The 57,671-nt window shown below is 59.0% G+C and carries 48 protein-coding genes, 2 tRNA genes and 2 pseudogenes (2 of these 52 only partly in view); 34 read left to right on the top strand and 18 right to left on the bottom strand.

Features of this window, described 5'->3' with window-relative positions; translation table 11 throughout:
- From HUS57_RS05275 to gltX, 15 genes and pseudogenes are all read left to right on the top strand, one after another.
- A pseudogene (locus tag HUS57_RS05275) lies at positions 1-475 on the top strand (uracil-DNA glycosylase family protein); it begins 165 nt to the left of the window's first position.
- A gap of 107 nt (positions 476-582) precedes the next feature.
- Complete coding sequence (locus tag HUS57_RS05270; protein WP_173931832.1) at positions 583-1,071, top strand: Lrp/AsnC family transcriptional regulator; 489 nt, start codon at positions 583-585, stop codon at positions 1,069-1,071.
- Positions 1,072-1,226: 155 nt separating this feature from the next.
- Positions 1,227-2,402 (top strand): elongation factor Tu, encoded by a 1,176-nt coding sequence (tuf, locus tag HUS57_RS05265; RefSeq protein WP_173931460.1) that lies wholly within the window; start codon positions 1,227-1,229, stop codon positions 2,400-2,402.
- A gap of 215 nt (positions 2,403-2,617) precedes the next feature.
- Positions 2,618-2,693: transfer RNA gene (locus HUS57_RS05260), tRNA-Trp, on the top strand.
- Positions 2,694-2,925: 232 nt separating this feature from the next.
- Positions 2,926-3,129: a preprotein translocase subunit SecE gene (gene secE, locus HUS57_RS05255; protein ID WP_173931831.1), complete on the top strand. Its 204-nt coding sequence runs from the start codon at positions 2,926-2,928 to the stop codon at positions 3,127-3,129.
- 28 nt (positions 3,130-3,157) lie between these two features.
- Positions 3,158-3,685 carry a transcription termination/antitermination protein NusG gene (gene nusG, locus HUS57_RS05250; RefSeq protein ID WP_173931830.1) on the top strand — a complete coding sequence of 176 codons (528 nt, stop codon included), beginning with the start codon at positions 3,158-3,160 and terminating at the stop codon, positions 3,683-3,685.
- A 128-nt stretch (positions 3,686-3,813) separates the two neighbouring features.
- Positions 3,814-4,242, top strand: a complete 429-nt coding sequence (rplK, locus tag HUS57_RS05245) for a 50S ribosomal protein L11 (RefSeq protein ID WP_173931829.1) — start codon at positions 3,814-3,816, stop codon at positions 4,240-4,242.
- Between the two features lie 4 nt (positions 4,243-4,246).
- Positions 4,247-4,948 carry a 50S ribosomal protein L1 gene (rplA, locus tag HUS57_RS05240; protein WP_173931828.1) on the top strand — a complete coding sequence of 234 codons (702 nt, stop codon included), beginning with the start codon at positions 4,247-4,249 and terminating at the stop codon, positions 4,946-4,948.
- A gap of 348 nt (positions 4,949-5,296) precedes the next feature.
- A complete protein-coding gene (rplJ, locus tag HUS57_RS05235; protein ID WP_173931827.1) occupies positions 5,297-5,815 on the top strand; it encodes a 50S ribosomal protein L10 in 519 nt (172 codons plus the stop codon).
- Between the two features lie 53 nt (positions 5,816-5,868).
- Positions 5,869-6,246 (top strand): 50S ribosomal protein L7/L12, encoded by a 378-nt coding sequence (rplL, locus tag HUS57_RS05230; RefSeq protein ID WP_173931826.1) that lies wholly within the window; start codon positions 5,869-5,871, stop codon positions 6,244-6,246.
- Between the two features lie 171 nt (positions 6,247-6,417).
- Positions 6,418-10,554 carry a DNA-directed RNA polymerase subunit beta gene (rpoB, locus tag HUS57_RS05225; protein ID WP_173931825.1) on the top strand — a complete coding sequence of 1,379 codons (4,137 nt, stop codon included), beginning with the start codon at positions 6,418-6,420 and terminating at the stop codon, positions 10,552-10,554.
- Positions 10,555-10,701: 147 nt separating this feature from the next.
- On the top strand, positions 10,702-14,901 hold the full coding sequence (rpoC, locus tag HUS57_RS05220; protein ID WP_173931824.1) for a DNA-directed RNA polymerase subunit beta': 4,200 nt from the start codon (positions 10,702-10,704) through the stop codon (positions 14,899-14,901).
- 270 nt (positions 14,902-15,171) lie between these two features.
- Entirely contained in the window at positions 15,172-16,851 is a 1,680-nt protein-coding gene (locus tag HUS57_RS05215) for an NAD+ synthase (protein ID WP_173931823.1), read from the top strand.
- Between the two features lie 125 nt (positions 16,852-16,976).
- On the top strand, positions 16,977-18,212 hold the full coding sequence (locus HUS57_RS05210; RefSeq protein ID WP_173931822.1) for an MFS transporter: 1,236 nt from the start codon (positions 16,977-16,979) through the stop codon (positions 18,210-18,212).
- A 6-nt stretch (positions 18,213-18,218) separates the two neighbouring features.
- A complete protein-coding gene (gltX, locus tag HUS57_RS05205; protein ID WP_173931821.1) occupies positions 18,219-19,589 on the top strand; it encodes a glutamate--tRNA ligase in 1,371 nt (456 codons plus the stop codon).
- Positions 19,590-19,614: 25 nt separating this feature from the next.
- Here the strand turns inward: gltX and HUS57_RS05200 are convergent, their stop codons facing one another.
- From HUS57_RS05200 to dgcA, 3 genes are all read right to left on the bottom strand, one after another.
- A complete protein-coding gene (locus tag HUS57_RS05200; RefSeq protein ID WP_246727744.1) occupies positions 19,615-21,939 on the bottom strand; it encodes an NADP-dependent malic enzyme in 2,325 nt (774 codons plus the stop codon).
- 29 nt (positions 21,940-21,968) lie between these two features.
- Positions 21,969-22,811: a fumarylacetoacetate hydrolase family protein gene (locus HUS57_RS05195; RefSeq protein ID WP_173931820.1), complete on the bottom strand. Its 843-nt coding sequence runs from the start codon at positions 22,809-22,811 to the stop codon at positions 21,969-21,971.
- 225 nt (positions 22,812-23,036) lie between these two features.
- Positions 23,037-24,020, bottom strand: a complete 984-nt coding sequence (dgcA, locus tag HUS57_RS05190; protein ID WP_173931819.1) for an N-acetyl-D-Glu racemase DgcA — start codon at positions 24,018-24,020, stop codon at positions 23,037-23,039.
- 105 nt (positions 24,021-24,125) lie between these two features.
- On the opposite strand from dgcA, the gene HUS57_RS05185 reads away from it, so the two are divergent.
- The 4 genes from HUS57_RS05185 (at position 24,126) to HUS57_RS05170 (ending at position 28,206) form a co-directional block, all read left to right on the top strand.
- Positions 24,126-25,313: an ABC transporter permease gene (locus HUS57_RS05185; protein WP_173931818.1), complete on the top strand. Its 1,188-nt coding sequence runs from the start codon at positions 24,126-24,128 to the stop codon at positions 25,311-25,313.
- A 44-nt stretch (positions 25,314-25,357) separates the two neighbouring features.
- On the top strand, positions 25,358-26,140 hold the full coding sequence (locus HUS57_RS05180; RefSeq protein ID WP_173932297.1) for an ATP-binding cassette domain-containing protein: 783 nt from the start codon (positions 25,358-25,360) through the stop codon (positions 26,138-26,140).
- A 26-nt stretch (positions 26,141-26,166) separates the two neighbouring features.
- Positions 26,167-27,540 (top strand): MlaD family protein, encoded by a 1,374-nt coding sequence (locus tag HUS57_RS05175; protein ID WP_173931817.1) that lies wholly within the window; start codon positions 26,167-26,169, stop codon positions 27,538-27,540.
- A gap of 66 nt (positions 27,541-27,606) precedes the next feature.
- Positions 27,607-28,206 carry an ABC-type transport auxiliary lipoprotein family protein gene (locus HUS57_RS05170; protein WP_246727743.1) on the top strand — a complete coding sequence of 200 codons (600 nt, stop codon included), beginning with the start codon at positions 27,607-27,609 and terminating at the stop codon, positions 28,204-28,206.
- 86 nt (positions 28,207-28,292) lie between these two features.
- Here HUS57_RS05170 and glnA read toward each other — a convergent pair whose 3' ends face one another.
- Both glnA and HUS57_RS05160 read right to left on the bottom strand, forming a co-directional pair.
- Entirely contained in the window at positions 28,293-29,702 is a 1,410-nt protein-coding gene (glnA, locus tag HUS57_RS05165) for a type I glutamate--ammonia ligase (protein ID WP_173931816.1), read from the bottom strand.
- Between the two features lie 63 nt (positions 29,703-29,765).
- Positions 29,766-30,104 (bottom strand): P-II family nitrogen regulator, encoded by a 339-nt coding sequence (locus HUS57_RS05160; RefSeq protein WP_173931815.1) that lies wholly within the window; start codon positions 30,102-30,104, stop codon positions 29,766-29,768.
- 234 nt (positions 30,105-30,338) lie between these two features.
- Here HUS57_RS05160 and HUS57_RS18130 point away from each other — a divergent pair.
- Positions 30,339-30,944 (top strand): annotated as a pseudogene (locus tag HUS57_RS18130) (NAD(P)H-hydrate epimerase); the annotation flags it as partial.
- A gap of 250 nt (positions 30,945-31,194) precedes the next feature.
- A complete protein-coding gene (locus tag HUS57_RS18125; protein WP_348640555.1) occupies positions 31,195-31,890 on the top strand; it encodes an NAD(P)H-hydrate dehydratase in 696 nt (231 codons plus the stop codon).
- A 9-nt stretch (positions 31,891-31,899) separates the two neighbouring features.
- On the opposite strand, the gene HUS57_RS05150 is transcribed toward HUS57_RS18125, so the two are convergent.
- The gene (locus HUS57_RS05150; RefSeq protein WP_173931814.1) at positions 31,900-32,127 is read right to left on the bottom strand and encodes a hypothetical protein; all 228 of its coding nucleotides are present in this window, start codon (positions 32,125-32,127) and stop codon (positions 31,900-31,902) included.
- Between the two features lie 560 nt (positions 32,128-32,687).
- Positions 32,688-32,763 (bottom strand) — tRNA-Lys (locus HUS57_RS05145).
- A 215-nt stretch (positions 32,764-32,978) separates the two neighbouring features.
- On the opposite strand from HUS57_RS05145, the gene HUS57_RS05140 reads away from it, so the two are divergent.
- Both HUS57_RS05140 and glmU read left to right on the top strand, forming a co-directional pair.
- The gene (locus tag HUS57_RS05140; RefSeq protein ID WP_173931813.1) at positions 32,979-33,716 is read left to right on the top strand and encodes a cytochrome c biogenesis CcdA family protein; all 738 of its coding nucleotides are present in this window, start codon (positions 32,979-32,981) and stop codon (positions 33,714-33,716) included.
- A 74-nt stretch (positions 33,717-33,790) separates the two neighbouring features.
- Positions 33,791-35,152, top strand: a complete 1,362-nt coding sequence (gene glmU / locus HUS57_RS05135) for a bifunctional UDP-N-acetylglucosamine diphosphorylase/glucosamine-1-phosphate N-acetyltransferase GlmU (RefSeq protein WP_173931812.1) — start codon at positions 33,791-33,793, stop codon at positions 35,150-35,152.
- Positions 35,153-35,163: 11 nt separating this feature from the next.
- Here the strand turns inward: glmU and HUS57_RS05130 are convergent, their stop codons facing one another.
- Positions 35,164-35,961 carry a flagellar biosynthetic protein FliO gene (locus HUS57_RS05130; protein WP_173931811.1) on the bottom strand — a complete coding sequence of 266 codons (798 nt, stop codon included), beginning with the start codon at positions 35,959-35,961 and terminating at the stop codon, positions 35,164-35,166.
- A gap of 342 nt (positions 35,962-36,303) precedes the next feature.
- On the opposite strand from HUS57_RS05130, the gene HUS57_RS05125 reads away from it, so the two are divergent.
- Entirely contained in the window at positions 36,304-38,889 is a 2,586-nt protein-coding gene (locus HUS57_RS05125; protein ID WP_173931810.1) for a response regulator, read from the top strand.
- 197 nt (positions 38,890-39,086) lie between these two features.
- Positions 39,087-40,035 (top strand): IS630 family transposase gene (locus HUS57_RS05120; RefSeq protein ID WP_173931600.1). Its coding sequence is split into 2 segments (ribosomal slippage): positions 39,087-39,422 and positions 39,424-40,035, totalling 948 coding nucleotides; the frame shifts between segments, so codons are not numbered across the junction.
- Between the two features lie 21 nt (positions 40,036-40,056).
- Here the strand turns inward: HUS57_RS05120 and pncB are convergent.
- Positions 40,057-41,364, bottom strand: coding sequence for a nicotinate phosphoribosyltransferase (gene pncB / locus HUS57_RS05115; RefSeq protein WP_173931809.1), 1,308 nt, complete (start codon positions 41,362-41,364; stop codon positions 40,057-40,059).
- A 258-nt stretch (positions 41,365-41,622) separates the two neighbouring features.
- Between pncB and HUS57_RS17910 the strand changes: the two genes are divergently transcribed.
- Entirely contained in the window at positions 41,623-41,964 is a 342-nt protein-coding gene (locus tag HUS57_RS17910) for a hypothetical protein (RefSeq protein WP_246727742.1), read from the top strand.
- A 191-nt stretch (positions 41,965-42,155) separates the two neighbouring features.
- Here HUS57_RS17910 and HUS57_RS05110 read toward each other — a convergent pair whose 3' ends face one another.
- Positions 42,156-42,596 (bottom strand): VOC family protein, encoded by a 441-nt coding sequence (locus HUS57_RS05110; protein ID WP_173931808.1) that lies wholly within the window; start codon positions 42,594-42,596, stop codon positions 42,156-42,158.
- 210 nt (positions 42,597-42,806) lie between these two features.
- Here HUS57_RS05110 and HUS57_RS05105 point away from each other — a divergent pair, with 210 nt between their 5' ends.
- The 6 genes from HUS57_RS05105 to HUS57_RS05080 all read left to right on the top strand — a co-directional run bounded on the left by HUS57_RS05105 (position 42,807) and on the right by HUS57_RS05080 (position 46,638).
- The gene (locus tag HUS57_RS05105; protein WP_173931807.1) at positions 42,807-43,400 is read left to right on the top strand and encodes a cold-shock protein; all 594 of its coding nucleotides are present in this window, start codon (positions 42,807-42,809) and stop codon (positions 43,398-43,400) included.
- A gap of 44 nt (positions 43,401-43,444) precedes the next feature.
- Positions 43,445-43,927, top strand: coding sequence for a DUF192 domain-containing protein (locus HUS57_RS05100; RefSeq protein ID WP_173931806.1), 483 nt, complete (start codon positions 43,445-43,447; stop codon positions 43,925-43,927).
- Between the two features lie 21 nt (positions 43,928-43,948).
- Positions 43,949-44,707 carry an alpha/beta hydrolase gene (locus HUS57_RS05095; RefSeq protein ID WP_173931805.1) on the top strand — a complete coding sequence of 253 codons (759 nt, stop codon included), beginning with the start codon at positions 43,949-43,951 and terminating at the stop codon, positions 44,705-44,707.
- 93 nt (positions 44,708-44,800) lie between these two features.
- The gene (gene cysE, locus HUS57_RS05090) at positions 44,801-45,619 is read left to right on the top strand and encodes a serine O-acetyltransferase (RefSeq protein WP_173931804.1); all 819 of its coding nucleotides are present in this window, start codon (positions 44,801-44,803) and stop codon (positions 45,617-45,619) included.
- Between the two features lie 99 nt (positions 45,620-45,718).
- Entirely contained in the window at positions 45,719-45,928 is a 210-nt protein-coding gene (locus HUS57_RS05085) for a DUF3126 family protein (RefSeq protein ID WP_173931803.1), read from the top strand.
- A gap of 179 nt (positions 45,929-46,107) precedes the next feature.
- Positions 46,108-46,638 carry a gamma carbonic anhydrase family protein gene (locus HUS57_RS05080; protein WP_173931802.1) on the top strand — a complete coding sequence of 177 codons (531 nt, stop codon included), beginning with the start codon at positions 46,108-46,110 and terminating at the stop codon, positions 46,636-46,638.
- A 109-nt stretch (positions 46,639-46,747) separates the two neighbouring features.
- Here HUS57_RS05080 and HUS57_RS05075 read toward each other — a convergent pair whose 3' ends face one another.
- The gene (locus HUS57_RS05075; protein ID WP_246727741.1) at positions 46,748-47,344 is read right to left on the bottom strand and encodes a transglutaminase-like cysteine peptidase; all 597 of its coding nucleotides are present in this window, start codon (positions 47,342-47,344) and stop codon (positions 46,748-46,750) included.
- 262 nt (positions 47,345-47,606) lie between these two features.
- On the bottom strand, positions 47,607-48,056 hold the full coding sequence (locus tag HUS57_RS05070; protein WP_173932294.1) for an Lrp/AsnC ligand binding domain-containing protein: 450 nt from the start codon (positions 48,054-48,056) through the stop codon (positions 47,607-47,609).
- A gap of 139 nt (positions 48,057-48,195) precedes the next feature.
- On the opposite strand from HUS57_RS05070, the gene putA reads away from it, so the two are divergent.
- Positions 48,196-51,804: a bifunctional proline dehydrogenase/L-glutamate gamma-semialdehyde dehydrogenase PutA gene (gene putA / locus HUS57_RS05065; RefSeq protein WP_173931800.1), complete on the top strand. Its 3,609-nt coding sequence runs from the start codon at positions 48,196-48,198 to the stop codon at positions 51,802-51,804.
- 15 nt (positions 51,805-51,819) lie between these two features.
- Here the strand turns inward: putA and rirA are convergent, their stop codons facing one another.
- The 5 genes from rirA to ehuB all read right to left on the bottom strand — a co-directional run bounded on the left by rirA (position 51,820) and on the right by ehuB (position 55,570).
- Entirely contained in the window at positions 51,820-52,281 is a 462-nt protein-coding gene (gene rirA / locus HUS57_RS05060; RefSeq protein WP_173931799.1) for an iron-responsive transcriptional regulator RirA, read from the bottom strand.
- A 151-nt stretch (positions 52,282-52,432) separates the two neighbouring features.
- Positions 52,433-53,209: an ectoine/hydroxyectoine ABC transporter ATP-binding protein EhuA gene (ehuA, locus tag HUS57_RS05055; RefSeq protein WP_281409283.1), complete on the bottom strand. Its 777-nt coding sequence runs from the start codon at positions 53,207-53,209 to the stop codon at positions 52,433-52,435.
- The gene (ehuD, locus tag HUS57_RS05050; protein WP_210256054.1) at positions 53,206-53,880 is read right to left on the bottom strand and encodes an ectoine/hydroxyectoine ABC transporter permease subunit EhuD; all 675 of its coding nucleotides are present in this window, start codon (positions 53,878-53,880) and stop codon (positions 53,206-53,208) included. The genes ehuA and ehuD overlap by 4 nt, the downstream gene beginning before the upstream one ends.
- Before the next feature lies 1 nt (position 53,881).
- Positions 53,882-54,604, bottom strand: a complete 723-nt coding sequence (gene ehuC, locus HUS57_RS05045) for an ectoine/hydroxyectoine ABC transporter permease subunit EhuC (RefSeq protein WP_173931798.1) — start codon at positions 54,602-54,604, stop codon at positions 53,882-53,884.
- Between the two features lie 120 nt (positions 54,605-54,724).
- Entirely contained in the window at positions 54,725-55,570 is an 846-nt protein-coding gene (gene ehuB, locus HUS57_RS05040; protein WP_246727740.1) for an ectoine/hydroxyectoine ABC transporter substrate-binding protein EhuB, read from the bottom strand.
- Between the two features lie 325 nt (positions 55,571-55,895).
- Between ehuB and HUS57_RS05035 the strand changes: the two genes are divergently transcribed.
- Positions 55,896-56,609 carry a GntR family transcriptional regulator gene (locus HUS57_RS05035; protein ID WP_210256053.1) on the top strand — a complete coding sequence of 238 codons (714 nt, stop codon included), beginning with the start codon at positions 55,896-55,898 and terminating at the stop codon, positions 56,607-56,609.
- Between the two features lie 132 nt (positions 56,610-56,741).
- On the opposite strand, the gene HUS57_RS05030 is transcribed toward HUS57_RS05035, so the two are convergent.
- Positions 56,742-57,671, bottom strand: partial view of a DEAD/DEAH box helicase gene (locus HUS57_RS05030; protein WP_173932289.1) — the 3' portion only. Its footprint extends 489 nt past the window's final position; the window shows 930 of its 1,419 coding nt (coding positions 490-1,419); its start codon lies beyond the right edge, outside the window; the stop codon is at positions 56,742-56,744.

Below are 57,671 nucleotides of genomic sequence, written 5' to 3'. Positions count from 1 at the left end.
CCAGGCACCGGGGGCGCGAGTCCACGCAACCGGGCTGCCCTTCGATGACCGGTCGGGGGACCGCTTGCGCGACTGGCTGGGCGTCGACCGGCAGACGTTTTACAATGCCGCCAAATTCGCCATCGTTCCAATGGGCTTCTGCTTCCCAGGATATGACAAGTCCGGTGGCGATCTGCCCCCGCGGCGCGAATGCACACCGCAATGGCGCCCAAGGCTTCTGGCCGAGATGCCGCAGGTTGAACTGGTGCTGGCTGTCGGCCGCTACGCACAGGCTTGGCACCTGTCAAACCTGGCGCAAAAGAATATGACGGAAACAGTTCGCTCCTGGAAACAGCTTCTGGCAAGGCGCGCCCGACCCCGGATATTCCCGCTGCCGCACCCTTCCTGGCGCAATACGGCATGGATCAGAAAAAACCCGTGGTTCGAGGAGGAACTGCTGCCGGCTTTGAAGAGCGAAGTGAAGGCGCACTTGTGAGGAAGAGGGGCCTCTCTACAGCAATTGCATATATTTAAGAGAAAAATTTTCTTGCAAATGGCATCTTTCTTGGGCATCCGGAGAATATATTTGCACGGAGAGTTCTGATGGACCGTCTTGACCGCAAAATCCTCCGCCTTTTGCAGGAGAATGCAACGCTTGCAGTAGCTGATATCGCCAAGAAGGTGGGGCTTTCCACCACCCCATGCTGGCGCCGCATCCAGAAGCTGGAAGAAGAGGGAGTGATCCGCCGCCGCGTGGCAATCCTCGATCCGATCAAGGTAAATGCGCAGGTTACGGTCTTCGTGTCGATCCGCACCAACGCCCACAGCCAGGAATGGCTGCTTCGCTTCTCCGAGGTTATCAAGGAGTTTCCTGAGGTAGTGGAATTCTACCGCATGAGCGGTGACGTGGACTATCTTCTGCGCGTTGTCGTTCCCGATATCGCCGCCTATGACACATTCTACAAGAAACTGATCTCAAAGATCGAGATCCATGACGTCTCCTCAACGTTTGCCATGGAGCAAATCAAGTACACGACCGAACTTCCGCTGGATTATCTCGTTTTAGACAAGGAGGCTGCAAGCGCGGCGTGAAAGTTTCATTCGCTTTGCGTGGCACGGGGGATTGGGCTGTTGGCTGTATCGGGGTGCACCACACCCGCAGCCGGCCACAAGGGACTTGTAATTTGCGGGCTTTATCGCTAATCGCCCCGCAATCAACCTGAAACACGTCGCCTGGGGATTGTGAGATGGCCAAGGGTAAATTTGAGCGGACGAAGCCGCATGTGAACATCGGAACGATTGGTCACGTTGACCACGGCAAGACGTCGACGACGGCTGCGATCACGAAGTTTTTTGGAGAGTTCAAGGCTTACGAGCAGATTGACGCTGCTCCTGAAGAGAAGGCTCGCGGCATCACGATCTCGACGTCTCATGTGGAGTATGAGACGGAGAACCGTCACTATGCGCATGTGGACTGCCCGGGTCACGCCGACTATGTGAAGAACATGATCACGGGTGCGGCGCAGATGGACGGTGCGATTCTTGTTGTTTCGGCTGCCGATGGTCCGATGCCGCAGACGCGGGAGCACATTCTTCTTGCGCGCCAGGTTGGTGTTCCGGCGATTGTTGTGTTCCTGAACAAGGTTGACCAGGTTGACGATCCGGAGCTTCTTGAGCTTGTCGAGCTTGAGGTTCGCGAGCTTCTGTCGAGCTATGAGTTTCCGGGCGACGACATTCCGATCATCAAGGGCTCGGCGCTGGCGGCGCTTGAGGGCACGAACAAGGAGATCGGCGAGGATGCGGTCCGCGCGCTGATGAAGGCGGTGGACGAGTATATCCCGACGCCCGAGCGGCCGATCGACCAGCCGTTCCTGATGCCGATCGAGGATGTGTTCTCGATTTCCGGCCGCGGCACGGTTGTGACGGGGCGCGTTGAGCGCGGCATCGTGAAGGTGGGCGACGAGGTTGAGATTGTTGGCATCCGCCCGACGACGAAGACGACGGTGACGGGCGTTGAGATGTTCCGCAAGCTGCTCGACCAGGGTCAGGCGGGCGACAATATTGGTGCGCTTCTGCGCGGCGTTGACCGTGAGGGTGTGGAGCGCGGCCAGGTTCTTTGCAAGCCGGGCTCGGTGACGCCGCACACGAAGTTCAAGGCCGAAGCTTATATCCTGACGAAGGAAGAGGGCGGCCGCCACACGCCGTTCTTCACCAACTATCGTCCGCAGTTCTATTTCCGCACCACGGATGTGACGGGCATCGTGAAGCTGCCGGAGGGCACGGAGATGGTGATGCCGGGCGACAATGTGACGGTGGATGTGGAACTGATCGTGCCGATCGCCATGGAAGAGCGCCTGCGCTTTGCCATCCGCGAGGGCGGCCGCACCGTCGGCGCCGGCATCGTCGCATCCATCACCGAGTAAGAAGCAGGCTTACTCATCATGCGGGCGGCTTTTGCTGCCCGTGTGCTTCCCCGGGAATGGCTCCAGGTTCGCTTTTCGGGAATCCATCGGCGGGGCTGCGCGGTGGTGGCAGCATCGACGGATTTGCGGAAATGGGAACCGGAACCGGCACTTATCCGAATGTGGGCTTGCACCGCGGGGAAAGAAGAAATAGGTAAGCATTAATCTGGCATTCTAGGGGTATAGCTCAGTTGGTAGAGCGGCGGTCTCCAAAACCGCAGGTCGGGGGTTCGAGCCCCTCTGCCCCTGCCATTCCCTTGATTAGACACAATTGCCCGCATAGCCACTTGCGAAGTACGTGAAGACGAATTATGTAGAGCAGCAAGCAGATGGTGCGTGGAGCTGGGAGTCGGCTTTACGCGCCTTTGTCGCGTGTGCGGAATTGGCCAGCTGTCTGGTTGGCGTGCCGTGGGGCGGCTTGGTTGCATGCCGGCGCGGCTGAAGTTCGGGTTTTGCCCGGGCGTATAAGGAATATGAGCGTTAGATGGCCTCCAAGACCACGAATCCTTTCACATTTCTCCAGCAGGTGCGGTCTGAAACCGCGAAGGTGACCTGGCCATCCCGGCGGGAGACACTCATTTCAACGGTGATGGTTCTTGTGTTTGCTGCTTTGGCTGCACTCTTCTTCTTTGCCGCTGACCAGCTAATGTCGTGGGTGATCGAGATGATCCTCGGACTGGGTGTCTGACGTCGCGACAAAAGGAGAGAATTACAAGATGACTGCGCGGTGGTACATCGTCCACGCCTATTCCAATTTCGAGAAGAAGGTAGCCGAGTCTATCCAGGAGCAGGCGCGCCAGAAAGGGCTTGTCGACCAGATCGAGCAGGTTGTCGTGCCGACGGAGAAGGTCGTTGAGGTCCGTCGCGGGCGCAAAGTCGATGCGGAGCGGAAGTTTTTCCCGGGCTATGTGCTGGTGAAGGCCAATCTTACGGACCCCGTGTTCAGCCTGATCAAGAATACACCCAAGGTGACGGGCTTCCTTGGCGATTCGCGTCCGGTTCCGATCACCGATGCGGAGGCCGAGCGCATCCTGACTCAGGTGCAGGAGGGCGTCGAGCGGCCGAAGCCTTCCGTTACATTTGAGATCGGCGAACAGGTGCGTGTATCGGATGGTCCCTTCGCCTCCTTCAACGGTCATGTGCAGGAAGTGGACGAGGAGCGTTCTCGGCTCAAGGTGGAGGTTTCGATCTTCGGGCGCGCCGTACCCGTCGATCTGGAGTTTGGTCAGGTCGAGAAAACTTGACCGGCTTTCCGGGCATCCGGAACGGAGCGGTGGAAGGGGTGGGCCGTTTAGCCGGCGGCCAGGTATCCCGCACCACCAAGCTGCAACCGCCAGCCGCGAGGTTGGCATTACAACAAGGCAGATGAGACATGGCTAAAAAGATCGCAGGCCAGCTCAAGTTGCAGGTACCGGCGGGGGCGGCGACGCCATCGCCGCCGATCGGTCCTGCGCTTGGTCAGCGCGGCATTAATATCATGGAGTTCTGCAAAGCGTTTAACGCGCAGACCCAGGAAATGGAGAAGGGATCGCCCATCCCGGTAGTGATTACCTACTACCAGGACAAGTCCTTCACCTTTACCATGAAGACGCCGCCGGTAACTTTCTTCCTGAAGAAGGAAGCGAAGCTGAAGTCGGGCGCAAAGGAGCCTGGCAAGCAGACGGTTGGTCAGATCTCACGCGAGAAGCTGCGCCAGATTGCCGAGGCGAAGATGGCGGACCTCAACGCCAATGACGTGGAGGCTGCGATGCGCATGGTTGAAGGATCTGCCCGTTCGATGGGCTTGGAAGTGGTGGAGTAGGGCAATGGCGAGGAAGATTTCCAAGCGCGTGGCCAAGAACCGCGATGGCATTGACCGGGACCGCTACTATCCTCTGGAGGAGGCGGTGAAGCTGATCAAGGAGCGCGCCTCGGCCAAATTCGACGAGACGGTCGAAGTGGCGATGAATCTAGGCGTCGATCCCCGGCATGCTGACCAAATGGTGCGCGGCGTCGTAAATCTACCAAATGGCACGGGGCGTGAAGTTCGGGTGGCGGTCTTTGCCAGGGGCGAGAAGGCCGATGAAGCCCGGGCGGCAGGTGCCGATATCGTCGGCGCAGAGGATCTGGTCGAAGCGGTGCAGAGGGGTGAGATTAATTTTGACCGCTGCATTGCCGCACCTGACATGATGCCGCTGGTGGGGCGCCTGGGCAAGGTGCTTGGCCCGCGCGGGCTTATGCCCAACCCCAAGGTCGGCACGGTGACGCCCGACGTGGCGGCGGCAGTCAAGGCGTCAAAGGGTGGAGCTGTAGAGTTCCGCGTGGAGAAGGCAGGTATCGTTCATGCAGGCGTAGGCAAGGTGTCCTTCGACGATCAGGCGATCACCGAGAATGTGCGTGCTTTTGCCGATGCGGTGATCAAGGCAAAGCCCTCCGGCGCCAAGGGGAACTATCTGAAGCGCGTGGCGATCACATCCACCATGGGCCCGGGCGTGAAGATCGACCTGGGAAGCCTGGCGGCTTCATAGAGTTAAGCCGGGGAGGGCATCTTCCCGGCATTCTTCAGGCCGGTAACGGTCTGAAAACCCGGAGGGAGACCTCCGGATATCCTGTCCGAGATTGCAGGCGGCCCGCCTTAATTCCGTTAAGGAGCCTGCATGAGACGGGTAAGACCGATCTGAGGCGCGGGGTTTCCCCGGTCGATGAAAGGTTCGAACCGTGTTGGCCTTTTGCCCGAAACCGGCTTGAAGTCTGGTGCGGCGAAAGGGGGCAGGATCCTCGAGCGTCGTTCGGGTGATCCCAACCGGATGCCCGTCCGGCAAAAGGCAACCCGGCGGCAGGTCTTGTGATGACCGGCCGTCAACTGGAGAAAGGCTGTGGACAGAGCGGAGAAACGCGAGTTCGTCGCGAACCTGAACCAGGTGTTCGAGAGCACTGGTTCAGTGGTCGTGGCGCATTATGCCGGTCTGACCGTCGCGCAGATGAACGACCTGAGGTCGAAGATGCGGCAGGCGGGAGGAACGGTCAAGGTCGCGAAGAACCGTCTCGCCAAGATCGCTCTTCAGGGTACCAAGTCCGAAGGCATGCAGGCGCTGTTCCAGGGACAGACGCTGATCGCCTATTCGGATGATCCGGTGGCCGCAGCGAAGGTCGCCCATGATTTCGCCAAGGGCAATGACAATCTCGTCATTCTTGGCGGAGCGATGGGCGCGACCGTACTCGATGCGGAGGGTGTGAAGGCTCTTGCCTCGCTGCCCTCGCTCGACGAGCTGAGGGCCAGGATCGTCGGCATGATTTCGACGCCGGCGACACGGATCGCTCAGGTTGTCAACGCACCCGCGGGTCAGCTCGCACGCGTCGTTGGCGCCTATGCCCGGAAGGATGAGGCGGCGTGAGGCCGTTCGTTAGACCGAAATCAACACAGTTCGAACTTTGAAGGAAATGAACAATGGCTGATCTTGCGAAGATCGTTGAGGACCTTTCGAGCTTGACCGTTCTTGAGGCGGCAGAGCTCTCCAAGATGCTGGAAGAGAAGTGGGGCGTCTCCGCGGCAGCGCCTGTGGCGGTGGCTGCGGCTGCCGGTGGTGCTGCTCCTGCGGCGGCCGCTGAGGAGAAGACGGAGTTCGACGTCATTCTGGCGGAAGCCGGCGCTCAGAAGATCAACGTGATCAAGGAAGTGCGCGCCATCACCGGCCTCGGGCTCAAGGAAGCCAAGGATCTGGTCGAGGCGGCGCCGAAGCCGGTCAAGGAAGGCGTGGCAAAGGACGAGGCAGAGAAGATCAAGGCTCAGCTAGAGGGAGCTGGCGCCAAGGTCGAGCTGAAATAACTTGCGCCTCGGCCCGCGGGCAGATGTTCGCGGGCCGATGCGACAGGGACAGGAAGAACCTTTTTCCTGAGGGCCAGAAAAGGGCTTTCAGGAAACGGGTTTTTATCCGTTTCGATTGGCCGCCCGCAGGGCGGCGCGTGATGGCAGGCAAGCGGCAGGCAAGGAGCGACGATGGCCCAGACCCAGACTTTCAACGGTCGCAGGCGCGTACGCAAGTTTTTCGGGAAGATTCCGGAAGTTGCGGAGATGCCGAACCTTATCGAGGTTCAAAAAGCATCCTATGACCAGTTCCTCATGGTCGAGGAGCCCGAGGGCGGGCGCCCCGACGAGGGATTGCAGGCGGTCTTCAAGTCGGTGTTCCCGATCTCGGACTTTGCCGGAACGGCGATGCTCGAATTCGTGCGATACGAATTCGAGGCTCCCAAGTTCGACGTCGAGGAATGTCGTCAGCGCGATCTGACCTATGCGGCGCCACTAAAGGTGACGCTGCGCCTCATTGTCTTCGATGTCGACGAAGACACGCAGGCAAAATCTATCAAGGATATCAAGGAGCAGGACGTCTATATGGGCGACATGCCGCTCATGACGGACAATGGCACCTTTATCATCAATGGCACCGAGCGGGTGATCGTCTCTCAGATGCACCGCTCGCCGGGCGTGTTCTTCGATCATGACAAGGGCAAGTCCCACTCGTCCGGCAAGCTGCTGTTCGCCGCGCGCGTTATTCCCTATCGCGGCTCCTGGCTCGACATCGAGTTCGACGCCAAGGACATCGTGCATGCGCGTATCGACCGCAGGCGCAAGATCCCCGTAACGTCTCTGCTTATGGCGCTGGGTATGGACGGCGAGGAGATCCTGTCGACCTTTTACAACCGCCTTACTTTCATTCGCGATGGGGAGAACTGGCGCATTCCGTTCTCTGCTGAGCGCTTCCGGGGGATGAAAGCAACAGCCGACATCATCGATGCCGACACCGGCGAGGTGGTCCTTGAGGTGGGCAAGAAGATGACTGCTCGGCAAGCGCGTCAGCTTGCGGAAAAAGGGCTGAAGGCTATCCGGGCGACGGAGGACGACCTGCTCGGGAATTATCTTGCCGAGGATATCGTCAATCCTGAGACGGGCGAGATCTATCTTGAGGCGGGCGACGAGATCGACGAGAAGACGCTGAAGGTGCTGCTGGAGACGGGCGTTGAGGAGGTCAACTTCCTCGATATCGACCACGTCAATATCGGCGGTTACATCCGCAATACGCTCGTCGCGGACAAGAATGAGAGCCGTCAGGATGCGCTGTTCGACATCTACCGGGTGATGCGGCCGGGCGAGCCGCCCACGTTGGAGACGGCGGAGGCCATGTTCCACTCGCTGTTCTTCGATCCAGAGCGCTACGACCTTTCCGCGGTCGGGCGCGTGAAGATGAACATGCGTCTTGAACTCGATTGCCCGGATACCGTGCGCGTCCTGCGTAAGGAAGATATTGTCGCCGTCGTGAAGATTCTCGTGGAGCTGCGTGACGGCAAGGGCGAGATCGATGACATCGACAATCTCGGCAACCGGCGCGTGCGCTCGGTGGGCGAGCTCATGGAGAACCAGTACCGCGTGGGTCTGCTTCGGATGGAGCGGGCGATCAAGGAGCGCATGTCCTCCATAGAGATCGACACTGTGATGCCGCAGGACCTGATCAACGCCAAGCCGGCGGCGGCGGCCGTGCGCGAGTTCTTTGGTTCTTCGCAGCTCTCGCAGTTCATGGACCAGACGAACCCGCTTTCGGAGATCACTCACAAGCGACGCCTTTCGGCTCTTGGACCCGGTGGGCTTACGCGCGAGCGTGCTGGTTTCGAGGTGCGCGACGTGCACCCGACCCATTACGGCCGCATCTGTCCGATCGAGACTCCGGAAGGGCCGAATATCGGGTTGATCAACTCTCTCGCCACCTTTGCCCGCGTCAATAAGTACGGCTTTATCGAGACGCCGTACCGGAAGGTCGTCGATGGCAAGGTGACCGAGGAGGTCGTCTATCTGTCGGCCATGGAGGAGGCAAAGCATTACGTCGCCCAGGCGAACGCCCAGATCGACGAGAGCGGCGGCTTTGCTGAAGAATTCGTCGTCTGCCGCCATGGCGGCGAGGTGATGATGGCCCCGCGTGAGAACGTGGACCTGATGGACGTGTCGCCAAAACAGCTTGTTTCGGTGGCTGCGGCCCTGATTCCGTTTCTTGAGAATGACGACGCAAACCGGGCGCTTATGGGCTCTAACATGCAGCGTCAGGCCGTGCCGCTGGTGCGTGCCGAGGCCCCGTTCGTGGGTACGGGCATGGAGCCGGTCGTGGCACGTGATTCCGGTGCAGCCATTGTCGCGCGCCGTACGGGTGTTGTCGATCAGGTGGATGCAACGCGTATCGTCATCCGGGCTACGGAAGATGTGGACGCTTCGCAATCCGGCGTGGACATCTACCGGCTGCAGAAGTTCCAGCGCTCGAACCAGAACACTTGCATCAACCAGCGTCCGCTAGTGCGTGTGGGTGACCAGGTCAATAAGGGCGACATCATTGCGGATGGCCCGTCCACGGATCTTGGAGATCTGGCTCTTGGACGGAACGTGCTCGTCGCCTTCATGCCCTGGAACGGCTACAATTATGAGGATTCCATCCTGCTCTCCGAGCGCATCGTGCGGGACGACGTCTTTACCTCGATCCACATCGAGGAGTTCGAGATTATGGCGCGTGACACGAAGCTTGGGCCTGAGGAGATCACGCGCGATATTCCAAACGTCTCGGAAGAAGCGCTGAAGAATCTCGACGAGGCAGGCATCGTCTATATCGGTGCGGAGGTCCAGCCGGGCGACATCCTGGTGGGGAAGATCACGCCGAAGGGCGAAAGCCCGATGACGCCGGAGGAAAAGCTTCTGCGCGCCATCTTCGGCGAGAAGGCATCCGACGTCCGCGATACCTCCATGCGCATGCCCCCCGGCGCCTACGGCACGGTGGTCGAGGTGCGCGTCTTCAACCGCCACGGGGTGGAGAAGGACGAGCGCGCCATGGCCATTGAGCGCGAGGAGATCGAGCAGCTTGCCAAGGACCGTGACGACGAGCAGTCCATTCTGGACCGCAACGTCTATGCGCGTCTTTCAGAGATGCTGATCGGCAAGGAAGCGATCGCCGGTCCCAAGGGCTTCAAGAAAGGTACGACGCTCACCGCGGAACTTCTCGACGACTATCCTCGTTCGCAGTGGTGGCAGTTCGCCGTCGAGGACGAGAAACTGCAGAATGCGCTCGAAGCTTTGCGTGCGCAGTATGATGAGTCCAAGAACGCGCTTGAGCAGCGTTTCATGGACAAGGTCGAGAAGGTGCAGCGCGGCGATGAAATGCCGCCCGGCGTGATGAAGATGGTAAAGGTCTTCGTCGCCGTGAAGCGCAAGATGCAGCCGGGAGATAAAATGGCCGGCCGCCACGGAAACAAGGGCGTGGTTTCCAGGATCGTTCCGATCGAGGACATGCCGTTCCTCGATGATGGAACCCATGTGGACATCGTGCTTAACCCGCTGGGTGTGCCTTCACGCATGAATGTCGGCCAGATCCTGGAAACGCATCTTGGCTGGGCCTGCGCAGGCATTGGACGGCAGATCGGGGAACTGATCGACGCCTACAAGGAAGCGGGCGATATCAAGCCGATCCGGGAGAAGATCGAAAGGTTAATTCCGGCCAATGATCGCAACGAGCCAGTGCGCGATTATGACGACGACAGCATCATCAGGCTGGGTAACCAGCTTCGCCATGGCGTCTCTGTCGCGACGCCCGTTTTCGACGGGGCGCATGAGACTGACATCAACTCGATGCTGGAGGAAGCGGGTCTTGAGACCAGCGGGCAGGTAACGCTCTATGATGGGCGTACGGGCGAACCGTTCGACCGCCAGGTGACCGTGGGCTACATCTACATGTTGAAGCTCCACCACCTCGTGGACGACAAGATCCACGCACGTTCCATCGGTCCCTACTCGCTGGTTACGCAGCAGCCGCTGGGCGGCAAGGCTCAGTTCGGTGGTCAGCGCTTCGGTGAGATGGAGGTCTGGGCGCTGGAGGCCTATGGCGCCGCGTACACGCTGCAGGAAATGCTTACCGTCAAGTCGGACGACGTGGCCGGCCGCACGAAAGTCTATGAAGCCATTGTGCGCGGCGACGACACGTTCGAGGCGGGCATTCCGGAAAGCTTCAACGTGTTGGTCAAGGAGATGCGCTCGCTCGGCCTCAATGTAGAACTGGAGAACTCGCGGCTCGATGCGTCGCCTCCAGCACTGCCCGAAGCTGCCGAATGATTGCAACCATCATCAGCGCACCGCGGCCATCCGCGGTGCGCCTCGAAGGCGGAAGGTGATGAAACGAAACGAGGTGATTTCGTCGCTTGATACCCGCCACCGCCAAGTCATTTCAAGGGGCCCGCAGGCCCCGCAAAGGAGATCGGCATGAACCAAGAGGTCATGAACCTGTTCAACCCTCAGGCGCCGGCACAGACCTTCGATTCGATCCGGATTTCGCTTGCGAGCCCGGAAAAGATCCTGTCCTGGTCTTATGGCGAGATCAAGAAGCCGGAGACGATCAACTACCGTACGTTCAAGCCAGAGCGTGACGGCCTTTTCTGTGCGCGCATCTTCGGCCCCATAAAGGACTACGAGTGCTTGTGCGGCAAGTACAAGCGCATGAAGTACAAGGGTGTCATCTGCGAAAAGTGCGGCGTTGAGGTTACGCTTTCCCGCGTTCGCCGCGAGCGCATGGGCCATATCGAACTGGCCGCGCCCGTCGCTCACATCTGGTTCTTGAAGTCGCTGCCATCGCGCATCGGCATGCTGCTTGACATGACGCTCAAGGATATTGAGCGGGTTCTCTATTTCGAGAACTACATCGTGACCGAGCCCGGGCTGACGGCGCTGAAGGAGAATCAGCTCCTCTCCGAAGAAGAATACATGATGGCCGTTGACGAGTATGGCGAGGATTCCTTCACCGCCATGATCGGAGCGGAGGCCATCCATCACCTGCTTGAGGTGATGGACCTGGAAAAGATTGCAGGCGAGTTGCGGTCGGAGCTAGCGTCCACGACATCGGAGCTTAAGCAGAAGAAGCTGCTGAAGCGCCTCAAGGTGGTCGAGAATTTCATCGATTCCGGCAATCGTCCGGAGTGGATGGTCATGAAGATCATCCCTGTGATCCCACCGGATCTGCGCCCGCTGGTTCCGCTCGATGGCGGCCGTTTCGCCACATCGGACCTTAATGACCTCTACCGCCGTGTTATCAACCGGAACAACCGGTTGAAGCGTCTGATCGAGCTCAAGGCCCCGGGCATCATCATCCGCAACGAGAAGCGCATGCTTCAGGAGGCGGTTGATGCATTGTTCGACAATGGCCGCCGTGGCCGCGTCATCACTGGCGCCAACAAGCGTCCGCTTAAGTCGCTCTCGGACATGCTGAAGGGCAAGCAGGGCCGTTTCCGCCAGAACCTGCTGGGCAAGCGCGTAGACTACTCGGGCCGTTCGGTGATCGTGACAGGTCCGGAGCTGAAGCTGCACCAATGCGGCCTGCCGAAGAAGATGGCGCTGGAGCTGTTCAAGCCCTTCATCTATGCGCGTCTCGACGCGAAGGGCTATTCGTCCACTGTCAAGCAGGCCAAGAAACTGGTTGAGAAGGAAAGGCCGGAAGTCTGGGACATCCTGGACGAGGTGATCCGCGAACATCCTGTGCTGTTGAACCGGGCGCCGACGCTGCATCGCCTCGGCATTCAGGCATTCGAACCGGTACTGATCGAAGGCAAGGCGATCCAGCTTCATCCGCTGGTTTGCACAGCCTTCAACGCCGACTTCGATGGCGACCAGATGGCCGTGCACGTGCCGCTGTCGCTGGAAGCCCAGCTTGAGGCGCGCGTGCTGATGATGTCGACCAACAACATCCTGCACCCGGCTTCGGGCGCCCCGATCATCGTGCCGTCGCAAGACATGGTTCTTGGACTTTATTATCTCTCCATCATGAACCAGAATGAACCTGGTGAGGGCATGGTGTTCGCCGATATAGGCGAGCTGCATCATGCGCTGGAGAACAAGGTCGTTACGCTCCACACCAAGATCAAGGGTCGCTTCAAGACCGTCGACCATGACGGCAAGCCCTTGTCCCGGATCTACGAGACAACGCCTGGCCGCATGATCATCGGCGAGCTTCTGCCCAAGAACCCGAATGTGCCGTTCGACATCTGCAACCAGGAGATGACCAAGAAGAACATCTCGCGGATGATCGACACGGTCTACCGTCACTGCGGCCAGAAGGAGACGGTGATCTTCTGTGACCGCGTCATGGCTCTCGGCTTCAGCCATGCGTGCATGGCAGGAATCTCCTTCGGCAAGGATGACATGCTTATCCCCGAAACGAAGGAGAAGCTGATCGCCGAAACCGAGACGCTCGCCAAGGAGTACGAGCAGCAGTACAATGATGGCCTCATCACGCAGGGCGAGAAGTACAACAAGGTGGTCGACGCCTGGGCCAAGTGCTCGGAGCGGGTCGCCGAAGAGATGATGAAGCGCATCAAGGCGATCGAGTTCGATGAGAACAACCGGCAGAAGCCGATGAACTCGATCTATATGATGTCGCATTCGGGTGCCCGCGGTTCGCCGGCGCAGATGCGTCAGCTTGCCGGCATGCGCGGCCTGATGGCTCGTCCGGACGGATCCATCATTGAGACGCCGATCATCTCGAACTTCAAGGAAGGCCTCACCGTGATGGAGTACTTCAACTCCACGCACGGCGCACGCAAGGGCCTTGCCGACACCGCGCTGAAGACGGCCAACTCCGGTTACCTGACCCGTCGCCTTGTCGACGTAGCGCAGGATTGCATCGTCATCACGCCAGATTGCGGCACCGACAAGGGCCTCACGATGCAGCCCATCGTAGATGCGGGCCAGGTTGTCGCCTCAATCGGCCAGCGCGTTCTTGGCCGGACTGCTCTTGAGGATGTGCTGCATCCGGCGACGGGCGACGTGATCGTCTCTGCCGGGCGTCTCATCGACGAGCGCGACGTCGAGGCAATCGAGGCAGCCGGCGTCCAGACGGTACGCATACGCTCGGCCCTAACCTGCGAGGTCAGGAACGGCGTCTGTGCGGTCTGCTACGGACGCGACCTTGCACGAGGCACTCCGGTCAATATCGGCGAGGCTGTGGGCGTGATTGCCGCGCAGTCGATTGGCGAGCCCGGTACGCAGCTCACCATGCGCACTTTCCATATGGGGGGTACGGCGCAGGTGGTGGATCAATCCTTCCTTGAAGCTTCTTTCGAGGGCACGGTGAAGATCCGCAACCGTAATGTGGTCCGCAACTCGGACGGCCATCTGGTCGCCATGGGCCGCAACATGGCGGTGCTCATCCTCGACGAGGCAGGCGCCGAACGTGCTTCGCACCGCCTGACCTATGGTTCGCGCATCTATGTGGATGAAGGCGACAAGGTGAAGCGCGGCCAGCGCATCGCCGAGTGGGATCCGTATACGAGGCCCATGCTTACCGAGGTGGAAGGCACAGTGGCCTTTGAGGACCTTGTGGATGGCGTCTCTGTGCAGGAAACCACCGACGAATCGACCGGTATCACCAAGCGCGAGGTCATCGACTGGCGTTCGACGCCGCGCGGCGCGGATCTGCGTCCGGCGATCACCATCCTTGACTCCAAGGGCAAGGTGGCCAAGCTGGCTCGCGGCGGCGATGCTCGCTTCCTGCTGTCGGTGGAGACTGTGCTCTCGGTGGATGCAGGCGCAAAGGTGAAGCCGGGCGACGTGATCGCACGTATCCCGACCGAAAGCGCGCGGACCAAGGACATCACTGGTGGTCTGCCGCGCGTTGCCGAGCTCTTCGAGGCGAGGCGTCCGAAGGACCATGCGATCATCGCCGAGATCGACGGCACAGTGCGTTTCGGGCGCGACTACAAGAACAAGCGCCGCATCATCATTGAGCCGCACGACTCCACTTTGGAGCCGGTCGAGTACCTCATTCCCAAGGGCAAGCCGTTCCACCTTCAGGATGGCGACGTCATCGAGAAGGGTGACTTCATCCTGGACGGAAATCCTGCGCCGCACGACATTTTGGCGATCAAGGGCGTTGAGGCGCTCGCCTCCTACCTCGTCAACGAGATCCAGGAGGTCTACCGGCTTCAGGGCGTGCTTATCAACGACAAGCACATCGAGGTGATCGTCCGCCAGATGCTGCAGAAGGTCGAGATTACGGCCCAGGGCGAATCGACTTACATCCCCGGCGATCACGTGGATCAGGTCGAGTTCGATGAGGTGAACGAGAAGCTGGTTGCGGAAGGCAAGAAGCCTGCCGAAGCACAGCCTGTGCTCCTCGGCATTACCAAGGCTTCACTGCAGACGCCTTCCTTCATTTCCGCGGCTTCCTTCCAGGAGACCACGCGGGTGCTGACCGAGGCCGCTGTTGCGGGCAAGGTCGACACGCTGCAGGGACTGAAGGAGAACGTGATCGTCGGACGTCTCATTCCGGCCGGTACCGGCGGTGCGATGACGCAGATCAGGCGCATTGCACGGGCTCGCGACGAACTCATCCTCGAAGAACGTCGCAAGGCATCGGGGGCGGAGAAAGCGGACGCGATGCTTGAGGATATGACCAGCCAGCCAGCGGAGTAATCCAAAGGCTAATGAAGAAAAGGCCGCCGGACTGGCGGCCTTTTTGATTCCCGAGGCTACCTGCTGAATGGATTACCTTTGTTCGGTCTCGTAAACTTCCATTCTGCTTTCCGGAATCGATACCGGTTTTCAAAGCAATGCTGTAAGAGACCTATCGCGAGGGACGTTAGCGGGTACCATCTCGAAAGAAGTCGCTCCTGCTTCCGGTTCTACTTCGTTGGCAGGACGAAGTTATTTCGGTAGCGGGGAAAATGCTCTACAGGACTGCTCATGAACAATGCCGTACCCGATATAATTCGCATCGCGATCGCCCAGCTTAATCCGACCGTAGGGGACATAGCAGGTAACCTCGCCAAGATCCGCGAGGCGCGGGCGCTTGCCGCGCGCCAGAAGGCCGATCTAGTCCTTTTCACGGAGTTGTTCATCGCCGGCTATCCGCCTGAGGACCTGGTTCTGAAGCCAGCCTTTCTCAGTGCTTGCGAGGCGGCTGTCCAGGAGCTGGCCCGTGACACCGCTGATGGTGGGCCAGGCATTGTCATCGGCACACCGCTGAAGCGCGAAAGTGGCGTGCACAACTCCGTGGTTGTGCTCGATGATGGAAAGGTGGTGGCCGAGCGCTACAAGGTCGATCTGCCGAACTATGGCGAGTTCGATGAAAAGCGCGTCTTTCGGGCTGGCCCCAGCCTTCCGGGGCCGGTCAACTTTCGCGGCGTCCGGATCGGCATCCCCATCTGCGAGGATCTTTGGGGGCACGTTGGTGTCTGCGAGACTTTGGCGGAATCCGGAGCGGAAATCCTCCTCGTGCCAAACGGCTCGCCCTACTATCGTGGCAAGGTGGAGGTGCGCCAGCAGATTGTCATCCGGCAAGTGATAGAAAACGGTTTGCCCATTATCTATGCCAACATGATAGGCGGGCAGGATGAATTGGTATTCGATGGGGCGTCTTTCGCCATCCATTCGGACAAGTCGCTCGCCTTTCAGCTAAGCCAATTCGAAGAGGCCGTGGCGCTGACTACCTGGCGCAGAAACGGTGAGACCTGGCTATGCGAAGACGCACCAATGGCCGTTATCCCCGAAAATGAGGAAGCCGACTACAGCGCCTGTATGCTGGGACTTCGCGATTACGTGAACAAGAACGGCTTCAATAACGTGGTTTTGGGCCTTTCGGGTGGGCTTGACTCAGCGCTTTGCGCGGCGATTGCCGTCGATGCGCTCGGCAGGGAGCGCGTCAGGACGGTCATGATGCCGTACCGCTATACGACTGGGGAGTCGCTTGCTGATGCAGAGGCCTGTGCCCGTGCACTCGGTTGCCGCTACGACATCGTGCCCATCTCCCAACCGGTCGAGGGCTTCCTCGATGCTCTCGGCCAAATGTTCTCGGGAACAGAGGCAGGTATCACGGAAGAGAACCTGCAGAGCCGCGCTCGAGGAACGCTGCTCATGGCGATTTCAAACAAGTTTGGCTCCATGGTGGTTACCACCGGCAACAAGTCGGAAATGTCGGTAGGCTATGCTACCCTCTATGGCGACATGAATGGCGGATTCAATCCGATCAAGGACGTCTACAAGATGCAGGCCTATGCCCTCAGCCGCTGGCGCAATGGGCATGTGCCGCGGGGCGGGCTTGGCCCATCGGGCGAGGTGATACCGGCGAATATCATCAACAAGGCACCGTCGGCCGAATTGCGAGAGAACCAGTCCGATCAGGATTCTCTGCCTCCCTATCCAGTGCTGGATGAGATTCTGGAATGTCTTATCGAGAACGAGATGGGAGTGGATGAGATTGTGGCCCTTGGCCATGACCGGGAAACGGTGCACAAAGTGGAGCACCTTCTTTATGTTGCGGAATATAAGCGCCGTCAGGGCGCGCCGGGCGTAAAGATAACCAGGAAGAATTTCGGGCGGGACCGGCGCTACCCGATCACGAACAAGTTCCGCGACCGGACATAGAAGGGCGGCGACGAACGAGGTGTGCTGGTGGGGGCGGCTTGCTTCCCAGCAGCAAGCACCTAGGATGCCCGGTCCTTTAAACTGGCCTCGCGCACAGCGTCTGGCCGCTCTTCATCATGAAGCCTATGTCGTTCTTTGATTTCCTTCGCACGAATGCGCGCTGGCTTGCAGGCGGCTTTCTGCTCACCTTTTTCTCTTCCTTCGGGCAGACCTTTTTCATCTCGATTTCAGCAGGAAACATCCGCGCGGAGTACGGGCTTTCGCATGGCGATTTCGGGTTGATCTATATGCTGGCAACCCTTGCCAGCGCTTTCACGCTTACCCGACTCGGCCAGATCGTTGACCGCTACTCGGTGATGAAGGTCACATGCATCATCGTTCCGGTGCTGGCACTTGCCTGCGTGTTCATGGCTGTTTCCCACTCGATCCTGTTCCTCTGCGTGACCATCTATCTGCTGAGGCTGTTTGGCCAAGGCATGATGACACAGAACGCCTTCACCGCTATGGGTCGATGGTTCGCCGCCCAGCGAGGACGTGCGGTATCCATCACGACACTCGGCCACAATGCAGGCGAGGCGATCCTTCCTGTAACCTTCGTTACGGTGGCAAGTTTTGTGGGATGGCGTAACGGCTGGCTAATTGGCGCTGCTGTTCTGCTCGTCATTGCACTTCCGGCCATTGCCTGGCTGATGAGCGTGGAACGCAGGCCGCAATCGACCGACCCGCAGGCACGCCTTGCGACGGGACGTGATTGGACGCGGGCGGAAGTTCTCCGCGACCCGCTGTTCTACGGCCTTCTGCTTGGCGTCATGGCTCCTGGTTTTATCGGCACCGTCATTGCCTTCCACCAGGTCTATCTGGTGGAGCTTAGAGGGTGGGAGCTCGAAATCTTCGCATCTGCCTTCATGGTTTCCGCGACGATGACGATCATATTCGCGCTGACTTCCGGCTACCTCATAGACCGGTTTTCAGCGGTCGCCATGCTGCCTCTCTTTCTCCTGCCCTTGTCGCTGGCCTGTTTTGTCCTGGCCTCATTCCAGGGGCAATGGAGCGTTTTTGCTTTCATGGGCCTACTGGGCATGTCGAACGGCTTTTCCTCCACATTGCTTGGCGCGCTGTGGCCGGAGATCTATGGCGTCCGCCATCTCGGATCGGTGCGCGCCCTGATCGTGGCGGTGACTGTGCTGGCAACCGCAATGGGGCCGGGGCTGACCGGATACCTTATCGATATTGGCGTTTCCTATCCCTCGCAGATTGCCGCCATGGGCCTTTACTGTATCGCAGCGATGGCGTTGATGTTCCTCGTTTCGCGGCGGATCGCCAACCGAGCCTTGCAAACGATTGAGGCCTCGGATAGCTGAAATGCCATGAATATCACCGTTCGCTTCGCTCCATCACCCACGGGTCACATCCACATCGGCAATGCGCGGACAGCCTTGTTTAACTGGCTTTTCGCGAAGAAAGACGGCGGGCGATTCATCCTCCGCTTCGACGATACAGACCTTGAACGGTCACGGCGGGAATATGCCGACCAGATAGAAGAAGATCTCTTATGGCTCGGCATCCGGCCGGATAAGACGGTGCGGCAGTCGGAGCGCTTCCCGCTTTACGAACGCGCGGTCGAGAAGCTGACGGAGAAGGGCCTGCTCTATCCTTGTTACGAGACGCCGGAAGAGCTGGAACTGCGGCGCAAGGTGAGACTGTCCCGCCGCCTTCCGCCGGTCTACGGCCGGGAGGCATTGAAGCTTACTTCTGAGGAGCGGCAGGCGGTGGAGGCGCAGGGGCGGAAGCCGCATTGGCGCTTTCTGCTGCCCAATTTCGATGACGATCCGTTTTCGCCACGACGGACGGAAGTGCGTTGGGACGATCTTGTGCGCGGGCATCAGACCGTCGACCTTGCTTCCATGTCGGACCCGGTTCTGGTCCGAGAGGATGGGACGTTCCTCTACACCCTGCCTTCCGTCGTGGACGACATAGAGCTTGGTGTCAGCCATATTATTCGCGGCGACGACCATGTGACAAATACCGGCGCTCAGATCGCCCTCTTCAGGGCGCTGGATGCAGAGCCCCCCGTATTCGGTCACCACAACCTGTTGACCACGGCGAGCGGCGAGGGTCTTTCTAAGCGTACAGGCGCGCTATCGATCGCAAGCTTGAGGGAAGCGGGAATCGAGCCTATGGCGGTCGCTTCACTTGCGGTTCTCATCGGCACCTCGGAGGCGGTCACGGGGTGCCGCAACATGGACGAACTGGCCGAGCGCTTCGATCCCGCGTCAAGTTCAAAATCAGCGGCCAAGTTCGATCCGGCCGAGCTGGCAATGCTAAGCCGCAACCTCATCCACACCATGCCCTATGAGGAAGCCGAGGAGCAACTCAATGAGATGGGGATTTCCGGTCCGGGCGCAAGACCTTTCTGGAATGCCGTAAGGGGCAATCTGGAAAAGGTGGCCGACGCGGCATTCTGGTGGCGTATCATCAGGGAAGGCCCAGGGGAAACGGAACTTTCCGATGAGGATCGCTCCTTTGTACGTGAAGCGTTCGACCTTCTGCCGCCGGAGCCGTGGGACCGCGATACATGGCGTTCATGGACAGAAAGCGTCAAGGCGGTGACCGGCCGCAAGGGCAAAGCACTATTCCGCCCGCTGAGGCTTGCGCTTACAGGCAAGGAATCGGGGCCGGAACTCGCCGATCTAATGCCTTTATTGAACCGCGATACGGCTATGTCCCGCCGTCCCTGATCCGCAATCAACGGCTGCGTAGTTCTCAAGCGGGCAGGACAAGCTGGCGGTTCTGGTTCTGCAAGACCTCCACGGCAGCAAGAGCGGTCATGTTGACGACCCCGCGTGAGGTGACCGAAGGGGTGAGGATGTGTGCAGGACGCGCTGTCCCGAGTAGAATCGGCCCGACATGCAACGCATCAGTCATTACCTTCACGGTAGTGAGCGTGATATTGGCTGCATCCAGATTGGGGAAAACCAGCAAATTTGCCTCTCCCTTGAGGACCGAGTGAGGGAAGACACGACGGCGCAACTCTTCTGAAAGGGCGGCGTCGCCGTGCATCTCGCCATCGACCACAAGGTCCGGCGCGTTTCTGTGAAGGATGGCAACAGCCTCGCGCATCTTGAGCGCGCTTGCCGATTCGCGGGAGCCGAAATCCGAATGGGAGAGCAGCGCCGCTTTGGGCTCTATGCCGAAACGGCGAATCTGTTCCGCCGCCAGAATTGTAGTCTCCGCGATTTCCTCGGCGGTCGGGTCAAGTGTCACATAGGTATCGGTAAAGAACATGACATTCTGCTGCGCGATAAGCAGCGAGAGTGCCGCAAACTCCTGCACCCCTGGTCGTCGGCCGATTATGGCATCGACATAGCGAAGATGCCGTTCGAAACGGCCTTCAAGACCGCAGATCAGGGCATCTGCCTCCTGACGCATCATTGCAAGCGCCGCAATTACGGTAGTGTTGGTGCGTACGAGCGTGCGCGCCACCTCCGTCGTGATTCCACGACGCCCGGCGATTCGGATAAGCAGTTCCACATAATCCCGGTAACGAGGATCGTCTTCCGGATTTATGATCTCGAAGTCCTTGTCCGGCCTGATTCTCAGGCCGTAGCGCTTGAGCCGCGTTTCCACGACGCTCGGGCGGCCGATGAGGATGGGCTGCGCCAGACCTTCTTCAAGCACCACCTGAGCGGCCCGCAGAACACGTTCATCTTCGCCATCGGCGTAGATGACCCGCTTGTTGCCGGCCTGCTTGGCGGCGGAGAAGACAGGCTTCATCACCAGGCCGGAACGGAAGACAAACCGATTCAGCCGGTCCAGATAGGCGTCCATGTCGACAATGGGGCGGGCAGCTACGCCTGACTCCATCGCCGCCATGGCAACGGCAGGCGCGATGCGCAGTAGGAGCCGAGGATCGAAAGGCGATGGGATCAGGAAGTCCGGTCCGAAGGTTGGCGTCTCGTCGGAATAGGCGCGCGCTGCAACGTCGGACGGTTCTTCCCGGGCAAGGGCCGCGATTGCGTGCACCGCCGCGCGCTTCATCTCCTCGTTGATCGCGGTTGCGCCAACATCAAGAGCACCGCGGAAGATATAGGGGAAGCACAGCACATTGTTGACCTGGTTCGGGTAATCCGAACGACCGGTACAGATCATGGCGTCAGGGCGTGCTTTCCGCGCTACGTCCGGCATAATTTCGGGGTGTGGATTTGCAAGCGCCAGAATGAGCGGCCGATCCGCCATTTCCTTCAGCATTTCAGATTTTAGCACGCCGCCGGCTGAAAGTCCGAGGAACACATCGGCCCCACCGATCACCTCTGCAAGCGAGCGCGCGGGGGTGTCCTTAAGATAGGGCTCTTTCCAACGGTCCATCTCCTCGACGCGGCCAGTCCACGCGACGCCGTGGCGATCGGTGATCCAGATATTGTCCGTCTTCGCACCCAGTGAGACGAGCAAGTTAAGGCAGGCGAGCGCAGCCGCGCCTGCCCCTGAGGTGACGATCTTTGCGCTGCCAATATCTTTGCCGGTCAGTTCGAGGCCATTGAGTATCGCAGCGGCGACTATAATGGCGGTGCCATGCTGATCGTCATGGAAGACGGGGATGTTCATCCGATCCTTGAGGCGTTCCTCCACCTCGAAGCACTCGGGAGCCTTAATGTCCTCCAAATTGATGCCACCGAAGGTAGGCTCCAATGCGGCTATCGTATCGACGATATGGTCGACGTCAGAAGCATCTATTTCGATATCGAAAACGTTGATCCCGGCGAATTTCTTGAAGAGTACGGCTTTCCCTTCCATAACCGGCTTGGAAGCCAGCGGGCCTATATCTCCCAGGCCGAGCACTGCCGTTCCGTTGGAAACCACCCCGACGAGATTGGCGCGTGAGGTGTAATCGGCAGCCTTTGCCGGGTCCTCCTGGATGGCAAGGCAGGGAGCCGCCACGCCCGGCGAATAGGCAAGCGCCAGATCGCGCTGGTTCCCAAGTGATTTCGTAGGCTGGATCTCCAGCTTACCGGGCGTAGGATGGCGATGAAAGAAGAGGGCGGCCTCATCGAGGTCCGAAAGTTTTTCCTTCACGTTCTTTTCTTCCGTCAATGTGCCCCCCTCCCATCTATACGCATCCTTTATCGGGCGACTACTCGCTGCTGCTGCTCGCCCAATCCGGTTATCCCGAGCCGCATCACATCCCCCGCCTTCAGATAGACCGGCGGGTTCATGCCCATGCCGACGCCGGGCGGCGTTCCGGTGGTGATGACGTCGCCAGGCTCCAGCACCATGAAGCGGGACAGGTAGGAAATGAGATGCGCTACTGAGAAGATCATGGTCCGGGTGTTGCCGGTCTGCGTGCGCTTTCCATTAAGGTCGAGGAACATGTCGAGATTTTGGGGATCGGGAACTTCGTCCGGCGTGACGATCCAGGGGCCGAGCGGGCCGAATGTGAGTGCGCTCTTGCCCTTGATCCATTGGCCTCCGCGCTCGATCTGGTACTCCCGTTCAGAAACGTCATTGCAGATCGTGTAGCCAAAGACTTTGCTTAGTGCTTCCTCCTCGGAAACATAATCGCAACGCTCGCCGATCACGACCGCCAGTTCGACTTCCCAGTCGCTCTTTAACGAGCCCTTTGGCAACATGACGTCGTCATTTGGCCCGGAAAGGCTGCTCGGCGCTTTTGAGAAAACAATCGGCTCGTCAGGCACGGGCATGTTCGACTCGGCGGCGTGGTCTGCGAAATTGAGCCCGATGGCGAGAAAATGTCCGGTGCGGGCAAGTGGTGCGCCAATGCGCGTCGCCGCCGGAACGGTGGGCAGCGATCCTATATCCGCCGATTCGAGGATGCGGATTAGGGCGGGCGATATGGTTGTGGGCGTATAGTCAGCGACAAGCGAAGAAACGTCGCGAATAGTGCCGTCACTATGGAGAACCGCGGGTTTTTCGGAACCCTTGTTGCCAAAACGCAAAAGTTTCAAAGCTTTCCTCCTTCTCGGAAATAACGCCACATACGCGACGGCAGACCAACACTCCCCGCAAGGGGGCGCCCAACGGTGATCGCCGTCAAGTCCGGCTCCCCACATGCATGGTGATCGTCTAGCGGGAGCGGGAGGACGGCGCAACCTCCAGGCAGCCGGCTTGGAAGGGTAACGAAACGCACCGCCGCCCGAGGTGGGCAGGTCTCTCGGCGGCTATGCGGCTGATCAGCCCCACAATTCCGGTTGCGGCGGGAAGACCAGCGAACCCTCATAGCGAAGGCCGGGAACGCGATCCCGCCCAAGAAGGAGGGGGCCGTCCAGGTCGACGAAATCCGCGTCCTGCGCAAGAAGGACCGCCGGCGCCATGGCGAGCGAAGTGCCCACCATGCAGCCGACCATGACGGTAAAGCCCAGTGAACGGGCTGCGTCGCGCAATGCGAGCGCCTCGGTCAATCCACCTGCCTTGTCCAGCTTGATGTTGACGGCCTCGTAGCGCCCGCGCAGTTGCTCCAAATCTTCTGCCGTGTGCAGGCTCTCATCGGCGCAGATGGGCACCGGATGAAACGTCCGAGCAAGTAGGTCATCGAGACCGGCAGGCAGAGGCTGTTCGACCAGAGCTACGCCGAGACGTGCCGCAGCCTCCAGGTTTCGTTCCAGATTTTCTTCCGTCCAACCTTCATTCGCATCCAAGATCAAACGGCTGTCGGGTGCGGCAGCCGCAACGGCCTTAATGCGTGCATCATCGTCCTCGGCACCAACCTTGACCTTCAGCAGTGGCCGATGGGCATGCTTCCGGGCCTGTTCTGCCATTTCTTCGGGCGTGCCGAGCGAGATGGTCTGCGCGGTCGTGAGCGGGCGCGGAGGAGTGCTGCAGATCACGTCTGCAACCTGGGTGCCCAGAAGTTTCGCCTCAAGATCCCATAGCGCACAGTCGAGCGCATTACGGGCGGCGCCAGCAGGCATTATCCGGAGCAGGCTCTGCCGGTCGAGGCCTTGCGCGATTTTCGCGCTCATAGCCTCAATCTGTTCCACCACTCCTTCCAGCGATTCGCCATAACGTGCATAGGGCACGCATTCGGCACGTCCCGCTGCTCCTCCTTCGGTAATCGTGCAGGTCACGACCCGAGCTTCGGTCCGCGCGCCGCGGGAGATGCGGAACAGCCCGGTTATGGGAAAGCTCTCGATACGCGTCGTCAAGTTTCGCTGCATTCTCAACCTCGGGAGTTGGGGTGAAGGAGAAGAAGAGCGGTTGTTGCCCGTCTTTTACCTCACGCAGGTTTTCTTCTCTTCCACTCCGCTCTAAGGATAGCCGTTATGGTGTTCAAGGCGCTGACAAGAAGAACTACGCCCGACATTCCGTCGGCCCCCGATCTGACGCGCGTCGATCTGCACGCCGAGGGGGACGTCCTTCACTGCCGGCTTTTCGGCACTTGGACGACACAGACGGCAGGCGTCATGGATCGACAAATGAACGATCTTGGAAGGCGCCGCGATTTTCAGCGGTTGCGCATCGATCTTTCAGGCATTCGTCAGCTCGACACAGCAGGTGCCTGGCTGGTGGAACGGCTCGCTTCGGCGCAGCGCAGGCGCGGGGCTGAAGTAGAACTAGCTGGCGTGTCCGACGCGGCCCGAATCCTCCTTGCAGCGGTGGGGCCGGCTGCAATGGCGCCGGAACTGCATCCGGATGGGCGCAGGTATTCCATGTTATCCGAGTTCTTTGCCGCGATAGGCGCCACTGTCTACAACATTCGCGCCGATCTGCTTTATGGGATGCATATGCTCGGAGCGACGATCAGCGGCGCACAACTGAAACTCGGGCGCGGCCACGCGGTGAACCCGGCGGCAATAGTCCATCAGATCGACCGGATGGGCGTTGGCGCGGTGCCGATCATCGTGCTGATGTCGGCCATCGTTGGAGCCATTATTGCCCAGCAGGGAGCATTCCAGCTCCGCTTTTTCGGCGCCGAGATCTTCGTAGTGGACCTGGTGGGTATCCTCATCCTCAGGGAGTTAGGCGTACTCCTCACGGCAATCATGATTGCGGGTCGTTCTGGAAGTGCAATCACGGCCGAAATCGGCTCCATGAAGATGCGCGAGGAGGTCGATGCGCTGAGGGTGATCGGGCTTAACCCGATTGGCGTGCTTGTCTTCCCGCGCCTGGTCGCGCTTGTCATCGTTTTGCCGTGCCTTACCATCGTCGCGAATTTCGCCGCCCTTGGCGGGGCCATGATGGTTGCTTGGTTCTATTCGGGTATCTCGCCGGTGGCGTTTGTCGACCGGCTGGGCGGGGCCATCGACCTGACCACCATCTTCGCCGGCCTCATAAAGGCTCCTTTCATGGCGATGATCGTTGGCATTATTGCTTCGGTCGAAGGAATGAAGGTTGGCGGCAGTGCCGAATCGCTAGGAAATCACGTTACCACTTCCGTCGTGAAGGCGATCTTCATTGTCATCGTTGTAGATGGGCTGTTTGCGATGTTCTATGCCGCGATAGACTTCTGATGCCCAGGACAGGAAAAAGCGCCGATAACGACGATGCACTTGCCATGCAGAGCGGAAGCAAGGCGGAAGAGCGCAAGACCGTTCTGGAGGCCCGGAATATCACCGTTCGCTTTGGCGCGACGACGGTACTTGAGAACCTGTCGCTGGATGTCTATCGCGGTGAGATACTGGGTTTCGTTGGTGCTTCGGGTTCAGGCAAATCCGTCTTGCTGCGAACCATTCTTGGTCTGGTACCCAAACAGACCGGCACGATTCGGATGTTCGGCAATACGCTGGAAACGCTCGATGATGCCGAGCGCATGCAGATCGACATGCGTCAGGGCGTTTTGTTTCAGCATGGTGCACTGTTTTCTGCCCTCACGGTGCTGGAGAACATCCAGGTGCCCATGCGCGAGTATCTCGACCTGCCCAAGACGCTGATGAACGAACTGGCGCTGCTCAAGATCGAGTTGGTCGGCCTGCCGCGTGATGCAGCAACCAAGTTCCCCTCCGAGCTTTCGGGCGGAATGATCAAGCGGGCCGCGCTTGCCCGCGCTCTTGCGCTTGATCCGGATATTGTTTTTCTGGACGAGCCGACCTCCGGCCTCGATCCGATAGGGGCAGCGGATTTCGACGAGCTCGTTGCAAAAATGCGGGATACTATGGGCTTAACCGTCTATATGGTTACGCACGACCTCGACAGCCTGCTGACAGTCTGCGACCGCATCGCTGTCCTCGGCAAGAAGCGCGTCCTGCTCGAAGGTACGGTGGAGGACATGATGGCGAGCAAGGAGCCGTGGGTAGAATCCTATTTCCGGGGCAAACGCGCTAGAAGGATCGTACGCTGAGATGACAGTGAAAGATGTATAGGTAAATGGAAACAAGGGCCAATTACGTTATCGTCGGCATCTTCACCGTCCTGGCCGTGCTCGCTGCATTCGGTTTTGTCTACTGGACGGCGGGGATCGGCGAAAGGGGGGAAAAGGCGCCCCTGCGTTTCCGCATTCCCGGATCGGCTTCGGGGCTGAGCGCCAGCAGTCTTGTCCTGTTCAATGGCGTTCCTGTCGGCAACATCCGCCGCGTTTACCTCGACATCAACAATCCAAGCGTGGCAATCGCCGATGCTCAGGTCGATCGGCTGACACCGATCACGGCCTCGACAAGGGCGGATGTGGGGCTCGCCGGTCTTACGGGCCAGGCCAATATTGAACTGAAGGGCGGTAATCCGCAGGAGCAGAACCTACTGGATCTGGCAGAGGAACAGGGCAGCATTGCCGAGATCACCGCAAGCCCGTCTGCTGTGACCGATCTTCTGCAGACCGCGCCCAGCGTGCTTGCGCGGGCCGACTCCGTGCTTGAAACACTGGATGTAATTCTTTCCGATGCTCGCGGTCCTGTGACGGACACCGTTAGGAACGTGGAAAGATTTTCCGAAGCATTGGCGCGCAATGCGGATGGGATTGATAGCTTCCTCGACAATCTGGGTGCACTGTCAGGAACCATCGGCAATGTCTCTGAACGGCTTGATTCGACCCTGTCCGCTGCGGAAAGCCTCATAGAGGCGGTTGACCGAGAGCAGGTCGCAAAAGTTGTGGAAAACATGAACCAGTTTACCACCCGGCTGAACGAGGCCGGGGAGCAACTGAACGGCATTATCGCAGGAGTGGATGAGACAGTCGCATCCATCAACACCTTCGCGCAGAATGCCAACGAGACGCTGTCCAGAATCGACACGTTGGTGACGGAGGTCGAGCCTGAAAGCGTAGCGCGCGCGGTGGACAATTTCCAAAATGCAAGCGCCGCCTTCAGCCGCGCGTCAGAGGATATTGCGCGGGTAAGTGAAACGGTGGGAGGGCGCACCGAAGATATTGACCGGTTCATCTCGGACGCAAGCGAGCTTGCCAGCCGCCTCAATGCGGCGTCCGTGCGGGTCGACGGAGTTCTGGCGAAGCTCGACAGCCTGTTGGGTTCGGGTGAAGGCGAGGACCTTTTTGCCGAGGCCAGCGCCACGCTGGCGGAGTTCCGGGAAATGGCAGAAACGCTCAATTCGAGGGTGGGACCCATCACAGAAGGGTTGTCGCGTTTCTCCGGCAAAGGGTTGCGTGAGATCGAATCGCTGGTCAGCGAGGGGCGGCGGTCAATCGCCCGGATTGAGCGGGCAATCACGGAATTCGAGCAGAACCCGCAGAGGATTATTACCGGGGGGGAAGGCACGGTCCGCCGCTACGACAGCCGCACCCGCCGTTGACAAGCGACTATCACCTCCCCAAAAGAAACGAGCCAAGCGGGGGATCATTGGGTCAGGAGCAGCGGGTTGGCAGTAAGACGTGCTAATGGCGGGCTGCTGGCATTGAGCCTGATGCTTGGCGGATGTGCGGCAATCCCCGGGTTCGGTCCTGCTCCGGTGGATGTCTACGATCTTACGGCGCCGGTTGCACAGGTGCCACGCCGCTTGCCACGCACGCAAATACTGGTGCCCGAGCCCACGGCTCTTAAGATTCTCGATGGAGAGGATATCGCCATACGCACCCCGGGCGGTGCGGTGCAGCTTCTGGAGGGCGCGCGCTGGTCGGACCGGCTGCCGCGCCTGGTGCAGTCGGGCCTCGTTGCGGCCTATCAGCATTCCGGCGCGCTCGGCGGTGTCGGCCGACCGGGCGACGGGCTGGCTATTGATTATCAGATCATCGTTGAGATACGTGGCTTCGAGGTACGCCCAGGCGGAGGGCAGGCCGTGGTGGAGCTATTCGTGCGCGTCCTGAACGACCGTAACGGCCAGGTCCGGGCCTCGCGCAGCTTCTTCGCAACGGCAAGCCTTGCAGGCGCACGGAGCGATCCTGCATTCGTGGCCGCTCTCGACCGGGCATTCCAGGCTGTGGCCGCCGAAATCGTCGAGTGGTCGATCGGGGTGATGTGAACTTCGACGGCGGCCAACGTCGTCCTTCCGCATGAAAGAACCCCGGGTTGGGATGCCCGGGGTTTTTCGTGACTGACGAGGCGAAATCAGGCTGAATAGTACATGTCGAACTCGACCGGGTGCGGCGTCATTTCGAAGCGCAATACTTCCGCCATTTTGAGCTCGATATATGCATCTATCTGGTCATCGTCGAAGACCCCGCCAGCCTTCAGGAAAGCGCGATCCTTGTCGAGATTCATCAGCGCCTCGCGCAGCGAACTGGAGACGGTGGGCACCGTTTTCAGCTCCTTGGCGGGAAGGTCGTAGAGATCCTTGTCCATTGCTGGGCCGGGATGTATCTTGTTCTTGATACCGTCAAGGCCTGCCATCAGCAGCGCGGCGAAGGCAAGATAGGGATTTGCCATCGGGTCGGGGAAGCGCACTTCCACGCGCTTGGACTTCGGCGAGGAGCCGAAGGGGATGCGGCAGGAGGCCGACCGGTTACGTGCCGAATATGCAAGGAGCACGGGGGCCTCGAAGCCTGGCACCAGGCGCTTGTAGGAATTGGTGGACGGGTTGGCGAAGGCGTTGATCGCCCTGGCATGCTTGATGATGCCGCCGATATAGTAAAGGCAAGTCTCGGACAGGCCGGCATATTCATTGCCTGCAAAGGTAGGCTTGCCGTCCTTCCAGATAGACTGGTGGACGTGCATGCCCGAGCCGTTGTCGCCATAGATGGGCTTGGGCATGAAGGTGGCTGTCTTGCCGTAGGCATTCGCCACCTGGTGCACGGCATATTTGTAAATCTGCATCTTGTCTGCATTGCGCACCAGCGTGTCGAACTTGATGCCAAGTTCGTGCTGGGCGGCTGCAACTTCGTGGTGATGCTTTTCCACCACCAAACCCATCTCCGTCAGAACGGAGAGCATCTCGGAGCGCATGTCCTGTGCCGAATCGACTGGCGGAACGGGAAAGTAGCCACCCTTGACGCGCGGGCGGTGACCGAGATTGCCCGTCTCGTAGTTCCTGTCATCATTGGAGGGAAGCTCTGTGGAATCGAGCTTGAAGCCCGTGTTGTAGGGATCGGCCTTGTATTTCACGTCGTCGAATACGAAGAACTCGGCCTCCGGGCCGAAGAAGGCCGTATCGCCAATTCCCTCGGACCTCAGATAAGCTTCAGCCTTCTTGGCCGTCCCGCGTGGATCGCGATTGTAGGCTTCGCCGGAAACCGGGTCGAGGATGTCGCAGATGATGGCCAGCGTCGATTGAGCGTAGAAGGGATCGATGTGTGCCGTCTCGGGCTCCGGCATCAGAACCATGTCGGATTCATTGATGGCTCTCCAACCGCCGATGGAGGATCCATCGAACATCACGCCGTCGGCGAACATGTCCTCGTCCACCCCCTGGACGTCCATGGTCACATGCTGAAGCTTGCCTTTCGGGTCCGTAAAGCGGAGGTCGACGAATTTGATATCCTCATCCTTGATACGTTGCAGAATGTCCTGTGCAGTCGTCATTTTACGTTTAATCCCCGTGAATGATGGTGGGTACAATCGTCTGTTTGGCCAGTTCGGCGTCTGCTACACCGCGTCCGGGCCAGTCTCGCCTGTGCGGATCCGGATGACTTCCTCGACATTGGTGACGAAGATCTTGCCGTCACCGATCCGACCGGTCTGCGCCGCCTTGCGAATGGCTTCGATGGCTGCGTCAACCATGTCGTCGACCAGCACCACCTCGATCTTCACCTTTGGCAGGAAGTCCACCACATATTCCGCGCCGCGGTATAGTTCCGTGTGGCCTTTCTGCCGTCCGAAGCCTTTTGCTTCCGTAACGGTGATCCCTTGCAGGCCGACCTCCTGAAGCGCTTCCTTCACTTCGTCGAGCTTGAACGGTTTGATGATCGCCTCGATCTTTTTCATGATTCAGCGGACTCCGATTGCTGAGAAAACGGTTGGATCCTCGCTCCGCTGATTCAAAGCAGGATCCATGCCACTTTTGAACAAGACGCTGGCAGATGAGGAAAGGTTCGCTGACGGCCATCTTTTTTGAGGGCGTAGGAAGAGAATCGGGCCGCATCAGGGGCACAGGGCGCTTGAACCTGCCTTCACTGATGGTGAAAGTTTGCGCATTTTGCCGAAAAGTTAGGCAATCTCATGCGCAGGATTTACGACGAGGCTTCCGCAGGCCATATTCTGCCGCGAGAGAGGCAAGCCATGTACGAAGTTCTGTTGCCGCAAGAAATGACTCAAGCGGACAGGCTCACCGCCAAGGCAGGGCCATTCGACACCTATCGCCTCATGTTGAATGCCGGCACAATGATCGCGGCGGAGCTGCTGCAGCGGTTTCCCGGGGCACTGGGCTTCGACGTTCTCTGCGGACCTGGAAACAATGGTGGCGACGGCTATGTGGTAGCGCGCTTGCTCTACGAGCGCGGCCTTTCCGTAAAGATATGGCGGCATGCCGAGCCCTGGCCCGGTGGTGATGCAGCCCGCGCGGCTGCATCCTGTCCTGTTGGTGCGTCGGATCTTTCCGGCTTCCGGCCAGAGGCGGGCTGGGTCGTCGTAGATGCGCTGTTTGGAGCTGGCCTGTCAAAGCCGATTGAGGGCGTTTACGCCGACGCGCTGGAGAGGATCGCGATGAGCTCCGTACCGGTGCTTGCCGTCGACCTGCCATCGGGCATTTCCGGTGAGAGTGGCCAGGTGCTTGGAACCGCTGCCGCCGCCGACGTTACGGTCACCTTCTTCCGCAAGAAGCCGGGGCATCTTCTTTACCCGGGCCGCGCGTTCTGCGGTGAGGTCCTTCTTGCCGACATTGGCATTGGTAGCGTGGTTCTTGCAGAGATTGCCCCGAAATGTCGGGAGAATGCGCCAGCCCTTTGGCAGTCGCTCCTGCCGCGCCCGGCGGAAGAAGCGCACAAGTATCTGCGCGGCCATGTGGCCGTTTTCTCCGGAGGAGCGATGACGACGGGGGCGGCGCGGCCGCGGCGCTGCGCGCGTCGGCGCAGGAGCGGTGACGGTCCTGTCGCCCGCTGCCGCGCTTGCCGTCAACGCGATGCATCTGACGGCGATCATGCTTCGCCGCGCCGAGGACGAGGACGATCTGATCGGTTTCCATCGGGAGCGCAACCCAGCGGCCTATGTGCTGGGTCCCGGTTTCGGAGTGGGGGAGCGGACGCGCTCCTTTACCGAGTTCGTGCTGGGGCAAACCGGCAGCGAAGCTGCGCATCTGGTGCTGGATGCCGATGGTATCACGGCATTTTCAAGCGAGCCGGAACGCCTCTTCAAGGCCGCCGGGAAGGCCGGTGGCGCGCTTGTGCTGACTCCGCACAGCGGGGAATTTGGTCGTCTTTTTCCTGATCTTGCCGACGACGACACCCTGTCCAAGCTCGAAAGGGCGCGGCAGGCGGCAGCCCGCAGCGGTGCCGTTCTGGTGCTGAAGGGCGCCGATACGGTAATCGCCGCACCTGATGGGTCGGCTGCCATCAACACGAATGGCACGCCCTATCTTGCAACCGCAGGCTCGGGGGACGTATTGGCGGGCATGATCGCCGGACTGGTGGGGCAGGGGATGGAGGCATTCGATGCAGCCTCGGCCGCTGTCTGGCTGCACGCGGAGGCTGGGCGTTTCTTCGGTGCGGGTTTGGTGGCGGAGGACCTTCCGGATCTGCTGCCGCGTATCCTCAAGGAGCAGCTTCAGGAACGGTGAAGCCACCGATCATGGATGGTTGTGGCCGTAATGGGGATTGCCCGGCGTGCGCCCGTAACGGTCGACGATCATGCCGTTACCATTCGACGTCGCCTGTCCGACGAAATAGCCGGACGTACCTCCGAACAGCAGCCCTGTTGCCAGCGCAACCCAGATCCAATGAATATGGGCGGTGCGGATCACCCGGCGGCCGGACCCTTCGCTTTTCGTTTTCTGTACGGACTTCTTGCGCGCCATTGCAAACCTGTTTGAGTAAATTGCGATACACGTCTAGATTGCCCGCGCTCAACCTCCTGTAAAGAGGCACGGCCGTCAAACAGGTGGATGAGTGGCTGCTTGGGAGTACCGAATGCATTGCGTTAGCGCGACAAGATCTGGAGCAGTGCAGGGAATGCGGTCTGGATATGCTAACAACCGCCGCGGGTACGAATGCCCGCAGCAGGAGCGCTTTGATCGTTTGGCCCCCCGCCATGAGCAACCGCTGAAGCTCTACAGCCATCTTCAAGAAGATATGACGGCTGGGCGCTGCCGGCCTTCACGACGAGGATATCCTGGTTGAAGCCGCGTCTGCATGCAGGGGCGATCCGTGTCCCGAGCGCAACGGCTTGTCGAAGCCTCCGAGCAAAGGAGGCGGACGTTGAAATTTCGCCCCTGAGATTCATGCACTATGATCTGGGATATAGCGACCTGGAGCAGACGACCTTGCAAACTATCGACAACCCGCTCGGCACAAGGTTGTTACCCATGTCGTCGGTATAAAATGTAACCCATGTGTCCAGAACGGGCCATGATGTCGATGGTGAGCGCGCAGGGATTCGAACCCTGGACCTACTGATTAAAAGTCAGTTGCTCTACCGGCTGAGCTACGCGCTCGCGCGGGGAATGGACCCCAGCGAAGTGCGGCGGAACATAGTGAGGCTCCTTATCCCGGTCAACCGCAAATACCAGATTATTGACTGGCCTGCTGCGATGTGCGCGCTCTCTGCGGCGCTATGCCACGAGATGGTGATTGGAGTGCGAGGACAACGCCGGCTATATGCAGGACTTGAAAAGATATTGGTCGTACCGTTAGTTGCAGAAGGAATCGCATGGCGATCGATGTTGGCTATACAAGCGCGCTCTTCGCTGGCGCACTGTCTTTCCTCTCGCCGTGCGTCTTGCCACTAGTACCGCCATATCTGTGCTATATGGCGGGTGTGTCCGTCGATGATTTCCGCCGGATGGATGCTGGCGCAAACACACGTCTCTCCTTGCTGACCGCATCGCTGGCCTTCGTGCTTGGTTTCTCCACCGTGTTTGTCGCACTTGGCGCCGGTGCATCCAGCATTGGGGCGGTGCTCAGGGCCTGGCAGCAGGAACTGGCGATCGCAGCAGGGCTCCTCATCATCGTCATGGGCCTCAATTTCCTCGGGCTGGCACGCATTCCGCTCTTTTCGCGCGAGGCTCGCTTCCAGACAGGCGGAAAGCCTGCAAGCACTGGCGCGGCATACCTCATGGGGCTCGCCTTCGCCTTTGGCTGGACCCCCTGCATCGGCCCCGTGCTCGGACCAATCCTGACCCTTGCTGGCGGTCGCGAGACCGTGGGGGAGGGGGCCCTGATGTTGGCCGTCTACTCGGCAGGACTTGGAGTGCCGTTTTTCATCGCAGCGCTGTTCTCGGGTGCCTTCATGCGCTTTCTGCAGCAGTTCCGGGCGCATCTGGGACGCGTGGAAAAGGCAATAGGGGGCCTCTTGGTTGTCGCGGGTATCCTGTTTCTGACGGGAGGCATGCAAAGCATGGCATTTTTCCTCTTGGAGACATTCCCGGCGCTTGGCCGCCTTGGATGAGACTTTGCATTTGCGCTGCTTGCATGCACTGGTAGGGAAAATCATCCATTACGCTAACCAACGGATTTCCGCCAATGAGCAATCGTACCTGCCTTGCCGTCATACTTGCCGCGGGTGAAGGCACCCGCATGAAGAGTTCGCTGCCCAAGGTGCTTCACCCGATCGCCGGGCGCGCCATGTTGGCCCATGTGATGGATGCGGCGACGGCGGCTGGCGCCGATTCGCTGGCTGTTGTTACAGGCGCCGGTGCCGAGCTGGTGCGCGATGCCGTGGCAAATCTTTCAGCGCCGTCCGCTTCCCAGCCCGAAATTTTTGTCCAGATGGAGCGGCTTGGAACGGCGCACGCGGTGCTCGCGGCTCGGGAGGCGCTTAGGCGCGGCCACGACGACGTACTCGTACTGTTTGGGGATGCGCCGCTTCTTGATGTGGAGGCAATTTCAGCGATGCGTGCCGCACTGCAGGAAGGGGCAGCCATTGCCGTAATGGGATTCCGCACCGATCGGCCGGCGGGCTATGGAAGGCTTGTCGAGCGAGACGGGATGCTGGTTGCGATCCGCGAGGAGAAGGACTGCTCGCCCGAGGAACTCAGCATCTCCTATTGCAATGGCGGTGCGATGGCTATTGCAGGCAGGCACGCGCTGGATTTTTTGGAGAACGTTGGCAACAGCAATGCGAAGGGCGAATACTATCTGACGGACATTGTGGGCATCGCCGCTTCGCAAGGACTTCCCGTAAAGGCAGTCGAAACGCTCATGGAAACCGCACTCGGCGTCAACAACCGTGCGGAACTAGCTGCTGCCGAGGCAATCTGGCAGGAGCGCAGGCGGCGCGAGATGATGCTGTCGGGCGTTACGCTGATTGCACCCGAAACGGTCTTTTTCTCCGCCGATACGGTGATTGGCGCGGACACGATCGTGGAGCCGAACGTCTGGTTTGGGCCCGGCGTCACGGTCGAGGGTGGCGCCAGGATCCATGCCTTCTGTCATATCGAGGATGCCAGGATCGACAGCGGTGCTACCATCGGGCCCTTTGCTCGGCTACGGGGAGGCTGCGAAGTCATGGAGAAAGCCAAGATAGGCAGCTTCTGCGAGACCAAGAAGACGCGTATCGAGCAGGGAGCGAAGGTGCCGCATCTTTCCTATATCGGAGACGCAGTGATCGGCAGGGGCTCGAATATCGGTGCAGGGACCGTCACCTGCAATTATGATGGCGTCAGCAAGCACCGCACCGAAATCGGTGCAGAAGCCTTCATCGGCACCAACTCGTCACTCGTAGCGCCGGTAAAGGTGGGATCGGGGGCCTATGTCGCCGCTGGGAGCGTGGTAACGGAGGACGCGCCGGACGATTCCTTGACGTTCGGACGTGCCCGGCAAGTCTCTTATGAGGGACGCGGAAGAAGCCTGCGCCAGAAGCTTCTGGCAGCCCAAAAAGGCTGATTATTGTTGAATCACTCCTGTTTATTGCGCCCCTCGGCAAGCTCGTTGAGCAAGCGGTCCATTTCCTCCTCAATCGAGCTCTGCCGCTCGTGGGCGGGACTGGCGGCCGCTATGTCATGGGCACGAGTGGGCTGCCGGCCGCTGGCTGGCGCATGACCTCCGGACGTAGCGAGGAGCCTATCCGCCCCGGAAGCAGGCGGAAGCCGAGGCTCTGCCTCACGTCCCAATTCATACGGTGGAGGTGCATTCCGGGGAGGCTCCGGATGGGCTACGTCCGGCTGGCGGGCTGGCGCGGCCGTCAAAGGACGCCGCTCCTGAACTTCATCAACAGAAGGTAATGGCATCGGTTGCTGCCTACCGGCTTGCGAAGATCTTTCAGAACCCGGCTCGTTGCGCATGGGGGACTCGACTGCCGGAGCTGAGGATGGCTGTGGCGGTTGCGCAACCGGCTGCCGGACGCGTGCCGGTGCAGCCTCGCGCCGCGGCTCCTGTGGCTGGAGGCCACCGGCTTGCCTGACCCGGATTTGCGGTTCGATGACGATGTCGTTGGAACCACCGATCAGCAGAAGGTGCTCAACATCGTCGCGGCGTACCAGCACGAGCCGCCTTTGATTATCGATAGCGGCAGCATCCACCACCGCAAGCCGCGCGATACGGCTTCGACCGCCGGAGATAAAGGTTCCAGCGCCACCGCTGCGGAATATGCGGAAGAGGATCATGACTGCTGCGACGATCGCCAGCGCAACAATCGTCCAGAAGACCGCTCCCGCGAAGTTATCCCCCCCTGTGCTTGCCAACCAGTCACGCATGGCCGCTCTCCAGGTCCTTTTTCATCAATGGCTTAAACTACGCTGTTAAGGTGGGAAACAGCAAGCTGAATCACAGTTTCCCACCTTCCGGCTCGGCCTGGAAGGCGCCTGCGACCTTGCGCGTACGCGCCGCCCTGATATATGCGAGAAGCAAGGGGCACGCCACGGTCGGGCGCTACAGACAGGGAACGATGGTATACCCACATCTCTCATATGCCATGCCGCCGGTGCAGACCCTTAAGGCGCAAGGCGGTAGCTGCTTTCGGCGGGAGCACCTCGAAGGGCATTCACCCAGACATGCCCCCGGCCAGGACGTTCAGGGCATGCCGCATGGAGATAGTGATGCGGGCTAGGCAGGGCCGGGCTGAGATAGAATCGGTGGCTATCATCGATCAGGGCGCTCGGCCAGGCGTCATCACACGGCTGATCATCTTCATTCTCGTCCTTACTGGCTCGGCCATGGTCTTCGCCTTGTTCCAGGACCAGCTCGGCGAAGACTTTCTGCTCGGCATTCTCGGCATCCTGGCCATGATCGGCGTCGGCTATCTGTTTGCCAGCGCGATCGGATTCATCCAGATCGCGCCGCGTTCCACGGGGGACGAGCTTTCGCGCTCCTTCATCGACTCCATGGGCGAGGGGCTTGTGGTCACCGACGCGAAGGGCCGCTTGCTATATGCCAACAGGGCCTATGCCGAATTGACAGGCGCCATTTCCGCGGCCGATGTTTCCACAGTTGAAGCCCTACTCTCCGACAATCAGGAAGCCGCTCCCGTTATTGAACGACTAGCCGCGAGTTTGAGGGACGGAAAGGCGGCGGACGGAGAGTTCCGTCTTTCCCGGCCGATCCGGCCGGGGGCCGATCCGGGGGCGCGCTGGTATCGCGCTTGCGCGCGCGTCTTCAAGGTGCCGGGACACCGAAGACCGCTTTCTGCCTGGCTTTTGACCGACATCTCCGACGAGCGGGCCGAACAGGAGCAATTCTTCCTCGACCTTCAACAAGCGATTGACCATCTCGATCATGCGCCTGCCGGCTTCTTCGCAGCCGACTCGGAGGGCCGCATAACCTACATCAACGCGACATTGGCCGAATGGCTGGGTGTGGACCTGGTCAATTTCGTGCCGGGCGCGCTTACGCTCTCAGACATTGTCGCGGGCGATGGCATGGCGCTCATTCACGCCGTCAAGGCGGAGCAGGGAACCGTTCGCAATGCGGTCATCGACCTCGATCTTGCGACGATGCGAGGAGAGGCGTTGCCGGTACGCTTTATGCATCGTGTGACGGCCAGCCGTGAAGGTATGACAGGGCCTACACGCACAATCGTGCTCAACCGCCGGATAGGAGAAGACGCCTCTGCCGATCTGCGGGCATCGGAGGTGCGCTTCACCCGCTTTTTCAATTCCACTCCCATGGCAATAGCCAGCGTTGACCATGAAGGAAGGATCCTGCGCACCAATGCTCCTTTCCTATCGCTGTTTTCCAGCGTGGTGGACCGGGATGCCGTGGACCGGCGCATCAAGCTGGATACGGTGATGCAGGAGCGGGATCGGGAGCAATTTGCGGCGGCACTGGAAAAAGCCAAGGAGCGGCAGGCGGATATCGCCCCCATTGACACGGTGCTGCCCGATGACGAGGAACGCCATATGCGTTTCTATGTCAACGCCGTAGCCGATGCCGGGGAGGGCGTGGAGGAGGCTGCAATCGTCTATGCCGTCGAGACGACGGAGCAGAAGGCACTTGAGGCGCAGATGGCGCAGAGTCAGAAGATGCAGGCGGTAGGGCAGCTTGCCGGCGGTATCGCCCATGACTTCAACAATGTGCTGACCGCCATCATAATGGCGTCGGACCTGCTTTTGACGAACCACCGTCCGTCCGATCCATCGTTCCCAGACATCATGAACATCAAGCAGAACGCGAACCGCGCTGCCTCGCTGGTGCGGCAGCTCCTGGCGTTCTCCCGCCGCCAGACATTGCGTCCGGAGGTCCTGAACCTGACAGATGTGCTTGCCGACATCCGAATGCTCCTGTCGCGCCTCGTCGGAAGCGACGTCACGCTCGCCATTGAGCATGGCCGCGATCTCTGGCCGGTGAAGGCGGATATCGGGCAGTTCGAGCAGGTGATCGTCAATCTGGCGGTCAATGCACGCGATGCCATGCCCGACGGCGGTACCCTCGCCGTGCGGACTACGAACGTTCCCGGTGAGGAGTGCACCCGCTTCGGGTATCGTGAGCTAATACCTGCCGATTATGTAATGATCGAAGTGGAGGATACGGGCACCGGCATTCCCCAGGAGACGCTGAAGAAGATCTTCGAACCCTTCTTTACGACCAAGGAAGTGGGCAAAGGAACCGGCCTTGGCCTTTCAATGGTCTACGGCATCGTCAAACAGACGGGCGGCTTCATCTTTTGCGATTCGGAGCTGGGTGAGGGAACCGTGTTCCGCATCTTCTTGCCCCGCCATATCCCGTCTGAATCGGAGATCGAGGCGAAGGCGGCGGCGAATGGGGCGGCTGAAGGCGCGCACAGGGCCCCTGCGGTAAATCGTGACCTCTCCGGGTCTGCGCGCGTGCTGGTGGTGGAGGATGAAGACGCCGTGCGGATGGGCAGCGTACGCGCCCTTTCATCCAGAGGTTATGAGGTGCACGAGGCCAGTTCGGGCATCGAGGCCATGGAGATTTTCAGGTCTCTGGACGGAAAGGTGGATATCGTCGTTTCTGACGTCGTCATGCCAGAGATGGACGGGCCGACGCTGCTAACGGAACTACGCAAGGTCCAGCCCGAAGTTAAATTCATCTTCGTTTCTGGCTATGCAGAGGATGCATTTTCGCGGAATTTGCCATCGGATGCGAAGTTTGGTTTCTTACCAAAACCTTTTTCACTCAAACAGTTAGCAACTGTCGTCAAGGAAATGCTAGAGGAGAAGGCGTAAGTCGGGTTGCTCTTAAGCCCGGTGCGCCCTGGCCGTGGTTGCAGTCAAGGCGCTTTGTTGCTTCTGGTTTGGGCACCGAATGTGCTTGCCGCTCCGGTCAGACCTAGAGCGGTTCATTCTTTGTCTGAATCGGTTGGGGTTCCCATCGGGTCCTTTTTGTGATTCAAGATGTTGGCTGGAGAGGAGGCCAGCATCTTATGACAGCACCTCTTTCCAATGATCTTCGCAAGCGCGTGATTGGAGCGATCGAGGCCGGGGAGAGTTGCCGGTCGACGGCCGCCCGGTTCGGTGTCTCGGTTTCTTCGGTGGTGAAGTGGCATCAACGTTATCGTGCGACGGGCTCGGTCGCGCCGGGCAAGATGGGCGGCCACCGAAAGCGGGTGCTCGAGCCGCACCGGGCGTTCATCGTCGAGCGCATCAATCAGGTGCCGCATTTGTCGCTGCACCGGCTCAAGGATGAACTGGCTGCGCGCGGGGTGAAGGTGTCGCACAATGCCGTGTGGCAGTTTCTGCAGCGCGAGGGGCTTCGGTTCAAAAAAAACACTGTTCGCCCTTGAGCAGGCGCGGGCCGACATAGCGCGCAGGCGTCAGCGCTGGCGTTCCTTTCAGGCGAGCCTTGACCCGCACCGGCTGGTTTTTATCGACGAAACCTGGATCAAGACCAACATGGCGCCCCTGCGCGGCTGGGGACCACGCGGCAAGCGCCTGCGCGGCTTTGCCCCGCACGGTCACTGGCGCACGCTGACCTTCGTGGGCGCGCTGCGCTGCGATGGGCTGACAGCACCTTGCGTCTTTGACGGACCAATCAACGGACAGTGCTTCCGGGCCTATGTTGAGCAGCAGCTCGTGCCGGTCCTCAAACCCGGCGACATCGTCGTTATGGACAATTTGGGTTCCCACAAGTCGGCCACCGTCCGAGCTTCAATCCGGGCGGCCGGCGCCAGGCTCTGGTTCCTGCCGCCCTATTCACCAGACCTCAACCCGATCGAACAGGCCTTTGCCAAGATCAAGCACTGGATGCGCCATGCCCAGAAACGAACCGTCGAGGACACATGGCGTCACATCGGGCACCTCGTCTCAACCATCGAACCCGGCGAATGCGCAAACTACCTCGCAAACGCCGGATACGCTTCCGTCAAAACATGAAAGACTCTAGTCGTTGCAAACCTAAACGGTTACCGCCTGACGAACCATGTTCCGCTCGCCGAACACCTTGAGGTAACGCTTGATCTCGTCTGGATCTCCTGTTGACTTCTCAGGATTGTCCGAGAGCTTCACAGCGGCCCTGCCATTGGCCTTGCTCACCTTGCAAACGAGCGAGATTGCCTTGAGGCTCTTGATTTCCTCCGGGGCGCAGCCGGCAAAATCATTAGTCAGATTGGTTCCCCATCCAAAGGCCATGCGTACGCGGCCCCGGAAATGAAGATAGGTACGTTCGATCGTATCGACATCGAGCGCATCGGAGAAGATCAGCAACTTCTCACGCGGATCGCGGCCGCGCTCTTTCCACCATTCGATGATGCGTTCTCCCCCTTGGATGGGGGGGGCGCTATCGGGGCGGAAACCCGTCCAGTCCGCGACCCAATCGGGGGCATCCCGCAGAAAGGCTTCCGTGCCGAACGTATCCGGCAGGACTATGAGCAGATTGCCGAAATAGTAGCTCTGCCAGTCTTCCAGAACACGGTAGGGCGCGGCTCGCAACTCCTCATCCGTCTCGGCCAGGGCACCAAGGACCATAGGCAACTCGTGGGCGTTTGTACCCAACGCTTCCAGATCCGTGTCCATTGCAAGCTTCACGTTGGAGGTGCCGGTGAAGGATTTGCCGACTCCTTCCTTGAGTGCCTCCACACACCAGCGCTGCCACAAGAAGGAGTGCCGGCGCCGCGTGCCAAAATCGGAAATGCGGATCTCCGGATATTTTTTCAGCCGCTCGACTTTCTCCCATACCTTAGCCTTCGCCCGGGCATAGAGGACGTCGAGCGCGAAGGGGCCGAGCGAACGCATTGCGGCGCGCGAACGCAATTCGTTGATGATGGCAAGCGCCGGAATCTCCCACATGGTGGTTTCCATCCAGCGGCCATGAAAATTTAGCTCCAACTGACCGTCGCGGTGCGTGAGTTCGTAGTCAGGCAGGCGGAAATCAGCCAGCCAAGCGAGGAACTCCGGACGGAATATCTGCTTGCGGCCGTAGAAGGTGTTGCCTGCAAGCCAGATCATCTCCTTCTTGGTAAATCTGATGGAGCGGGCATGATCGAGCTGTTCTCGTAGTTCCCCCTCGTCCACCTCATCCGCAAGCCGGACCGTCTTCGTCCGGTTTGTGAGGGTAAAAGTTGCATCGACATCCGGGTAAAGGCCCCAGATCATCTGCAGCATCAGGAGTTTGTAAAAGTCCGTATCCAACAGACTGCGGCAGATCGGGTCGAGTTTCCATGTGTGGTTGTAGACCCGTCTAGCAATGTCGGTCTTGGTGGTCATGCCATCCCGCCTGGCTCGCGCAACTGAAAGCGCCTGATTTGCACCTTGCGATAGTCTGCTCGGCGTTGTTGCCGCCAACCCATACTTCTTGGAACAAAAAGTCAATGATGGGTGGGAAGTGTGCGATGCGGAACATTCACAGGCAGCTAATGTTCGAACTTCTGTGCAGCCCCGGTCAAGAGCTGAGAGAGTCGTTAGCGGAATGTTAACGACCCGGGGTGAAGAAAACCCGCGGGAGGACAACCTCTGGGAGTAATCATGAAAGATTCTCTCCTTTATGCTGTATCACGAAAAGCGGCCGCAGGATTGGCGTTGCCCCTAGCTCTGTTATTAATTTCGACAAACGGCCACGCTCATAAGGCGAAATCCGGCTGGACTTACCCATATGCCTGCTGCTCTGATCAGGATTGCCGCGAAGTGCCTGCCAGTCTGATATCAGAACGCCCCGAAGGTTATGTCATCAATGCGACGGGGGAGGTTGTGGCTTATTCGGACCGGCGTGTGAGACAGTCACCGGACGGTGTCTATCACTGGTGTTCCATTGCCGGCGCGGATAACTCAAGGACCATCTGTTTATTCGTTCCGCCGAAATCGTTCTGAAGCAGTGGACGTTTGCGCTTTCACTGGCCGCGCCCTCACGGTAGGTGGGGGCGCGTCCATAACTGGCTTTCGGCGAAAAGTGCTGTCGTTGCACGCCGACGACTTTCCGGACACGGCCAAGGCAACTTGATGTGAGATGGTCCTTCCTGTGCGCTGAAGACCAGCGCGTTCCTGCCCTGCGCGCAGACGTTTTACCAGGTGCCGGTGTTTTCCATTGACGCCCAAGGTTCGGCCTTCGGTCTGGCCTCGCCCTTCTGCAGAAGTTCGATGGAAATGCCGTCAGGCGAGCGGACGAATGCCATGCGGCCATCCCGCGGCGGCCGATTTATCACCACGTCGTTATCCATCAGCCGCTGGCAGGTTTCATAGATGTCGTCCACCTCATAGGCAAGATGGCCGAAATTCCGCCCGCCGGTATATTCTTCCGGGTCCCAATTATAGGTGAGTTCGAGAAGGGGCGCCTTCACCTCCTCGGCCTGGACCACATCCTCCGGTGCGGCAAGAAAGACCAGCGTAAAACGGCCGGCTTCATTCTCCGACCGATGTGTTTCGCGCAATCCGAGCTTGTTGCAGTAGAAATCCAGCGACCGGTCAAGGTCTTGAACCCGAACCATGGTGTGAAGATAACGCATGGCTTATTTTCCTTTCTGATGATGTTGCGAAGCATATGGCGTTCAGATCATTGGCGACAATGAAAAAACTCTACCGCCATATATGAACTCATTAGCAAATCGCCGCAGTACTTCCGCCTCTGTTGAAAAGGATCACGTGGGCCTTGCTAAGACACGAGCCTCGGATGCTATCTTCGTCGTACAGAATCAATCCAACGGAAGGCAAGACGGATGGAGGAGAACTCCTCAACACGGGGGCTTGCAAGCAGTGATGGGGACCGTGCGGCAGGTTCCAGTGAGGACACATCGGAAGCGATTGAAATTGCCGGCGTTATAAAATGGTTCGATGTGGCAAAAGGGTTTGGGTTCATTCTGCCAGACAATCTGGAGATGGGGGATGTTCTGCTGCATGTCTCCTGCCTCCGCCGTGACGGCTTTCAAACGGCTTTGACTGGCTCCCGCGTCGTCTGCCTGGCAAGGCGGAGCGAAAAAGGGCTTCAAGCGTTCAAAGTACAGTCTATGGATACCTCTACGGCGGTTCATCCCGCCGAAGACCAGACTGCCCGTACGCGAGTGTCCGTTGTTCCCGAAAGCGGGTTGGAACGGGCCCTGGTGAAATGGTTCAACCGCACGAAGGGGTTTGGGTTCCTGACGCGCGGCGAAGGTACCGATGATATTTTTGTTCATATGGAAACCCTAAGGCGCTTCGGCGTCACCGAACTGCGCCCCGGACAGGTTGTGCTTGTGCGTTATGGGCGTGGCGAACGCGGCCTTATGGCTGCTGAAATTCATCCGGATATCGGAACGCTGCCGGTGTCCCACTAGGTCTGCGGAACTGCCGAACCGGAACGCGGCCCAGGAATGTGTTGATGCGTTTGGTCTGGTCCTGTGTCCTTATGTTAGCGTTTGCCGTTGGGCTGGGCGCGCCTTTGCGCGCCCAGGCACCCATGCTTCTGCCGGCACATCCTGTCTTACTGGTGGCAGAGACCGAAAGCGGCGCGGCAAGCTTTTCCATAGAGGTCGCGGACGATCCAGAGAAGTCCGCTCGCGGATTGATGTTTCGGCGGGAGATGGCGGATGACCGCGGAATGCTTTTCGTTTTCTCCGACAGCCGGCGGCGAGGTTTCTGGATGCGGAACACACCACTAGCGCTCGATCTGCTTTTCATAGGCGAGGATGGCCGGGTGCGGGCTATCGAGCACGGTGTTCCCTTCTCCACAGACACGATCTCGCCTCCCGTCAGCGCGCAATTCGTACTTGAACTGAAGGCAGGAACCGCGCAGAAGACCGGCATCGATATTGGCGATCGCCTACGTCATCCGCTGATCGACCGTGTTGCCGGTGATGGATAAAGTTTGGATTTTGGTCAGGTTATGCATTTTTTCTCCCATGCTGGCTTCGAAATAGCCTTCATTGATGAGGGCGTTGGCGATCCGGTACTGCTCATCCATGGTTTCGGCTCCAACCACTTCGTCAACTGGGTCGCTCCAGGATGGGTAAAGACGCTGAGGGATGCGGGCTACCGGGTCATCGCGCTCGACAATCGCGGTCATGGCCAATCCTCCAAGAGCAATGAACCGGACGATTACACACCAGCAAAGATGGCCGGCGACGCGGCGGCGCTGCTCGATCATCTTGCCATCCCCTGCGCTCACGTGATGGGCTATTCAATGGGTGCCCGAATTTGCGCCTTCCTTGCTCTTGCGCATCCGGAAAAGGCGGCCACGCTAGTTCTCGGCGGGCTTGGCATCGGGATTACCGAGGGGATGGGGGAATGGGAGTCCATAGCCGAGGCGCTGCTCGCTGAGGACCCTACCACCATCACCCACGAGCGTGGGCGCATGTTCCGCTCTTTCGCCGATCAGACGAAGAGCGACCGCCGCGCACTGGCCGCCTGCATCTCTGCCTCGCGCACCCTGCTGACGCCGGCAGACATCGGCCGGATCACACAGCCCACGCTGGTTGCCGTCGGAACAGAGGACGATATTGCCGGCGCACCGCAGCCGCTGGCAGCACTGCTGCCGAAGGGAGAGGTCCTCTCGATCGAGCGGCGCGATCATATGAAATCCGTAGGCGACAAAACCTTCAAGGAACGGGTCCTAACCTTCCTGAAGGAAAATCCGCTATATTGAGCGCAAGTTGAACGAGAGGCGCGCTGATTTGAAGTTTAATAGTTGGCGCTCCCGCCCTAGATTGGGCAAGTTGATATCGCACGGGAGACGATCATGACGGGGAGACAAGCGGTACGCTCGAACGTATCCCAGACCATGGATCCCATCTGGTCCAAGATACGCGCAGAAGCTCTGGCCGCCGTTGAGAACGACCCGATGATGTCGGCGTTCCTCTACACGACCATTCTGAATCACCAGACCCTGGAAGATGCAGTCATCCATCGTATTGCCGCGCGCCTCGACCATCCGGATCTAGGGGCCGACCTGCTGAGGCAGACATTTGGCGCCATGTGGGAAAGCGAGCAGGAGTGGACCACAACCGTACGGGTCGATATCCAGGCCTATTACGACCGTGATCCGGCGTGCGACCGTTTCCTGATGCCGGTGCTTTACTTCAAGGGCTTCCACGCCATCCAGACTCATCGGTTGGCCCACTGGCTCTTCAATCAGGGGCGAAGGGACTTCGCCTACTATCTGCAGAGCCGTTCATCGGCAGTGTTCCAGACCGACATTAATCCGCGCGCACGCATCGGCCGTGGGATTTTCCTCGATCATGCGACGGGCCTCGTCGTTGGGGAGACCGCGGTGGTGGAGGACAATGTCTCCATCCTGCAAGATGTCACTCTTGGCGGGACGGGCAAGGAAATGGACGACCGCCATCCGAAGATCGGCCACGGTGTTCTGATAGGCGCCGGGGCAAAGATACTCGGCAACATCAAAATCGGTCATTGTAGCAAGATTGCCGCAGGCTCTGTGGTCTTGAAGCCCGTCCCTCCCAACAAGACCGTAGCCGGCGTGCCCGCACGTATTGTGGGCGAGGCCGGATGCGAGGAGCCCTCCCGGGCAATGGATCAACTGCTTCGGGACGATTAGCCGAAGATGGTCCCGTGTCTTGTGAAAGGTTCGGGCTTTACAGTCACGCATCGACCGTGCCAGAAGCCATAGCGAACAAACAGGCAGCGGAGAAGTCTTTTGAAGCCGGAAGAAATCAGGAAGCTCGACGCGTATTTTAAGCGGACCTTCCAGAACCCCTCACTGACCGTAAAAGCGCGCCCGCGGAAGGATGATTCTTGCGAGCTTTATCTGGGAGAGGAGTTTCTCGGCATCATCTTCAAGGATGAGGAGGAAGGTGAGCTTTCCTATAATTTTTCCATGGCGATCCTCGACGTCGATCTCGATTGATCCGGGTTTATAGCGGCAGGGGGCTCAGTCTTCAGGGAGCTGCAAAGGGCTGTGGCCCGGTCGCTTGCCTATTGTCGGTATGCGTCCCATTGATGCTTTGAAAGGCAGAGCGAGTCTGCGGCTTGCCCAACCGGATCTTCCATTCATGGTGTCTGTACCGCGATTAGGAGCCGTAAACCATGCCGATCTATACCCTCAACGGGCATAGCCCTCATTTCGCCGCTCCGGAAACTGGATGGATTGCGCCTGATGCCGTTGTCATCGGCAAGGTGACTGTTGGTCGTAATGTCGGTATCTGGTTTGGTGCCGTGCTGCGTGGCGACAACGAGCCCATTACGATCGGCGACGACACCAATGTTCAGGAACATACCATGATGCATACCGATATGGGCTTTCCGCTCATCATCGGCCGCGGTTGCACCATCGGCCATCGGGCCATCCTGCATGGCTGCACGTTAGGGGATGGTGTCCTGGTCGGCATGGGTGCAATAGTCCTGAACGGTGCTGAGATCGGGGATGAATGTCTGGTCGGCGCCGGTGCGCTGGTGACGGAGGGGAAGAAATTTCCGCCGCGGTCGCTGATTATCGGCTCGCCCGCCAAGGCGGTGCGAACGCTCGACGAGAGGGATCGTGAAGGAATGCAGCAATCCGCCGTCAGCTACGTTGAGAACGCGCTACGGTTCCGCAACCACCTCTCCTTGAGCGACTGATCAAGTACGCGATCTATGGTGCTGGCGGAGCCGACCCCTGGGCGGGGCCGGCTCCTGACCCGGTCGTTTGGGACGGGGAGTTGGGGACTCGACCGGGTTTCGGTTTCGGTTAGCGGCTGGACTGTACGCTGCCGACAACAACGTCACGGCCGTCCTCGATGGACACCCAACGGTGGCCTCCGCGTTCGGATTGGCGCTTTAGGAACCGGTAGCTTGTTTCCGTCCACAGCAGGATGCGGGAATCCATATTGTCGAGAATGAAGTCACCCATGCTGGTAGTAACTGCGAGCACCGCATGGCCGTCGCCATTGGGCTGGAGTACCACGGCGATCAGCAGACTGCTTGCCGGCACACCTGCCTCAATGAGTAGCCGGCGCTTCTCAAGCGCATAGTCTTCGCAGTCGCCGTATAGGTCCGGATAAGACCAGTATTCCTCTACACCCCACATTTGCATGTCGGTGCGAGGGATGACGGAGGTATTCACCTTCTTGTTTACGTCAAGCAGCAAGGCCCACAGGTCCCGGGTCATCTCCACAGGTTTCACCGGCCTGATCTCGCGGCAATCGGCTGGCTCACGCTGGCAGAATTCATAATGGCCAATAGGCTGCGATGCGTAGCCGCCGGTGGGCATGTACACCGATGCAGAGGCGGCGCTTACCCCCAAACCCATCATCGAAGCAACAGCCGCTAAATGCAGCGTAGACATTCTGTTTCGTTGCATAGTCGTCTCCCCGTACAGGGTTGACTATGGCAGCTTCCAATTTACAGGGAGCAAAAAGCAGAAGTATAAATCGTATAGTTATTGAAAGGAATTAGAAACGACTATGTATAAAGTCGTTAAAATTATAGGAATAATTTGTTAATCATGTCCGTTGAAGGTTTGCAAAGGAATGGATTACTCGAAGCATCGAGTAGAGGCTTCGGAGGTGAGGCGGCCATCACTCCATTCCGAGCTATTTACAGCCGGATTAATGGTCCTTCACAGTTTCCATCGCAACGAAAGTGGATGTGTGCGACAGGTGGGGAAGGTTGGAGATCTTCTCGCCAAGAACGCGCCGATAGGCGGCGATATCCTTGGTACGTATCTTCAGCAGGTAATCAAAGTTCCCAGCGATCATGTGGCACTGCTCGATCTCCGGGATGGCAAGCGCGGCCTTGTTGAATGCGTCAAGCGCCGCTGAACGGGTGTCGGAAAGGCTAACCTGGACGAAGGCGACATGACCTTCGCCCATGCGGGCGCGGTCTATGATGGCCATGTAGCCACGTATGAACTCTTCCTTTTCCAGGCGACGCAGTCGTGCCTGCACGGGTGTCTTCGAAAGACCTACACGTTCGGCCAACGCTGCGATTGAAAGCCGTCCGTTTTTTGACAAAGCATCCAGTATTTGCCGGTCAATTCGGTCTAGACGTTCCAACACAACTCCATTCACGGGATTATTGGTCTTTACGTGACGTATGAAATAGATCAATTGCTCTGGCAATCCCCCATATTCAGATCATGGAGAAGTGTGCCCTATGTTATGAATGGCACGAAGAGATAAGCGAGGATAGGGTGCCATGCTGGCGAACCTGCGCGAGGAAATCCGCAAAAACTATCTGGCGGAGGAAGCCGAAGCCATGCGGCGGCTTGTCAGCATTGCGGACCTCTCAGCAGCCCGGCGCCAGGCGATTTCAGGTAAGGCATTGGGTCTCGTCAGATCCGTAAGGGCGGTTTCTGACCGTCGTTTGATGGAATCATTTCTTTCCGAATACGGGCTTTCCACCAACGAGGGCGTGGCACTCATGTGCCTTGCGGAAGCGTTGCTAAGGGTCCCGGATGCAGACACCATGGACGACCTCATCCGCGACAAGATCGCGCCGCATGACTGGTCAGCCCATTTGGGCGAATCCGCTTCCATCTTCGTCAATGCATCCACCTGGGCATTGATGCTCACCGGCCGCGTGCTGGACGAGGGCGGCTCCGGTGTGGAGGCCACTTTACGCAGCATGCTGCGTCGACTCGGAGAGCCCGTCATCCGCGCTGCTGTGGCCGCTGCCATGCGGGAGATGGGGGAGCAATTCGTGCTTGGCCGCACCATTGGCGAAGCGGTCAGACGGGGGCGCAACATGACCGGGAAAGGCTACACCTACTCCTACGACATGCTCGGCGAAGCTGCCCGGACGGCTGCCGATTCATCCCGCTATTTTGACGCTTATCGGGAGGCGATTGCCACATTGGAAGGAGAGGTAGAAAGCGAGGACCTGCGCATCAATCCCGGAATTTCGGTGAAGCTTTCGGCGCTTCACCCTCGTTACGAGGCGGTGCAGAAAGAGCGCGTTCTGCCGGTGATTTGCGAGCGGCTCCTGCTTCTTGCGCGGCATGCCAAGGCTGCGTGCATAGGCCTGAATATCGATGCCGAAGAGGCGGATCGGCTGGACCTTTCGCTGGATGTCGTCGAACAGGTGTTGGCGGACCCCTCCCTTGCCGGGTGGGATGGTCTTGGCGTCGTGGTTCAAGCCTATGGCCAGCGCGCGCCGTATGTGCTCGACTGGCTTTATGCGCTCGCCCAGAAGCTGGACCGCCGGATCATGGTGCGGCTCGTCAAGGGCGCCTATTGGGATACGGAAATCAAGCGGGCGCAGGTGATGGGACTGGGTGGCTATCCGGTCTTTACGCGCAAAACCAATACGGACATTTCCTACATAGCCTCCGCACGCAAGCTGCTTCTCATGGCGGATCGCATTTATCCGCAATTTGCCACCCACAACGCACATACGATCGCCGCCATCCTGGCCATGGCGCAGGACATCGGATCTTTCGAACTCCAGCGTCTGCATGGCATGGGCGAGAGCCTGCACGAGATCGTGCGCCGGCGCGAAGGAACCCGCTGCCGCATTTACGCGCCGGTAGGGGCGCATGAGGATCTGCTTGCCTACCTCGTCCGCCGTCTGCTTGAGAATGGCGCCAATTCCTCCTTTGTCAACCAGATCGTTGACAATGATGTGAGTGCGGAGGACATCGCTCGCGACCCTTTCGCAGATCTTGAGAAGGGAGTCTCTGCTGCCAACCCTGCTATACCGGCGCCTGCGCTGATTTTCGGGCAACGCTTGAACTCCAGAGGTTGGGACCTCACTGATCCGTTGAGCTTTGCTCAGGTCGAGAGAATGCGCGAGCCATACCGTTCCCCCTACAGGTGGCATGCGCGGCCGATGACTACCATCGAAGGTGGGGGAAGCACCCGCACCATACGCAACCCTGCCTGCATCGACGACGTTGTCGGGATAGTGGAAGAGGCTACGCCGGATCAGGTAAAGGCAGCGGTGGGAGTTGCGTCATCGGCGCAAGCCGGGTGGGCCGCAAAACCGGTCGCCGAACGCGCGGCGGTCCTGCGCAGGATTGCCGACCTCTACGAGGTCCATACCGGCGAGTTTCTTGCGCTTGCCGCGCGGGAGGCCGGCAAGACGATACCCGATGGCATTGCCGAGATTAGGGAGGCGGTGGACTTCCTCCGCTATTATGCCGATCAGGCCGAATATGCGGAGGAGAAAGGAAAGGCGAGGGGAGTGATCGCCTGTATTTCGCCCTGGAACTTCCCGCTTGCCATTTTTACGGGACAGATCGCCGCGGCACTCGTCACCGGAAATACAGTGGTGTCAAAACCCGCTGAGCAGACCTGCCTGATTGCTGCACGCGCGGCGGCATTGATGCACGAGGCAGGCATTCCAAAAGACGTCCTCCATCTTCTACCCGGCGACGGGCCGAGCGTCGGCGCGCCGCTTACTGCCGACCCGCGCATTGCAGGCGTCTGTTTCACCGGCTCGATAGAGGTTGCGCGGCTGATCGAGCAGCAACTAGCCAGAACGGCTGCACCCGACGCCATGTTCATCGCCGAAACAGGCGGTATCAACGCTATGATCGTGGATTCCACTGCGCTGCCGGAGCAGGCGGTACGCGACATCCTCTCCTCGGCCTTCCAGAGCGCTGGTCAGCGTTGCTCGGCACTACGCATCCTTTATGTGCAGAAGGACGTCGAAGACAGGTTCCTCAGGATGCTTGAAGGCGCAATGCAGGAGCTTGTCGTGGGCGATCCCTGGCAACTATCGACCGATGTCGGCCCTGTCATCGATGATGATGCGCTTTCAGGGATTACAAGCTATTGTGCGGAGATGGAACGCGAGGGTCGTCTGATCGCCAAGATCGGAAGGCCCGAGGCCATTGGCCGCTTTGTTGCACCGATCGCGTTCCGGGTTTCCGGCATCGAGGAAATGGAAAGGGAGATTTTCGGCCCCGTGCTGCATGTCGCGACCTTCGATGCGGATGAACTTCATAAAGTCATTTTCTCCATAAATGCAAAGGGTTATGGGCTAACTTTCGGCCTTCACACACGCATCGACGTGCGGGTTCAGGAGGCAGTGGACAAGGTCAAGGCCGGCAATATCTATGTGAACCGGAACCAGATCGGTGCCATCGTTGGTTCCCAGCCATTTGGCGGAGAGGGGCTGTCAGGTACCGGCCCCAAGGCGGGCGGGCCCCATTATCTTTCCCGGTTCGTCCGGGAAAGGGGCGGCAGCGACGTGGTGCCGGCAGGCGCTGCCCTTACTGATGAGGGGATGGTGACGCGGGCCATGGCCGAGCTAGAAGAAGGCGGGTGGGCCAGTCGGACGGATCGGCGCATCATGTTGCGCAATGCACTACACGGACAATGGACTGATGTCATGACCGCGATGGATGCATTGAATTTCGGCCCGGTCGACCTGCCCGGCCCGACAGGCGAGGTAAATTCATTGCGCCTGGTGCCGCGCGGCCGGGTCTTGTGTCTTGGCGCTGACGGCGAGACGCTTGCCGCTCAGGTGATACAAGCAATTGCGGCGGGAAATGCGGTGCTTGCAGTAGGGGATAATGCCGGGAACCTGCTGCAGCCGCTTCTCCAAGGTAAATTTCCGCTAGGTGTTCTGGAGGGGACTATTGCGCCGGAAATGCTGGAGCGCCTGTCTGTCGATCTTGTCGCTGCGTCCGGGGGGCATGATTGGCTCGCTCGTCTGAGAAGAGCCCTTGCCGCACGTGAAGGTCAGATCGTGCCATTAGTAACGGAGATCATCGCGCCCTCCGCATATGTGAACGAGCATGCAGTGTGCGTGGATACAACTGCGGCAGGCGGCAACGCAAGCCTGTTGGCATCGGCCTGAATTACCGGAATCCTCTTAGTTCACTACTGCCGCCCGTGATTCCAGCACGTCAATTCCGAGCAGGTGACGCATATTGGGCCGCGCGTCGACCAGATCCTGAATCGTGTAGGAGGCCAATACGTCGAAGAATGCGTCCAACGCCCTGCGCAAAGCCTCGTTGAGGCCGCAGCCATCCACAAGTGGACATTCTGAATCGCTCTCGAAACACTCCGCCATGTGAAAATTCTCTTCCGTCACGCGCACAACCTCAAAGAGATTGATCTCATCGGCAGGCTTGGCAAGACGCACCCCGCCATTGCGGCCGCGGACAGTCTGCACCATTCCGGCTTCTACCAGCGGTTGCAGGATCTTGAAAAGAAAAAGCTCCGAAAGGGAATACGCCCGCGCGATATCTGGAATGCGGCTCAAACGATCATTGTTGGCAGCGCAATACATCAGGATACGAATGGCATAATTGGTCTGCCGGGTCAGGCGCATGATTTTTCCTTCGCAGGCTGGAAACAGGCTCAATATGGCTTATCGAATAGCGCAATTCCAGATGTAAGTCGAACTTTGACGAGTGTTGTCGTTTTGCCGCGTTTTTTGGGTTCCACGCATACACCGAGCGTAGCAGTTTGTGGCAGCGCTTCTAGCTCGCTTCAAGAACTGCACTCAGGAATTGCCGGGTTCGTTCCTCCTTCGGATCACTGAAGATAACCTCCGGCTTGCCTTGCTCTGCGATATTGCCGTCATAGAAGAAGCAGACACGGTCGGCGAACTCTTTGGCAAAGCCCATCTGGTGCGTGACCATCAGCATGGTGAGGTTATGCTGCTCCCCAAGCTTGCGGATCACGTTCAGCACTTCACCCACCAATTCCGGGTCGAGCGCTGATGTGACCTCATCGAACAGCATCACCTTTGGCCTCATGGCAAGAGCCCGGGCGATTGCAACACGTTGCCGCTGTCCGCCGGATAGCTGGCTTGGATAGTGATCCATCTTGTCTGCCAAACCTACCATGTCGAGAAGCTCTGCCGCCCGCTCCTCCGCTTCCCGTTTCGAAAGACCCAGAACATGAATGGGCGCTTCCATGCAGTTCTTGAGGGACGTCATATGCGGAAAAAGATTGAAGTGCTGAAAGACCATGCCGATGTTGCCGCGCATTCGGCGCAGATACCGCCGGTCGGCTGGTACAAGGCTGCCATTCTTCCGCATATGGGTCAGGGGCTCCCCGTCAACATAGATTACGCCGCCATCAATTCGCTCAAGCGTCATCAGCATGCGCAGGACCGTTGTTTTGCCAGAGCCAGAAGGACCGATAATGGCGACTTTCTCGTAAGGTGCGACCTCCAAATTGAGGGAATCAAGCACCGTAAGGTCGCCATAACGCTTGGTTACATCTTCGAACTTGATCATGGGCGTTGTCATCGTCCGGCTCCAATGCGCAGCGTGCGGTTAAGCCAGGCTTCCACCTGGCGTATCAAAGCGGCAGCCACCAGACTCATTATTAGGAAGAAGGCGCCAACCAGCGTAATCGGCTCCACATAGCGGAAGCTCTGCGACCCGAGAATCTTTGCTGTTTGCATGAGTTCGAGCACGGCGATGGCCGAAAGGAGCGGTGTTTCCTTAAAGAGCGCTACCAGATAATTGCCAAGAGCGGGAACTACCGGCGGAATTGCCTGGGGAATGATAATGTCCCGATAGGTAATGAAGGGGTTGAGATTGAGCGCAATCGAGGCTTCCCATTGTCCCTTCGGGACGTTCTCCAGTCCCGCTCGATACACTTCCGAGCAATAGGCTCCGTAGTGGAGGCCAAGCGCGATGACGCCAGCGGTCATCGCCGGAAGCACCAGGCCGAACTCCGGAAAAACGAAGAAGATGAAGAAGATCTGGATCAACACCGGTGTCGATCGGATAAACTCCACGGCAGCAGCAGTCGGAACTGAGATCCAGACCGTCCTCGACATGCGCGCGATCGCCAGGACGAGACCCAGAATAGCCGCGAGCAAAAATCCCAGAAGCGTAGCCTGAATGGTAACGACAGATGCCCGCATTAGGGTTGGGAGGATTTCCCACGCATAGTTCCAATCCCAGAACACTTTATCCTCTCCGTGCGATACCGCGCGACGCATAGCGCTCAAGAGTCCGCATTCCGACGGTTATCAGAATCGATATCGCCAAATACATGATGAGCACGATGGTGAAGATTTCCACGGTGCGGAACGTCGTCTGGTTCATCTGCTGCGCCCGGAAAGTAAGATCCGATATGGTTATGAGCGAGACGAGCGCGGTGGCCTTTAAAAGCTCGATGAAGAGATTTCCCCAAGGCGGGATCATTGCAAGGAAGGCCTGCGGCAGAATGATGCGGCGCAAAGCGAGATGTCGCGGCATGTTAAGAGCAATGGTCGCTTCCCACTGCCCCCTAGGCACAGCATTCACGGCTCCCCGCACTACCTCGGCGCCATAGGCCCCTATATTGAGGCCCAAGGCTGTAACAGCTACCGTTATGGGCTCTAGCGTGATCCCGAAATGCGGGAGGACGAAGAATAGCCAGAATAGCTGAACGAGTGCCGAGGTACCCCGGAACACCTCAATGTATGCCACTGCCAGCCAACGCAGCGGAGCGGGGCCGTACATCCTGGCCATGGCCGCAAACAACGCCATCGCAACGGCCAGAATCGCACCGCCCGCAGTAATTTGAACGGTAACCCAGGCACCCTCAAGCAGGCCGGGGATGAACTCACGAAAACCTGCGAAACTGGAAACAACCAGACCCGCAGTGAAGAAGACGATCGCGCAGACGGCGAGCTGGCGCAGCTGCATCGCGAACCTTGGTTCCTTTCTGCGTCGGCCGTTATGCAGCCATACGCGTCTCCTCTTTTCAACCGGGAGTTTCTTGAGCGAGGCGCCGGCATTGACCCGCGCCCTGACATCTGCTTGCGCCTAGCTTGCCGAACACAGTTCCTCTGTGGTCTTGGTCGGCAAGTATCCATCGCCGAAGCCAAATTCCGAGACGAGTTCGATATGTTCTTGTGTGCCTATGAAGGCCTGAAGCTGCCTATTGAACTCTTCAAGCAGCTCCGTGTCGTCCGGCCTGAAGACGAAGCCGCCATGTCCCATGACCGACTCACCTGCAACCTCGGCGAAGGGTTCGGTGGATTCAACGCCTTCATTGCTCTGCGCCATTCGCTGAATCGACAAGGCTGTTAGCGCGGCGGCATCTGCCCGGCCTGACCGCACCGCACTCACAAGACTTGCCTGATCAGGTAGTATGACAAGCTGGTCATCTGCGATGCCTGCCATTTTTGCGTAGTCTGCCTCGACGGCGCCTGCCATCACAGCAAGGGTGATCTCGCTGTTGTCGGCAATGGATGAATAATCAACGAGGTTCTTCGGGTTTCCCTCTGGCACCAGAAGAGCCTGGCCGATGCCATAGGATGGCTCTGAGAAGGCGGCTTGCTGACAACGCTCGGGCGTGATGAACATGCCCGCGGCGATAATGTCAAAGCGGCCCGCCATCAGTCCAGGAATGAGAGAGCCGAACTCGGTCAGAACGCCATCAACCTCCTCGATCCCCATGCGTGAGAGGATTTCCTTGGCGACTTCCGGTGACTCGCCCGTCAGCTCGCCTGCTGGCGTGGCGTAGCCATAAGGCGCTTCATTCGCAAATCCGACGCGGATGTATCCCTGCTCGCGGGCTCGTTCTAGCGTGCTCTGGGCGGCAGCGGTGCCGAGAGAGGCTGCAATGGCACAAAGCGCCACCATTCCTTTCAAAAAGGTTCTTCTCATCGTCTTCCCTGTTCCATTCCTGATTTCGGATTGCTGGCTCGAATGGCCTGTTGTATACAACAGCATGGGCCTTCGGGGCATGTCAACCGCTGTGCCTTTTCTTTGAAGCTCTAGAATAATCGGATTCTCCAGACGTCATTGTAGGACTCGCTAAGGTAGGGCGTAAGCCAAGACGTGCCAGTGCGGCCGGCAGCACCTTTCCTTACGAGAAGTGCGATCGGGGCCGGGAACGCAAGGCTATGATAACTTGGCTATCCAAGAGGCAGACGAACTCACGTGCGGTGGGTGAGACGCTTGAGAGATCGACGTGGTCGCAGAAATGAAAATGAACGTGCCCGGCCCAAGGATATCGCGGGCGCGCTTCAGCCATATATACCTGACGCTCCGCAGCCGCATCTGTCTGCTCGACTACCCACCCGGCCAGCGCCTTCGTGAGGAAGACCTGGCGGCAGAGTTTCACACTAGCCGGACGCCGGTACGCCGTGTGCTTGCACGACTCGAAGATGAAGGTCTCCTCCGATCCGTCCATGGGGTGGGAACGATCGTCACTGACATTCACATCGATGAGTTGCAGCAAGTTTATCAGCTTCGGGTTGAGATTGCAGAGCTTATTGGCAAGCTGCATCCAGTTCATCCTGGGCGGGAGGAGATGGATGTATACAAGAAGTTGCTCTCGCGCTGCGAAGCCCTCATGGAAAAACCCGATGCGCGGGAATTTGCCCGTCTCAATATGGAGTTCTTCCATCTGCTCATGAGGTTGACAGGAAACGAGCCGTTAAAGGCAATTTCCGAGCGGCTCTATTACCAGACGAACAGGATATGGCTGAAAACCGCATCGGAACTGGCGCAGTATGACGATGTGCTTCTTAACGAAATTAGCGTTTTTCAGCGCGAGATGACGGATATCGTTGCTGCCATCGAATGTGGTGATCTTCATGTAGTCGGTCATATCCGCCGTGCGCACATTGCCATGAGTTTTGCTCGGCTCTACGCGGCTGCGCATCCTCCAGAGGAGGCTGCCGGCAAGGACATTGTATGAAGTGCGGCGTAGCGGAAGCGCCTTAAAGCAGACCGGAAAACCGGCATTGCCGGGGGAACGGTATAATCCGCCGTGCACGTTCAGATAACTGGAAGGGATTTAACCCGCTCTTGTGATGCAAGCGGGTGGAGTTCAAACCTTACCGGGGACTTTCATGAAGTCCGGCATATCGTCGCCGAATCCAACGACAACTTCGGGTTCACGTTGCTTGTCACTGTGATGTTTCCTGCCGTCGCCGCCTGACTTTTGTGTTCCCTTGCGACTGCGGTTTTCATCCCGCTCCATGGATGTGCGCTGAGATCGCTTGGAAGAATCGTCGGTCTCTTTTGAGCGTTCTGCCTTGGGGTCGGGCTGCTGGCTGCGTCCGCCCCCGCGCGTGCGGCGTGGCTTTTCCGACGCGTCATCCTCCTCGCTCAATGTAGAAAGATCGCCATCCAGCCATTCGATTTCCTGGCCAATGAGCTTCTCAATCGCCTGCACGTATTTTTCGTCGGCGCGAGTGACGATAGTGTAGGCTTTGCCGGAGCGCCCGGCGCGGCCGGTACGGCCGATGCGGTGCACATAATCTTCCGCATGCACAGGCACGTCGAAGTTGAAGACATGGCTGACATCGGGGATATCGAGGCCGCGCGCTGCCACGTCCGACGCCACGAGCAGCTTCAGCTTCCCACGGCGAAAATTCTCCAGCATCGTCATGCGTGCGCGCTGGTCCATGTCACCGTGAAGGGCGCCTGCATCGAACTCGTGGCGGACGAGCGAGCGGAAGAGGGTGGCTACTTCCGTCTTGCGGTTGCAGAAGATGATGGCGTTCTTGAGTTCGTCGCCTTCTGCCCTGATGAGCTCGCGGAGCCGCTCGCGTTTAGCCCAAGGCTTCGACCCGGATTTCACCAGCCGCTGGGTGATATTGGCTCCCGCCGTGGCGGGCCGCGAAACCTCAACACGCACCGGCGCCTGCAGGAACTGCTCCGTGAGCTTGGTGATCTCCGGCGGCATGGTGGCAGAAAAGAAAAGCGTCTGCCGCGTGAAGGGAATAAGCTTGCAGATGCGCTCGATGTCGGGAAT

This window comes from Chelativorans sp. Marseille-P2723, from assembly GCF_902809845.1.
GTDB lineage: Bacteria > Pseudomonadota > Alphaproteobacteria > Rhizobiales > Rhizobiaceae > Chelativorans.
This window is presented reverse-complemented; position numbering and strand designations above follow the sequence as displayed.

Bases quoted from the DNA above. Each gene is read 5' to 3' on its own strand.
- HUS57_RS05270 (WP_173931832.1), top strand. From the start codon at position 583: ATGGACCGTCTTGACCGCAAAATCCTCCGCCTTTTGCAGGAGAATGCA.
- tuf (WP_173931460.1), top strand. From the start codon at position 1,227: ATGGCCAAGGGTAAATTTGAGCGGACGAAGCCGCATGTGAACATCGGA.
- secE (WP_173931831.1), top strand. From the start codon at position 2,926: ATGGCCTCCAAGACCACGAATCCTTTCACATTTCTCCAGCAGGTGCGG.
- nusG (WP_173931830.1), top strand. From the start codon at position 3,158: ATGACTGCGCGGTGGTACATCGTCCACGCCTATTCCAATTTCGAGAAG.
- rplK (WP_173931829.1), top strand. From the start codon at position 3,814: ATGGCTAAAAAGATCGCAGGCCAGCTCAAGTTGCAGGTACCGGCGGGG.
- rplA (WP_173931828.1), top strand. From the start codon at position 4,247: ATGGCGAGGAAGATTTCCAAGCGCGTGGCCAAGAACCGCGATGGCATT.
- rplL (WP_173931826.1), top strand. From the start codon at position 5,869: ATGGCTGATCTTGCGAAGATCGTTGAGGACCTTTCGAGCTTGACCGTT.
- rpoB (WP_173931825.1), top strand. From the start codon at position 6,418: ATGGCCCAGACCCAGACTTTCAACGGTCGCAGGCGCGTACGCAAGTTT.
- rpoC (WP_173931824.1), top strand. From the start codon at position 10,702: ATGAACCAAGAGGTCATGAACCTGTTCAACCCTCAGGCGCCGGCACAG.
- HUS57_RS05215 (WP_173931823.1), top strand. From the start codon at position 15,172: ATGAACAATGCCGTACCCGATATAATTCGCATCGCGATCGCCCAGCTT.
- HUS57_RS05210 (WP_173931822.1), top strand. From the start codon at position 16,977: ATGTCGTTCTTTGATTTCCTTCGCACGAATGCGCGCTGGCTTGCAGGC.
- gltX (WP_173931821.1), top strand. From the start codon at position 18,219: ATGAATATCACCGTTCGCTTCGCTCCATCACCCACGGGTCACATCCAC.
- dgcA (WP_173931819.1), bottom strand. From the start codon at position 24,020: ATGCAGCGAAACTTGACGACGCGTATCGAGAGCTTTCCCATAACCGGG.
- HUS57_RS05185 (WP_173931818.1), top strand. From the start codon at position 24,126: ATGGTGTTCAAGGCGCTGACAAGAAGAACTACGCCCGACATTCCGTCG.
- HUS57_RS05180 (WP_173932297.1), top strand. From the start codon at position 25,358: ATGCAGAGCGGAAGCAAGGCGGAAGAGCGCAAGACCGTTCTGGAGGCC.
- HUS57_RS05175 (WP_173931817.1), top strand. From the start codon at position 26,167: ATGGAAACAAGGGCCAATTACGTTATCGTCGGCATCTTCACCGTCCTG.
- glnA (WP_173931816.1), bottom strand. From the start codon at position 29,702: ATGACGACTGCACAGGACATTCTGCAACGTATCAAGGATGAGGATATC.
- HUS57_RS05160 (WP_173931815.1), bottom strand. From the start codon at position 30,104: ATGAAAAAGATCGAGGCGATCATCAAACCGTTCAAGCTCGACGAAGTG.
- HUS57_RS05150 (WP_173931814.1), bottom strand. From the start codon at position 32,127: ATGGCGCGCAAGAAGTCCGTACAGAAAACGAAAAGCGAAGGGTCCGGC.
- HUS57_RS05140 (WP_173931813.1), top strand. From the start codon at position 32,979: ATGGCGATCGATGTTGGCTATACAAGCGCGCTCTTCGCTGGCGCACTG.
- glmU (WP_173931812.1), top strand. From the start codon at position 33,791: ATGAGCAATCGTACCTGCCTTGCCGTCATACTTGCCGCGGGTGAAGGC.
- HUS57_RS05130 (WP_173931811.1), bottom strand. From the start codon at position 35,961: ATGCGTGACTGGTTGGCAAGCACAGGGGGGGATAACTTCGCGGGAGCG.
- HUS57_RS05125 (WP_173931810.1), top strand. From the start codon at position 36,304: ATGCGGGCTAGGCAGGGCCGGGCTGAGATAGAATCGGTGGCTATCATC.
- pncB (WP_173931809.1), bottom strand. From the start codon at position 41,364: ATGACCACCAAGACCGACATTGCTAGACGGGTCTACAACCACACATGG.
- HUS57_RS17910 (WP_246727742.1), top strand. From the start codon at position 41,623: ATGAAAGATTCTCTCCTTTATGCTGTATCACGAAAAGCGGCCGCAGGA.
- HUS57_RS05110 (WP_173931808.1), bottom strand. From the start codon at position 42,596: ATGCGTTATCTTCACACCATGGTTCGGGTTCAAGACCTTGACCGGTCG.
- HUS57_RS05105 (WP_173931807.1), top strand. From the start codon at position 42,807: ATGGAGGAGAACTCCTCAACACGGGGGCTTGCAAGCAGTGATGGGGAC.
- HUS57_RS05100 (WP_173931806.1), top strand. From the start codon at position 43,445: ATGCGTTTGGTCTGGTCCTGTGTCCTTATGTTAGCGTTTGCCGTTGGG.
- HUS57_RS05095 (WP_173931805.1), top strand. From the start codon at position 43,949: ATGCATTTTTTCTCCCATGCTGGCTTCGAAATAGCCTTCATTGATGAG.
- cysE (WP_173931804.1), top strand. From the start codon at position 44,801: ATGACGGGGAGACAAGCGGTACGCTCGAACGTATCCCAGACCATGGAT.
- HUS57_RS05080 (WP_173931802.1), top strand. From the start codon at position 46,108: ATGCCGATCTATACCCTCAACGGGCATAGCCCTCATTTCGCCGCTCCG.
- HUS57_RS05075 (WP_246727741.1), bottom strand. From the start codon at position 47,344: ATGTCTACGCTGCATTTAGCGGCTGTTGCTTCGATGATGGGTTTGGGG.
- putA (WP_173931800.1), top strand. From the start codon at position 48,196: ATGCTGGCGAACCTGCGCGAGGAAATCCGCAAAAACTATCTGGCGGAG.
- rirA (WP_173931799.1), bottom strand. From the start codon at position 52,281: ATGCGCCTGACCCGGCAGACCAATTATGCCATTCGTATCCTGATGTAT.
- ehuA (WP_281409283.1), bottom strand. From the start codon at position 53,209: ATGACAACGCCCATGATCAAGTTCGAAGATGTAACCAAGCGTTATGGC.
- ehuC (WP_173931798.1), bottom strand. From the start codon at position 54,604: ATGCAGCTGCGCCAGCTCGCCGTCTGCGCGATCGTCTTCTTCACTGCG.
- ehuB (WP_246727740.1), bottom strand. From the start codon at position 55,570: ATGAGAAGAACCTTTTTGAAAGGAATGGTGGCGCTTTGTGCCATTGCA.
- HUS57_RS05035 (WP_210256053.1), top strand. From the start codon at position 55,896: ATGAACGTGCCCGGCCCAAGGATATCGCGGGCGCGCTTCAGCCATATA.